Below are 57,225 nucleotides of genomic sequence, written 5' to 3'. Positions count from 1 at the left end.
GTCGCAGAGACCACACCGAGGGCAGTGGCAAGCCCGAATAGTTGGGTCTCTCTATCGACGTCACCGATTGTCGCGCCGCCTTGCACGCGTGCCCGCTTCGTCTCCGGGTCCACGAACACGGCGTTCATCTGCGAGAGGTCGATGACGAGTCCATCTTCGCAAATTGCACTCCCCGAGACGTTGTGACCGCCGCCACGGACGCTGACTTGCAAGTCGTGGTTGCGGGCGAAGGTCACCGCATCGACGACGTCCGCGGTTCCGTCACATTGTGCGATAATCGCCGGTGACCTGTCTATCATTCCGTTCCAAATCTGCCGCGCATCTTCGTACCGGTGGTCGGATGGGAGAATCACGTCGCCGTGAAACCCATCCATGAACGCCGAAAGGTCGTCTGCGAACGGCCCAATCTTTCGCCTATCACCGGGAGTTCCACTCTCTGATGACATAGCACACTATTCGTGAGTTGCGCGAATAGGTTCGTATGCTGACTGGTTGTGAAAGTCAATCTCTCTGGGACGAATCCGAATACATCCGGGTTCGAACGCGGAGTTGCGGACGCGAGTGCCGCATCTCGTGACCTCACGCCGGGGGCGTCGTATCTTCGTTTTCACTGGGTGACGTACGCTGACCGCCCAGGCCATCGTAGTCCACGCGCTCTGCCAAGAACAGTCGAAGTTGCGCGGTGACGTACTCCGGGTTATCGAGATTCGATGCGTGACCAGCGTCGGGAACCTCCTGAATCACCACATCCGGAACGACTGCTCCCAGTTTTTCGGCGTGCCGCCGGACGAACGCCAACTCGTGTTCACCGTAGAGGACGAGTGTCGGGACCGATATCGCTGCAAGCGTAACCGGAATCTCGTGGAACGACGCGAGCGCACGAATGACTTTGGCGAACTCTTCGGTGTCCATCTTCGGGCCGTTCGCTCGAAGGTTCACGATACGTTCGTAGTTGCCTCCGCTCTGTCTCCCTTCGATTCGCTCTTGGAACCACACCATCACCTTCTCGACTCGTTCGTAGCCGAGAAGTCGGACCGGCGGAATCGTCGCCCGCAACGTGACCGACCGTTGGAACCACTCGCGCCGGTCGAAGAGTTCGGGCGTGAACGTATCGACGAGAACCAATCCCGAAATTCGGTCGGGGAACGCGGCGGCGTACGCCTGCGCGATACACCCACCCATCGACAGTCCACAGAGAACCGGCCGGTCGAGAGAGAGCTTCCTGATGAACGAATCGAGGTCGGCGACGAACGTGTTGATGGTGTATCGTGCCCGTGCCGACCCGCCGGTTCGTCCGTGCCCACGAACGTCGTAAGCGATGGTTCGATACTCGTCTGCGAGCGCACGTTGCTGTGGACGCCACTGTCGATGGTCGAGGACCGCGCCGTGGATGAACACGACCGGTGGACCGGCACCCGCTTCCACGTAGTAGGTATTGATGTCGGCTGTTTGAACAGAGGGCATACTCTCTCTATGCGACTCTGAGATATGAGGGTGTCTCGGCGGTTCCGAGAGTACTGTGCAGAGAACGCCTATCGTGCCCCGTCTCGTATGAATACGTGAGTGTCTGTGATGGCTCAGTTTGTGGTCTCGTTGGCGGATTCGAAGGCGACAGTGACGGAACTCACTGGCGGGAAGGGCGCGAATCTCGCCCGCTTGCTCGCCGCAGATCTCCCAGTCCCGTCAGGGTGGTGTGTGACGACTGACGTGTATCGAGCGCTCGCCGACGAACCGACCACCCAGACCGCACTCGAATCGTTGGACGAGCTATCGCCCGACGACACGGCACACATCGCCGAACAGAGTGCAACGCTTCGGTCACACTTCGAACAGCGACCCATGCCGACAGAAATTCGGCAGGCGATTACGAATGCCGTCGCCGACGACGGAACGACCTACGCGGTCCGCTCGAGCGCCACGGCAGAGGATTTACCCACGGCGTCGTTCGCAGGCCAGCACGAGACGTACCTCGGCGTTGCCGGACACGACGCACTCTTAGACCGCATTGGTGACTGCTTTGCGAGTGTATTCACCGAGCGCGCGGTGACCTATCGACTGCGAAACGGTATCTCGAACGTCGAGGTGGCGATGGCCGTCGTGGTTCAGGAGATGGCCGATGCAGATGTTGCGGGCGTCCTCTTTACTGCCGACCCCGTCTCAGGGAATCGCCACGTCGCATCGGTCGATGCCAACTTCGGCCTCGGTGACACAGTCGTCGCAGGCGACGTATCGCCCGATAACGCCCGCATCGACCGTCGAACGGGCGAAGTCATCGCCTACGAAGTCGGCGAGAAACAGCGCGCCCTTCGGCAGGTTCAGGGACCTCACGGAGGGACAGATTTCGTTTCGATGTCGCCCGAGGTTCGAGATTCGCGGGCGCTCTCGGACGAACGACTCCGGACGCTCGTTGCGCTCGGCGAGCGTGTCGAGACACTCCTCGAACGCCCGCAGGACATCGAGTGGGCGCTCGTCGGCGACGAATTCGTGCTTCTTCAGGCACGACCGATTACGTCGCTGTATCCACTGCCGTCGCCGCTGCCGACAGACGACCTCCTTCACGTCTACCTGAGTTTTGGACACGCGCAGGCGATGCCAGAAGCGATGCCCCCGCTCGTCCTCGACTTCTGGACTGGCTTCATGAACGCCGGGGCCGACGAGCTTCGAGGCGATGATGAAGCCGAATCTTGGGCGGTCGAGGCTGGGAGTCGTCTCTACCTCGACCTTACGCCTCTTCTTCGAATCGAGCTATTTCGCCGAATGCTTCCGGGTCGTGTCGCGGCGATGAGCGAACCCGCCGCGAACGGCCTCCGCGACCTGCTTGAACACCACCCCGAAGCCTTCCCTGACCGCGGGCGCATCGCCGACGCTCGAGCCATCGCCAACGTGGTTCGCCACGCTTCTCCGGCCCTGTTGCGGGCGATTGTCGGTCTCTTCGGAAGGGTGGCACGCACACTACTCTTCGGCCCGCGAGACCCCGCTGGGCAACAGCGATGGGTCGAATCGTGGGGGAAAGAACTGGCAGGACAGATTCGAGAGCCTGCGACGACCGCCGAACGCGTTCGCATCATCTTCGACCATCTCCGATTCTCGATGGTCGTCGTTGGACCGCTGGGTCGAATCGGGTCGCAACTGCTGGCGGGGATTGCCGCACAGAAACTCCTCGTTCGAATCGTTCCCGACGCAGACGACGATATCGACGCGATTGGCAGAGGCTTCGACACAGAACTCGTCACGCGAATGAACCAGCAACTCGGCGACCTCGCAGACGTCGCTCGTGGGTCACCAGCCGTTCGAGACGCCCTCCGGAACGGCTGTTCGCTCGACGAACTCGAAGCAGTCGATGGTGGACCGACGTTCCTCGACGCGCTCGGCGACTTCCTCGACGACTTCGGTCACCGGGCGAGTGGCGAAATCGACCTCAGTCGCCCGCGCTGGAGAGACGACTCTTCGGCGCTGATTCGCACCGTTCGAAGCAATCTCGAAGTGATGGAATCGGGGTCACACCAGAGCCATCTCGGCAGGTTAGAACGCGACGCTGCGGCGGCGTCAACTCGACTCGAAGCACGTGCTGGCCGCGGCTTATTCGGCCCGCTCAAAGCGGCACTCGTTCGGCGATTGATTCGAACCTATCGGGGCGGTATCTCGCTTCGAGAGTACCCCAAGCACGGTGTCGCATACGTCTTCACCGCGGTCCACGAAGTACTCGCAACGGCTGGCGAAGAATTGGCTGCATCGGGGTGTCTCGACACCCCCGAAGACGTGTGGTATCTTCGAAGAGGCGAACTCGTCGCCATGTTGGAAACTGGTTCGAACCTCTCTGTTGACATCGACGCACGTCGCCAAACTCACACCCAGCACGCGTCGATGACGCCGCCACCGTTACTCACCAGCGAGGGCGAGACGCCGACCGGAGCAAGTACGAACACCGCATCGGAGAACGTCCTCACCGGGACGCCCGTCTCAGCGGGTGTCGTCGAAGGCGTGGCCCGAGTCATCCGCGACCCGACCGGCGAGGCACTCGAACCGGGCGAGATTCTCGTTGCACCCTCTACCGACCCCGGATGGACACCACTGTTTTTGAACGCCTCAGGGCTGGTCATGGACGTTGGTGGCCGAATGACACACGGTGCGCTGGTCGCACGCGAATACGGTATCCCCGCTGTAGCGGCCGTTCCTGAGGCGACCGCGACGATTCACTCTGGTGAACGAATCCGCATCGACGGAAAGCGGGGAACAGTCGAGTTACTCGACCGATAGTGTCCAGGGTTGTGGTTTTGCCGCTGTCGCTACCTGCCCCCGTGAATCTCAGGATATATACGATGTGTGACAATAGCTAACGTTTCCCACGTTGTACGTACTTCTACCCCTGTACAGCGAGCAATAACACGCAGGTGAGTGGATAGCGATGAGAACAGCGAGCAAGCAGCAGTGAGAGTGGGAAGATACTATGGCAACAGCAGCAGGCGACGATAGTGGAGCAATCGAACAGTTACAGCAACAACTCCGGGGAGCGTTGATTCAACCCGAGGACCCGGAGTACGACGAGGTGCGAGAGATATACAACGCGATGATAGACAAGCGACCGCGACTGGTCGCGCAGTGTACCGACGTTGCGGACGTAATCGCAGCGGTGAATTTCGGACGCGAACAGCAACTCGATACGGCGATTCGCAGTGGCGGGCACAACGGCCCCGGTCTCTCGCTAGTCGATGATGGACTCGTCATCGACCTCTCGCAGATGAACGGAGTACAGGTCGATGCAGACGCCGGAACTGTGCGCGTCGAACCCGGATGCACGTGGGGTGACGTCGACCACGCGACCCACGCCTTCGGGCTGGCGACAGTGAGTGGTATCATCTCGACGACCGGTGTCGGCGGACTCACCCTCGGTGGTGGACACGGCTACCTGAGTCGGAAGTACGGCCTAACCATCGACAATCTCCGCAGCGCGGATGTCGTGTTGGCCGACGGCAGACTCGTACACGCGAGCGAAGAAGAGAATTCGGACCTCTTTTGGGCACTCCGTGGCGGCGGCGGCAACTTCGGCGTCGTCACCTCCTTCGAATTCGAACTGCACCCGGTCGAGAACGTCATCGCGGGACCGATGTTCTGGCCGATAGACCAACTCGAATCGACCATGCGTTGGTACCGCGAATGGCTACCGAACAAATCCGAAGACCTCTACGCGTTCTACCTCGTCGGTGAAGTCCCGGGAGACCCCTTCCCGCCGGAGATTCACGGCGAGAACATTTGCGGTCTCATGTGGTGCCACCTGGGCACACAAGAAGAGGCCGAAGAAGCGATGCAAGAAGCACGTGACGCCGCCGAACCGTTGTTCGAACACGTCGGTGAGATGCCGTACCCGGCGCTCCAGGGCATGTTCGACGACCTGTATCCAAAGGGTGACCAATGGTACTGGAAGGGTGATTTCGTCCGTGAACTGACGGACGAAGCCATCGCGGCACACGCACAGTTTGCCGCGGTTCCGACGCCGAAATCGACGATGCACCTCTACCCAATCGACGGCGCAGTCCACGATGTGGACTCGGATGCAACCGCGTGGGACAAGCGCGATGCCAACTGGTCGATGGTCATCGTCGGCGTCGACCCGGACCCGGCGAAGAGCGACGAGATAACCGAGTGGACCCAAGAATACTGGGAAGCAGTCCACCCGCACACTGTCGGTGCATCGTACATCAACTTCATGATGGAGGAGGGTGCCGATAGAATCCAGGCGACCTACGGAGACAACTACGAACGATTGCAAGAAGTCAAATCGAAGTACGACCCCGAGAACTTCTTCCACGTCAACCAGAACGTCACCCCATTGACGTGAGAAGGCCTCCCGGTCGAAGATATTTTCTACACAATGCCCGAAATGAATAATTTGATATTAACACACATTCGGAGAGAATAGCACAATCATGCTCGTCTGAATTTTAATATTAATGGGCATATATTGTAACCGACTAGGTTTTATTGTACGATTCCCGACGAGCAATTACCCACACATGAGCGGCGACAAACCCTACGAAGACCCTATTACTGCGGCCCTGCTCGGCGATTCCCACTACGAACGCCTCCGAGTCGGTCGGTATGCGCTGTTCAAACAACCGCTCTCACGAAAACTCATCTGGCAGAGTGTGATTTTTGCGACGCTCGCGCTCGTCTTACCACTGACGCTGACGCTTCCAGCATCGACACAGATGCTCTTTTCCAGCGACGACCTCCTGTGGGCGACGCCGAAGATTCTCCTCTTGGGTGTCTACGCGGTGGCAATCGTCTCCACCTCGGCGCTCGCACTGACCTACGTCGGCTATCGTCGGGTCAAAGCCGACGACGAGTTGAGCGAGCGAGAGGCGTGCAAACTGCTCGATATCGAGGACGTCGCTTCGGTCGTCAGTCTCGTGACGGGAGTCCTCGCCGTCGCCATCGTCGTCGGAACCTTCCTCCTCGGATTGGGTGGTGAAGCGGCCATGTCGCTGTTCCTCTCTGCGGGCGGCGAAAACCCGTTCGCCCCGACGCGAATGCCAGTCTCTGTTCTCGGTGTCGGTCTCTCTACGACTGCGTTGGCTGTCGTTTTCTTCCTCGCAAGTCGGCTGTTCGACCAACGACTCTCGGCCTGACATTGAGTCCACCGGGGTGCAGAACTTGTCGCCTTCCTCCGATATTGCTGGATTGCTGCTGTATTTGCTCGAAGAGTATCTCACCTCTGTTTCGAAACACACGAAATTCAACTCATTTTCTGTATAATTGACTGGGTGCGTTGCCACTTCGGCCTGTGTGAGATTTTGTCTTCTTCTGTGACAATCTGCGTTACGCACTAATTTTCTGACCGACGGACTTTTATCTGGACTTGTCTACTCCGTCGGTAACCAGCATGGATGGCGACGAACAGTTCCACGACCCTATCGCAGCAGCACTCCTCAGTGATTCGACGTACGAACGCCTCCGGGTACGCCGTCGAAGTCTGTTTAAACAACCCCTCTCCCGAAAACTTGCGTGGCAAAGTGGTATCCTCGCCGCGCTCGGGCTCATCGTCCCACTGAGCCTACTGCTTCCCACATCGACGCGGACGTTATTCCCGCCGGGGGACATCCTGTGGTCGTCGCCGAAGATTCTCCTCTTGGGTGCGTACGCTGGCACAATCGTGACCGTCTCCGCACTCGCGTTGGCGTACGTCGGTTATCGACGCGTCACAGCCTCCGGCGCGTTGAGCGAGCGAGAAGCCAGTAGACTGCTGAATATCGAAGACGTCGCTTCGCTGATTAGCCTCATCACCGGTCTGTCTGCAATCGTCGCCATCAACGGAATTTTCATCCTCGGACAGGGCGGTGACCGGGCGATGTCGATGTTCTTCGCCGCTGGCGGGGAAAACCCGTTCGCGGCGACGACAATTCCCGTCTCTGTCGTCGGTGTCGGAGGTGCAGCGATTGTTGCGGCCGTGTTCATCTTCGCGCTGAGTCGCGTGTTCGCGCGACGACTGGCCGCCTGAAATTCGCTCGACTGTTCTCTTCGAACTCACCGCTTCTCGTATCGCAATGTGGCAACTGAGCGACACGCAGAATTATCACAAACTGTGACAGTCACTCAGCAATATGCGTCGGAGAGCGTTGTTGGGGACACTTGGGATTGGTCTCGCCGCCGGGTGTGCAGGGTCGAGTCAGCCAGCACCCCCTGTCACGTCTTCGGCGACCACGGCCACCGAATCGACGACCGAAGAATCAACCGACGCGACACCTGCGACACAGACGGGTGACGAAACGCCGCATCTCGGCGTGTCGTTGACGCCACAGAGTTACGACCCCGACGACTTCACGGACTTCTTCGAACTCGTCTCCGAGAGCGACCTCGCCGTACGATGGGCGGGTGACTGGGCGGAGTTAGGCGACGAGGCGGGGACTCCAGCAATCGTTTCACAGTTGGTCGATTCCTACGACATCCTCCCAATCTTCGATACCGGCGTCTACTCGGTCAACGACCGAGAATTGTTCCGCCCCCTCGACGACGACGCAATCGAGAACTACGTCGCGGACGCCCAATCGTTCGCTGAGCAATTCACACCGCCGTATCTCGGACTCGGCGTCGAAGTCAACATCCACGCTACCGAGGAACCCGCGCAGTTCGAGCGTTTCGTCTCGCTGTTCGATGAAGCGTACGACGCAATCAAGGCCGTCTCGCCGGAGACGAAAGTCTACACCACCTTCCAGCAAGAGTGGTTCCTCGGTCTTCGTGGGGGGCTTTTCGGCGGCGAAAACGACCCCGAAACAGCACAGTGGGACCTGCTCTCGACGTTCGAGAAGGCCGACCTCGTTGGACTCACGAGTTATCCAAGTCTCGCCTTCCGTGACCCATCTGAGATACCTGCGACGTACTACACCGAGTTCGCCGAACGTGCCGGAAAGCCACTCGCACTCGTCGAAACCGGGTGGCCTGCCCACCTCGATATCGATGGCTGGGAGAGTACCGAAACCGAGCAAGCAAACTTTGTCACCCGATTGTTCGACTTGCTTTCCGACGTCGAAGTTGCACTCGTCCTCTGGGCGTTCGTCTATCAACCAGCATCGGTTAACCCCGCGTTCGATACGATGGCCTTGCGGCGCGACGATGGGTCTGCTCGTCCAGCGTGGGACGCGTGGGTACAGAGTACAGACAACTGAAGTGGATACTGGGTACAGACCGCTGAAAGCTACGAGAGACAGCTATCGCTTTTCTGACAACGTGCCTATGGTATACACATGCCGACGAGAACAGCAGACAACACAATCGACGGCATCACCACCACCGCGATTCCGACGTGCCACCCGAACGACACCGTGAGGGTCGTTCTCGACCGGCTCGTGGGCGAGACGTGGGAGAGTGCCGAGACGGTGTACGTCCTCGATGATGGGCGACTCGTCGGTCGAATCGACATTGCCGACATCTTCGGGGCGGCCAACGAGGTGACCGCTCGAGACGTGATGGAGCGAGCGAAGGCTCGGTTGCACCCCGCCTCCGATAGAGAACGGGCCGTCTACTTGGCAATCAAAGCAGATAGAGACGAAATTCCGGTCGTCGAAGACGACGGGGCATTCGTCGGGGCGGTCACTTCGCAGACCATCATCGACACGATGCACAGAGAGCATCTCGAAGACGTACTCGTCGGAGCCGGGGTTCAGCACACGGGACTTCGAATCGCAGACCTCGCGTCGGCCCGTGTACTCGTCGCGGTTCGGAGTCGCGCACCGTGGCTCCTATTCGGAGTCGTGGTTGGCCTAATCCTGAGCATCATTTCGAGCCAGTTCGAGGCGACGCTTCGAGAGACGGTTGCGCTCGCGTACTTCCTCCCCGTCGTCGCTTACATCGCGGATTCGGCAGGAACGCAGTCCGAAGCTATCGCCGTCAGGGCCTTCGCGGTAACAGACGTCAACTACGGGTCCTACCTACAACGAGAATTTCTCGTTGGCCTCGTCGTCGGGAGCATGGTAGGCATTCTCGGCGGCATCGGAGCGACATTCATCGCCAATTCGTCCGAAGTCGGTCTCGTCGTCGCTCTCTCGTTGTTCGTTTCGAGTACTGTCGCAACTACCCTCGCTTCGCTCATTCCCATTGGGTTCATCACGCTCGACGTGGACCCGGCGCTCGGAAGCGGGCCACTCGCAACGGCGCTTCAGGACGTTATCAGCGTCGTCATCTACTTTCTGTTCGCTGTGGCATTCCTTTGAGTCCGTCTGAGGTAGTACTCCTTCCCGGCGAAATAGCTAACACACCTACCGTTGACTACACTGATATTGGTTTGCAAAATGTCACCGTGACGTGTGCGTTCGATACGTCCAGTGTCGATACCAGTCGAACGATGCTGTGTCCACTTCCCTTGGAGAATGCCTGAATACCACGAAATATTTGAGAAAATCCCAGACGGCGTCGTCATTCACGAACCGGAAACTGGGGCAATTGTAGATACGAACGAGCAGTTCTGTACGATGCTCGGCTACCGTCGTGAAGAACTCCTCGAACTGAAATTTGCGGAGATACACTGGGACGAACCGCCGTACAGTGCCGAACACGCTGAAGAACTGGTTCGACGAGCGGCGATAGATGGAACACAGAGCTTCGAATGGATGACAGAGACAAAGACTGGAGAGCCACTTCCGGTCGAGGTTCACCTCCGCGAAACGACTATCAAGGGAGAAAAGCGGGTGCTTGCGGTCGTCCGCGACATTACCGAGCGCAAGCAGCGTCAACAGGAACTCGAACTCCAGAACGAGCGGTTAGAGCGATTTGCGAGCATCGTCAGCCACGACCTGCGAAACCCACTGAACGTCGCACAGGGGCGTCTCGAATTGGCACGAGAAGCGTCCGATAACGAACATCTCGAAACCATCGAACGGGCACACACGCGGATGGAGACGCTCATCGGCGACTTGCTCGTACTCGCCCGCGAAGGGACGACGGCGATGGACTCCCAGTCTGTCGAACTCGCGTCCCGTGCGACCACGGCGTGGGCGAACGTCACCAGCGACGGTTCGACACTCGTCGTCGAGGGCGAGAAAACGATTCGAGCAGACCCAAGACGGCTCGACCAACTGTTCGAGAATCTCTTTCGGAACTCCATCGAACACGGGGGGCCAGATGACTCAGCTGTCTCTGACGGCGGTGTCGATAACGGCGATGAGGGTGTGACCGTCACCGTTGGCCTCACTGACGACGGTTTTTACGTCGAAGATGATGGCCCCGGTGTCCCACCTGAGAAGCGAGCGTTGGTCTTCGAACCGGGCCATACGACGTCGGCCAACGGAACCGGATTCGGTCTGAGTATCGTCTCCGAAATCGTCTCCAACCACGGCTGGGAGATTCACCTCACCGAGAGCGAGAGCGGTGGCGCACGATTCGAGATGAACGGCGTCGAGTTCGTCGAGTGAGCAGTCTCTAGAGTAAGTGTCACTCCCCGAGTCTGCGTAGACGACGAACAGTGTCGGAATCAAAAGTACCATGCCACCGCGCTACACACAGGACCGTACGTAGGTGGTTTCTGTGACCAAGAAACGCGAATACAAAGACAACTATCCGCGGAAGAAACTGTACATCCCCGGTCCGACCGAGGTGCGCGATGACGTCATCGAGGAGATGGCTCAACCGATGTTCGGTCACCGCATGGACCGGATGACGGACCTCTATACGACCATCGTCGAGGACACGAAGGAGTTCCTCGGAACCGACCACAACCTGATGATTCTCACGGCGTCGGGCACGGAGTTCTGGGAGGCTTCGACGCTCAACCTCGTCGACGAGAACATCCTCTGTACGACCTGTGGGAGTTTCAGCGAGCGTCACGCCAACGTCGCCGAGCGACTCGGCAAGAACGTCGATAGACTCGAATACGAGTGGGGTCAGGCAGTCAAACCCGAAGACGTGCGCGAAGTACTCGAATCGAGCGACAAGCACTACGACGTCGTCTCGTGTGTGATGAACGAGAGTTCGACCGGCGTTCGCAACCCAATCGAAGAGATTGGTGACGTCGTCGCCGAATATCCCGAGACGTACTTCGTGGTGGACGCGGTGTCGGCACTTGGCGGCGACTACGTCGATATCGACGAACACAACATCGACGTTATCTTCGCCTCCACGCAGAAGGCGTTCGCCATGCCGCCGGGACTCGCGGTGTGTGTCGTCAGCGACGAGGCGTACGACCGGGAAGTCACCACGGACTCCGCGTCGTGGTACGGCGGATTCCAGCGCGCGTTCGACTACTACGACCGGAAGGGACAGACCCACTCTACGCCCGCGATTCCCATCATGCTCGCCTACCGCAAGCAGATGAAGTACATGCTCGACGAGGGCCACAAAGGGCGGAGTGACCGCCACGCTGAGATGGCCGAGTACACCCGCGACTGGGCATCGCAGTACTTCGAGATGTTCCCCGAGGAGGGCTACGAGTCACAGACAGTCGCCTGTATCGAGAACACGCACGGAATCGACGTCGCCGGGACCATCAAGCAAGTCAACGAAGAGTACGACATGGCCTTCTCGAACGGCTACGGTTCCGTCCTCGGCGAGAAGACGTTCCGTATCGGTCACATGGGTGAACACACAGTAGACTCAATCAAGGAACTGACCGACGCCATCGAAGACGTCGCCGGGTTGTAAGCACGACCTGACTCTTCTCTTCTTACTTACTCTTCGGCAGGCCCGTACGTCCCATCTGGAAGTTTCGTTGGGAACCCGTACTCAGGATTCGAGAGGATTTCCAAGACGGCCGCATCTCGCTCTTCGACGGCCGCTCGCGTCGCCAGTTTCCACTCGTTGTCGATTTCGCCGGGGCGACTCCCCACTTCCTGTGCGCCCATCGCCGACGTGGCCGCCCAGTAGGTGTACTCCGTGATTTGGCACCCGTAGTCGCAGGTGTCATCGTCGTAAGTGTACCACGCGCCGTCGGGGTAGCTGTTTGGCACGTCTTCGAAGTGACCGCCTCTCGCGGCATCCATCGCACGTGCAATCTCTGAGCCTGTTTGCTCGCCGAACACGTCGGGATAGACCGACGAAAATCCGACGTGTGTGACGAGGTGGAGTACCTCTTCCAGCGTCGCGTCGAATCGGTCTCCAGTGGTCGAATGCGGCAGTCCACTCGGGAGAATCTCGACGGCGTGGAGGTCCTGAATCGACTCCGCGCGAGACGGAGGGAACGTCTGCTCCAAGAATCCGAATACTTCCTCTAACTCTCGCTCGTCGTACGGTACGATGAGTGTCGCCTTCTGGGCGACGAGTTCGTCGACGACAGCAGGATTGTCGGGGACGCCATCCTCGTCGTTATCGAGGTACTTCGCCATGACCGTACCCGCGTGTCGAAGCTTCGTCTCCGAGACGCGTTCGGTGGCGACCAGACGAACGCCGAAGACGACCATCGACTTGTCGAACGCCGGTTGGAAGTCTTCGGGTGGTTCGACGATTTCCAACGTCGGAATCGTGTACTCGGGTTCGTCGGGTGTTGGCTCGACCGTCGTCGGCTCTTCGGTCGGTTCGGGCGTTGCCGTCTCAGTCGAGGTCGTCGTTTGCGCGGTCTGTGTCGTCGCTTGCGTCGCCGCATCTGGTGTCGTGGCGTTCGAACCCTGTCCGCTACATCCAGCGAGCAGTCCCATTCCGAGAACCGACAACACACTCCGTCGCGTCCGTGCTACCCTCTCTCTTGACATTAACTGGTAAATGAACATTTGCAAGATATACCTTCCTGCGCAAGAATTAATTTTGAAAATTAGGGATTTTCGGCGTGTTAGAACGTCAACGGCGGGTAACCAACTGACAATCACTCCCCAATATTCATTGCTCATAATACTTTTCGACCCGACGCCCGTCTGACTACCATGGCGTTCACAGACGAAATCAGCGCGGAAGCAGACGACATCTGGGAGTCGATTCTCGAACATCCGATGGTCCGAGAACTTGGTGCGGGAACGCTCGACGAAGCGCCGTTTCGATACTGGGTGCGGCAAGATTACGTCTACCTCATCGAGTACAGTCGCGTGTTCGCACTCGGTGCTTCCAAAGCACCCTCTCTCAGTGAGATGGGGACGTTCGCCGAGTTGCTCGATTCGACAGTCAACGTCGAGATGGACCTCCACCGGTCGTACGCAGCGGACTTTGGAATCTCCCACTCCGAACTGGAGGCCACGGAACCGTCGCCGACGGCTCGCGCGTACACAGACTTCCTGTTGCGTACTGCGTCACACGGCACGTTTGGTGACATTGTGGCCGTCTTACTCCCTTGTATGTGGGGATTCAACGAGACGGGAAAGCGACTCGCCGCGGCGGGCCTCCCAGACGACGACCGGTACGCAGAGTGGATAGAGACGTACGCCGGTGACGAATTCACCGAACTCACCGACTGGTGTCTGACGCTCATGGACGAGGTTGCCGCCGATTCCACCGAACACGACTGTGACCGCTACCGCGACTTGTTCGAGACCTCTGCACGCTACGAATATCGGTTCTGGGACGCTGCCTGGCGACAAGAGGAGTGGCACGTATGACCGAACCGACGTTCGACGCCTACGCAGCGACTCGGACAGATGCACGCTTTACCGACTGGTTACGAGTACGAACACAACCGAACTGGGCCGAGGCTACAGAACACCGGTTCGTGCGTGAACTCACTGGCGATACTCTCGACGACGACGCGTTTCGTCTATCATTCGAATCGATGTACGAACTGTGGAGGCCTATCCAACGCACTGCTGACGGCGGTTACCACGGGAAGAACTGCCAAAAGCGTCGCTGAACCACCCCGTTCGAACTCCGTAAGGCAGCACCTGCAACAACGTGAGGACATCGATGGACCGGGAATTACGCTCGCAGACGATCTTAACAGAACGCCGCACCGAACGGGACGACGAAGAAACGCTGCTCGAACAGGTACTACGATGTGTAGCGGTGGCTAGAAACACTCCAGTGACAGAACTCCCGCCAATATACGACGTCATGGACCCAGACGTGTTCGCTTCTATCGACTCTTCGTGCCAGAAGGGGCTGTGTAGTCTCACGTTTCGCTATGCAGGGTTCGACGTTCACGTGCGAAGCGGCGGGCGTATCTGGCTTATCTCTCGCGGCGAATAATCGTTGCAGAGATTCGTCTCACGGAGTGTGAGATGCCGTCTACGACTCGTTTTTGCGCTCTATCTACTTTCCACCCTCGTTCCTCAACATCGACGAACTGACCACCGGCTGACCACGGTCACCAACGAGGAGAATCAGGCGACTTATCTTCGCCGCCACCAAGCCACAAGAACGCGACAGTGCCCTCCGATACATCCGACGACGATATCCCCGAGGAGGAACGCGAGGCGCTACTGACGATTGGTCACGGCGCGGTCGTCGCCTCCGGTGGACAGTCTCTCCAACGGGCGCTGACGACGGCGACCGAGTATGCACTCGCACAGGGGCTCGGGCCGGTCGTCTACGGGGTCTACGCGTTTGCCTGGCGGATTTCCCAGTTGTTGTTCCAACTTGTGAACGTCGGGTCGGTCCCGACGCTCCAACGTTACGTCTCTGCGTATCGTGACGACCCGGACCGGCAGGGCCGAGTTGTGGGGCTGGCGTATCTGACGACACTCGTCGTCGGCATTGGACTCGCCGGAGCGGTGATTCTCGCCAGTGGATGGCTCAACGACGCGACGGTCTCACACCCCGACTTCCCACCGACCATCCAGTTGTTCGCGGCTCTGGTCGTCCTCGTCGGGATAGTCAATATTCACGCTGGCGTCCTCAGAGCAGTTCAATCGGCTCGTGGCGAGGCGCTGTTTAATCGCGTCCTCCGCCCAACCGTTACGTTGGTCGGCGCCGTCACCGCGCTGGCCGTCGGTTACTCGGTGGTCGGTGTCGCTGGCGCGTTCGTCGTCGGGATGGCTGGACTCGTACTCGTTGGGTTCCCGATGGTTGCCTCGTCGACTGGTATCCGTCCCGTCTTGGGTGGCGTACGCTCGGAGGCCCGGCAGTTCTACAACTACTCGGGACCCATCGCACTGAGTAGTCTCGGCAAGGTGTTTCAGAACCGCGTCGACGTGATGCTCGTGGGGTTCCTGCTGACCGCGAGTGCGGCGGGGGTCTACAACGTCGTAATCGTCCTCGTCTCACTCGCGTGGATTCCGCTCTTCTCGTTTAACATGCTCCTCCCGCCGGTCGCATCGAGGCTCTACAGCGATGGTGAGATGGAGACACTCAATGCAGTGTACACCGCGGTGACGCGTCTCATTGTCACCTGCGTCGTCCCGGTTCTCATCGTACTGGTCGTCTACGGACGGGTGATTCTGTCTGTTTTCGGGCCGGGTTTCACGGCGGGCTACGTTCCCCTCGTGGTCTATCTCGGCGGCGTCCTCGTCGGGAGCGCCGTCGGCGCGACTGGTTGGTTGCTCATGATGACTGACCACCAGTACGCCCGAATGGCACTGGACTGGTTACTCGCCGTACTGAATACGGCGCTCACGTTCGCGTTCATCCAGGCGTTCGGCCTACTCGGTGCGGCACTTGGGACGGCTGTCGCTATCGGCGTTCAGAACTCTCTCCAAGTCGTCCTCTTGCGCCACTTCGAGGGACTCTGGCCCTTCGATGCGACGTTCCTCAAACCGCTTGGGGCTGGTGTCGCAACGGTCGTTGTCATGTTTCTCGTCCGCGAGGCGCTCCCCGGTGCCAGTTCGGTCGCTCTCGGCCTCGTACTCGGCGCGGTGACGTATCTCGGTTCTCTCGTCGTCCTCGGCGTCAACGACCGCGACCGTCTCGTGGTGACGACGCTGGCCGCTCGGTATCGTCGGGTGATACGTTCGGTCGTCAGCGAGCGTTACTCTCGATGGTCCAGAGACTGACGTGATTCGTTGATTGACGTCTTCGAACTCTCCCACCGGAGGAACGGTGCAGCCTCGAAGCTATCAGCTGGGACTCTCTCGGTGATTGAAATATCGCCCGAGACACTAACGGGCGGGGATCTACTAGTAGGCTCACCGAGCGCGACCGACGGGAGCGGTCGAGCCGACGACTGAAGGGCGGAACGGACCGAAGGAGGAGTGCTTTTGATCAAGCTTGTGCCGAGCGAGCCAACGGCTCGCGCAGTGTAAATGGTCGAATGTCGCCCGAGACACTAACGGCCGGTCTCATCCCTTGGCGGCGTGCCGTGTCAACCGGGAAACCCTCGTGTCAGGCGGTCCGTCTTTCGGGCGCGGACGTTCCGAAGTACACCGGTATTCACCGGCCAGTAGATGTCGCACACCCGGGTTCTCCGTGCTGTCATCGCTCCCAATGTGGGAGTACTCGGACGGGGATTTGAGGTGCGCACCGACTCTAGAACATGCGGGGTAAAACGAGTTCCGACCGCGACCTGCTTACAACTCGTACTCGTCTTCGGTCAGTTGGACGTACTTTCCGTTGCGGTACTTGAGTTTCGTCTTCTGGTACTGCGTGGCCAGTTTTGCCGCGCTGAATCCGGCGGTGAGTTTGCTCGCGGCGAAGGCTCTGTAGCCATCGTCGTCGGCCAGCAGTTTGCGAGCGGCTTTGAACGTCTTATCCCACTGCTTTGGCGTGTAGTCGTGGACGATTTCGGCCATCGCAACGTTGCGGAGAATCTCGTCACCGATTGCGTCTTTCCAGCGTTCGTTGTAGTCAGAAAGGTCGCCTTCGGCGGCGAGTTCGCCCGCGATTGCACCGGTCCGAACGGCGACGTGGTCGCCGCCTTCGTGGAAGGCCGAGGTCGAACCCATCGCACCGCCGGTGACGGCGATGCCTGCCTGTACGGGCGAGTCGATTGGTCGCGTCGAGGAGATAGAGTACGTTTCTGTGCCCTTGGTCTTCCCGCGCTCTTCGACCAGTGGGAAGTCCTCGTCGATGTCGTACTCGTCGCCGTACTCCTGTTCGAGCAGGCGGCGGACGTACTCGCGGCCCTGCGGGATGCGCTCGTCTTCGGGGCGAAGGAGTTTGTAATCGTCGCGGTCTTCGACCTCGTCGATGTCCATCCCGATGGGCATCGTCAGACCGACGCGGCAGACGTTGTTGTCGTTCGGGAAAATCCACGGATAGGCCGTGTGGCCGGGCATGTAGCCCCACCAGAACTTGATTCCGCCATCGACTTCGTCGAAGAGTTCCGGCGGAAACTCGCGGTGTTCCTGATACGCGATGTGGTTGACCTTGGGCGCGGCGAGACGGTCGGTAATCGGGAAAGAGAGATACTTGTCGAGAACTTTGTTCGTCACCGTTCGCTGTGGCCCGTCGGCGAGGACGAGGAAGTCCGCACCGATGTCGTCGCCGTTTGCGAGGCTGACGACGTGTCGGGGGTCGTCTTCACTACCAGTTGCGTCGAGGTCCGTTTCGACATCTCGGACCGAGGCCTTGAGGCGGTACTCGGCACCGACTTCCTCGGCGCGACTCCGCATCCAGTCGTCGAATTTGGCGCGGTGGAAAGTGTATCCAAACTCGTCGTACGAGGCGTCGATGCCCGTACTGCGGAGGATGACCGATTCGTTCGGGCCGATGAACTCGGCGCGGTCGAGGTGGTCGAGGAGGATTCCATCCGGAAATTCGTCCGGGTGGATACCCATGATATCGACCCAATAGTCGAGGATGCCAGCGGCGTCCGTCGAATCCGGACCGAGTCCCTGTCGGTCCGCACGAGGGACGCCTTTTTCGAGGACGACGACGGAGGCACCGGCAGAAGCAGCAGCGTGTGCCGCCGACGTGCCAGCCGGGCCACCGCCGACGATGGCGACGTCTACGCGTTCCATACCGGTAGAGGACTCTTGGCGGCTATTAAACCCCCTGAACCGATTCGGCGAGTCTCTGTGGTGCTGTCTCCGACACATTCGACCTCACTACCGTTGTTGATAACTGGGGGCGGAGATTTATCAGCTATCTCACCACATGTTTCGGGAAATGAGCATCGACGAAACAGACCGAAATCGCGACCCAGTCGTCTTCCGCGACGAGACTGGCGATTTCGTCTTCGTCGAGAGCGGCTCCGCCCCCCAAGGCTATGCCCCCGTCGCGTGGAAACTCGGCGACGATGGCTCTCGATTCGTCGTCGATGCGTCCGTCGATGCGGTCGAAGTGACGCGACTCATCTCGCAGGGTCGAACCGCTCTCCGAAGGGAGACACCCCACGAATCGCCGTCCTCTCCAGTCTCTCCACAGTCGAACGAAATCGAACAGATTCATCATGCAATTCGAGAACCAACGAGTATGAGCGACCCAGACATCGTCGTCCTGCGACAGAAAATACACGGTCTTTCTGCGGAAGCGTACGCCGAAGAACTCCGCGAGCGACTCCCAGAGCGCACCGTTGCACTCGCACAAACTCCCGAAGAAGAACGCGACCTGCTATCGCGTACACAGGTTGCAACCGGATTCACGATTCCCGAAGACGTCCTCGAAACCACCGACGACCTCGACCTCTTCGCCTGTGTCTTCGCCGGGACCGGTCACCTCCCAATCGAGGCGTTCGAAGCCAACGACATCGCGGTCACGAACGGGTCCGGTGTCCACGGCCCGAACATCTCCGAGCAGGTCATCGGGAGCATCCTCTACTTCACGCGTCGATTCCACATCGCAGAACGTCAACAGCGCGAGAGCCACTGGCAATCGTATCCGACGTTCGAACTCCAAGGTTCGACTGTCTCTATTATCGGCCTCGGCGCGATTGGCCGCGCCATCGCCGAACGCCTCGAGCCCTTCGGTGTCGAAACCATCGGTATCCGCTACACGCCCGAGAAGGGCGGCCCGACGGACGAAGTCGTCGGCTTCGACGACGAACAGGGCGTCCACGACGCGTTCGCTCGCTCCGACTACGTCGTCGTCGCCTGCCCGCTGACCGAAACGACTCGGAACTTCATCGATGCGAATGCGTTCAAGTCGATGCAACCCGACGCCGTACTCATCAACATCGGACGCGGCCCAGTCGTCGATACCGACGCCCTCCTTGCGACCCTCCGAAACAACGGTATCCGTGGGGCCGCTCTCGACGTGACCGACCCCGAACCGCTTCCCTCGGACCACGACCTCTGGAACTTCGACAACGTACTCATCACGCCTCACAACTCGGGTCACACGCCGAAGTACTGGGAGCGAATGGCCGACATCATCGCCGAAAACGTCCACAAATTGGACGAGGGCGACGAGGACTTCCGGAATCGCGTCGCGTGAAAACAGAGTAACGCGCTTAGTCGCGTTTCACGGCCGGGTTCGTCACTGCGCCGTTCGCGGCCGACCCGAAGTCGCGGGCGTACTTCGCCAAGACACCAGAGGTGTAGGCCGGTGGTGCTGGCTCCCAGTCTTCTTTTCGCTTGGCGAGTTCCTCGTCGGAGAGGTCAACCGAGAGTTCGCGGTTCGGGATATCGACCGTAATCTCGTCGCCGTTTTCGACGAGGGCGATTGGGCCGCCTTCGACTGCTTCGGGCGCGACGTGGCCGACCATCGGGCCGCGAGTCGCACCGGAGAACCGGCCGTCAGTCAAGAGCGCAACGTCGTCTTCGTGGCCTTGGCCGACGACTGCCGCGGTCACGCCGAGCATCTCGCGCATGCCGGGGCCGCCGCGTGGGCCTTCGTTGCGGATGACGATGACGTCGCCCGATTCGATGTGACCTTCTTGGACGTAGCGCATCGCGTCTTCTTCGCTTTCGAAGACGCGGGCAGGTCCGGAGTGGTGGAATGCGTCGTCGCCGGTGACCTTGAGAACCGACCCGTCGGGCGCGAGGTTGCCGGTGAGAATCTTGATTGCACCCTCTGCTTGGTAGGGTTCGTCCACCGTGTAGAGGAAGTCCGCCTCGATTGTGTCGTCGTCGGGCAAGTCGAGCTGGGCGAGTTCTTCTTCGATGGTTCGGCCGGTGACCGTCATGGCATCGCCGTGGAACAGGCCCGCGTCGAGGAGACGACGGATGACGACCGGCACGCCGCCGATTTCGTGCAGGTCGTTCATGACGCGCGTGCCGCCGGGCTGGAGGTTGGCGATTTTGGGGGTCCGACGCGAGATTTCGTCGAACTCCTCGATGTCGAGGTCGATACCCGCTTCGGCGGCGAGCGCGAGCAGGTGCAGGACGGCGTTGGTCGAACCACCGATTGCGACTTGCAGGGCGATGGCGTTCTCGAAGGACTTCTTCGAGAGAACGTCTGACGGGCGCAGGTCGTTTTCGACGCACTGGAGAACGGCCTCGCCAGCGCGGCGCGCAACGTCGTAGCGAGCGTCGGATTCGGCGGGTGCGGAACACGACCCGAGCGGAGCCATGCCGAGGGCTTCCGAAATCGAGGCCATCGTGTTGGCGGTGAACATCCCACCGCACGACCCTGCACCGGGACAGGCGTGGCGTTCGAGGTCGTCCAACTCGTCGGCGCTCATGTCGCCTTCGGCGTAGGTGCCGACGCCTTCGAACACGTTCTGGACGGTAACTTCGCGCCCCTCGTGTTGGCCGGGCATAATCGACCCGCCGTAGAGGAACACGGAGGGGAGGTCGGTTCGGATGGAGGCCATCATCATGCCGGGGAGGTTCTTGTCGCACCCGGCGACGGTGACGAGCGCGTCCATACGTTCGCCGAACGAGACGAGTTCCACCGAGTCGGCGATGACTTCGCGCGAGATGAGTGAGGCCTTCATCCCTTCGGTGCCCATCGAAATCGCGTCGGAGATAGTGATGGTGCCGAACTCGATTGGCATGCCTCCGGCGTCCTCTACGCCTTCGATAGCCACCTCTGCAACGTCGTCGAGGTGGACGTTACACGGCGTGATGTCTGCGGCGGGGTTCGCCACGCCGACCATCGGTGAGGAGAGGTCGGTGTCGTCGAATCCCATCGCGCGGAACATCGCGCGGTGTGGCGCTCGGTCTGGCCCTTCTGTGACTTCCGAACTGCGGAGGTTCGGGTCCTTCCCGCTGGAGAACACGTCCTCGGTGTCCTCCTCGTGTGGGGGCTGCTGGCTCATACCTCTCCCGAACGTGTGCGCGTACTTAAATGACCGCGACTGGGCAGACGTTGCAGTTCGATTGGTCGGGACAAGAGTGAAGACCATTCTGGGAGGGTGGGTAGTATGGAACCGTTGGACCTCGACTCCCTCTTCGACCTCCGTACGCCCCTCTCAGTCATTATCTCACCGGATGGGTCACGTGCCGCCTTCGTCGTCTCCGAGTTCGACACCGAGGCAGACGAACGGCGAAACTCGTTATTCGTCGTCCCCACCGATGGCTCGCGCGACCCGCACCGACTCACCCGCGCGTCGAGTGCTGGAAGTCCTGCCTGGAGTCCAGGTGGCAACCGACTGGCGTTCGTCGCCTCCCGCGACGAAGACGTCGAACTCGCCGTCCAGAGGCGCGACGAAGACGATGAGGAAGACGACGACACCGCCACACCTGACGACGAACCGAAACCGCAAGTGTGGCTCTTCGACCTTTCCCTCGGCGGTGATGCACGCCAAGTCACTGAGTTCGAGGAGGGTGTCTCAGACTTCGATTGGGGGCCGCGTGGCGAGCGACTCGTCGTCGCCGCGCGCGACCCGACCGACGAGCAACGCGAGTACCTCGAATCTCGCCGGGACGACGGCCCCGTGGAACTGACCCGGATTCAGCACAAAGTGAACGGACAGGGCTGGCAAGACGACGTGCGAACGTACCTGTTCGTCGTCGATATCGAGAGCAGAGAGGCGATGAGACTGGACGACGCCTACGCTCGCGGCGCGCGCGCCGCACAGTTCGGCCCACAACCCTCGTGGGGGCCGAGTGACCGAATCGCGTTCGTCTCCTACTTCGGCAACGACCCCGACGAGACGTACGTTCAGGACCTCTACACCATCGCTCCGGATGGCTCAGGACGCGAGTGCATGACCGACGGCGACTTGGCGGTCGGGGGCCCACGCTGGAACCCCACGGGTGACAAGATGGCGTTCACAGCGGGTGATGCAACCAACGCCTGCGCTCCGACCGAAGTGTACGTCGCGGACGATGTCGGCGACGCCTCGGAGACGACCGAGGTTCGCTCTGTCTCACACTCGCTCGACCGAACGACGATGTGGCCACCCGTTTGGACCGACGAGAACACGATTCTCGCGCAGGTCACCGACGGCGGCCAGGCACGCCTCGTCGCACTCGATGCGGGTTCGGATACCCCGACACGCGTCTTCGAGACGCAGACCGACGACCGGGACCTGCTCGACTTCGACGCGATGGGGAAGACGACGGTCGTCTTACTGAGTCATCCAAGCGAGGGGATGGACCTGTTCGCCGCCGCGACGGACGCAGTTCGTGACGACACCCCGGCAAACGACACCGACATCGAATTGACTCGCCTCACTGCGTTGAACGAATCGCTCTTGGACGATGCGGCACTCCCTTCCTGTGAGCGCGTTGTCTTCGAGAACTCCGATGACGAGGAGATAGAGGCAATCGTCCACTTGCCTGCGGACTTCGATACCGGAGACCCCGACCCAAGAGCGACTATCACGCACATCCACGGCGGCCCGATGTGGTACGACGCGCCGCGGTTCTCGTTCGATTATGCGTACTGGACGGGGAAGGGCTACGTCGTCTGCAACGTCAACTACCGCGGGAGCATCTCCTACGGCCGGGAGTTCACCGAGTCCATCCGCGGGCAGTGGGGCCCACGCGAAGCGGACGATATCATCTCGGGAGTCGAAGCACTCGTCTCGCGCGGATGGTCCGACCCAGACCGTCTGTTCGTCAGCGGATTCTCGCAGGGTGGTATCAACACACTCCACGTCGTGACCAGAAGCGACGCATTCGCGGCCGCAGCACCCGAACACGGAATATACGACTTCTACTCGAACTTTGGAACCGCCGACATGCACCAGTGGTACGTCAACGACTTTGGCTATCCGTGGGAGAACCCAGAGCGATACCGTGCTATCTCGACGATTCAGGACGTGGACGCCATCTCGACACCACTTCTCATCACCGCCGGAGAGAACGATTGGCGGTGCCCACCGTCACAAGCAGAGCAGTTGTACGTCAGCGCCTCGCGTGCCGGAGTCGATGCAAAACTCGTCGTCTACCCGAACGAACACCACGACATCGGCACTCCCGAGCGAGCAATGCACCGCTTGAAGACGCTGACCGACTGGTTCGAATCGTACGACGCCGCCACAGAGTAACTGAGCCTCTCAGTCGTCACGTCGGGCGAGTCCCGCCAAGTGCGGCGCTTCGGGAACGATTACCGACTCGGCACCCAACCGAGCGGCGTTGCGACTCCCCGGCAAGCAGAATGTCGGCGTCTCGTCTACGACGCCCGCAGTGGCTCGCGTGCCGACGACCCGCGTCCCGATTTCGTCGAACGAGAGTCGTCGGAAGAGTTCGCCAAACCCGGGGAGCGTCTTGTCGAAGAGGCGTTCTGCCGCCTCGGCGGTCACGTCGTCGGGGGTAACACCGGTTCCGCCGGTCGTAATCGTGATGTCGATGTCACCGCGTTCGGCCATGCGCGAGACGACGGTCTGAATCTCGTCGTAGTCGTCGCCGACGACGCGCCGCACGCCCACGGAGTGCCCCTCGTCGTGGAGTGCGGCGGCGATGGCATCGCCTGCCGGGTCGTCGTCTGTCGTTCGCGTCGAAGAAACCGTCAGAATCGCCGCAGAGACTGCCTCGAAGTCGTGTTCGTGGTGGTCGTGATGCTCGTGATGGTCATGATGGTGGCCGTGATGGTTCTGGTGGTCGTCGCCGCTTTCGTGGCTGTGACTGTCGTCGTGGTCGTGGTCGTCGTGGTCGCTCATTATCGAGGGTTCGACCCCGGTCGATAAAATTCCGGTGCCAGTCCGCTGAATCGCCCGACTATTCCTCGCCAATCGACGCGAGTGTTGCGAGCGTCGAATTTTCGAGGAGTTTGTCGAACTCCGAGCGCACCCACGCAATCGATTCGGGCGTGTCGTTGAGTGCGATGCCGCCAACGCCGGTATCAGTGTACACGACGATACCCGCTTCATCGTCTGTTGCCCATAGCCCGTACCCGTATGGAATGTCTGTGAGGTGGATGTTGGTTTTCTCACGTCGAATGCTGTTGACCATAACCTGGCGGGTGTCTGGTGAGCGAAGGAGGTTGTCGAACAGTGACTCGTCGATAATCATCTCGACTTGTGTCCCACCTGCAGTCGCCGCGTCGTAGAATGCTTTCATCTGCCCAGCGAGCGCAACGGGCGCGATACCGTACATTTCGCCCGACACCTCGACGCTCTCGAACAGTTGGTTGATGACGCCATCTGGGATTTCAGGTGTCGAAGTGTAGATTGATGCCTCCGCGAAGAAGACCGGGTCAATCGACGCATCTGGTGGGAGCATCGAGAGTAACTCTCGGGCGTTCATCACGCCCTTGAGCGTCTTCTCGCAGTTGTTGTACATCGTGAGCGCACACTGCCCGACGAGCGTGACTTCGTACCCACCACTGCGGTAGTTGACGAACTGCACACTCATGAGTTCACGCAGTGCGCGGTCGACAGTCGAACGCGAAACATCGAGATATTCGGCGAGTGCTCGCTTGTCTCGTTTTCTCTCGTCAAGCGCCCGTAAAAACGCTGAACGTTGGATTAGAAGCCCAAATACGTCTTCAGCGCTATGGTTTGTTCTCATTCATTTTTCGAATTTTAATTTGTGTGTTTATACACGCAAATTCATGTCAGTCTCATGCGTGTATCCTCTGTTAGTGTGGTACTGATTTACACAATACTGCCTATTGAATGTATCTTTCCAGATAGGTTCGCCCGATATTGAGCGAGTATTTTCGGCGTGGAGTTCGTTGTTTGTCGAATAAGAGGTAATACGATTGGCGTAAACTTACACTTTTATCGTGTGGTTACATGGGTGGACACGAGATGAAAGCGGTCCAACTCGCAGAACACGGTGACAGAGACGTTCTCGAATATGGCGACTTTCCAGACCCGGAAATCGGGCCCGAGGAAGTCCTTGTCGATGTAAAGGCCGCATCGCTCAATCACCTCGATATCTGGACGCGACGTGGGCTTCCGGGCGTCGAACTGGAGATGCCGCACATCCCCGGCAGTGACATGGCTGGCGTCGTCACTGAAGTCGGCGAGCGCGTCACGCGCTTCGAGGAAGGCGACCACGTGGCACTCATTGCGGGCGTTGCAGACGGTGGCGACGAGTTCTCGCGTAAAGGCGATATGACGCTCGCACCTGACTACCGAATCATCGGCGAACACACCCGCGGCGTCCACGCCGAGTTCGCGGCGATTGGCGAGGAAAATCTCGTCCCTGTCCCCGACGACGTGCCGTGGGAAATCGCAGGCTCCGCCTCGCTCGTCTTCCAGACCGCGTGGCGCATGCTCATCGAACGCGGTGACCTCACTGCCGGTGAGAAGGTACTCGTTCTCGGCGCATCCGGTGGCGTCGGCCACGCTGCCGTCCAAATCGCGGATTACGCTGGCGCAGAGGTTTATGCGACGGCTTCGACGGACGAAAAACTGGAGTACGCCCGCGAGTGCGGCGCAGACCACCTCATCAACTACGAGGAAGACGACTTCTCGAAGGAGATTTACAAACTCACCGACGGTCGCGGCGTCGATATGGTTGTCGACCACATCGGCGATGCTACCTATCAAAAGTCGCTCAAGAGCCTCTGCAAGGGTGGCCGCATGGTCACGTGTGGTGCAACGACCGGCCCGAACCCCGGTGCAGGTCTCAACTACATCTTCTGGAACCAACTCTCCGTTATCGGCTCGACGATGGCGACCCCCGGACAGGCCGACGAAGCGCTCGAACTCGTCTGGGACGGCACCTTCGAACCTCGCATCCGCGAGACGCTCCCGATGAGCGAGATTCAGGAAGCCCACGAACTCATCGAAGAGCGACAGGGCTTTGGCAAGGTGGTCGTTATCCCCGATAGTGAGCTCTGACACCACCGGTCAAGACGACACCTACGTTCACCGACCGGGCAATACGGACCCCGTCATCGGCGCAGACGAACCCGAAGCGAAGGGCTTCGGAACCCGTGGCTGGGCACTCGTCGGCGTGGTCGCGCTCTGTTTCGTCGGTATCCCTGGTGCGATTTACCTCGTTCCGTCGCTTCCCACGCTAGCAGGGTTGCCGTACCTCGCCGCGATGCTTGCTCTGCCGATGATTCCGGCGTTGCTGCTCGGACTCGTCGCCGTCTGGTCAATGACGGCGGCGACCCGCGGCGACGACTAATCGCTTTTCTTCGTTCGAGACTCGCTACGGCTGGTGATTTTCAGCGGACAGTTTGCAGTTCAATATAAACTGTTCCGATAAGGTTTATCCGCAAATATGTCCCATGGTAACATGGACCGATGTTCGAACGATTCTCCAGCGGCTACTACCTCGGTCGGTTGTACGTCGAGCCTTACGACGGGACCACCGCGGCGATTCACAGCGATGAGCACGAACGCCTGAACGAGTACCTGTATGCGACAGGAGAGGGTGTCGAACGGCTCGACACCCCACTCGTCATGAAACTCGACTGCTCACACTTCCCCGTCCTCGGCAACGAAGGGGTGCCGACAGGGACGCTGGCTGTGCCGTACGAACTCGCCGAGGTGTGTTCGCTCCCCGACGACAGGCACGTCCTCCTCGCTGACGCGACTCGCGCCCGCGAACTCCTCCGATACGCCGGATACGACTTCGACGACACTGGTGTCAAAACCTAGTTTTCGCACCACGTGCGAACGTTCGTGTTCGATTCACGCCCGAACTCTCAAGTAATCGGACTGCACGCTACTGCGTATGTTGGATGAGTTGTTGGGCCGGGCCGAACTCAAAGCGCGCATCGCGGAGTTGGAAGACGAGCGCGACGCGCTGGAAGGCCGACTCGAAGGGGAGTCTCAGCGTCGAAAAGACGCCGTTCGAGCGAAACAAGAGGCAGAAGTCGAAGTCAACCGACTCGAAGACCGAATCGAAGAGTTGGAAGACCGCGTCGAACGAATTGGCGACGACGACGACGACGCACTCGACTATCGTAGTACCGAAGACCTCCGTGGGGGACGCCTCCGCGAGATTCTCCGTAGACTCGATTCGTTCGAAACGTCACCGGAAGGTGCGCTCACTGCTGTCGTCCCCAACGAACGGTCGCTTCCGTCGTCGGTCGAAGACGCCTTCGGTAACCGAGCGCCGTTGGTTCGACGCGCCGCCCCGTGTGTCGCGCTCACCGACGACGCCGGACTCGTCAGTGTCGCGCTCGAACCACCAAGGTTGCCCGACGGGTTCGACGCGTGGGACGACGGATTCACGCTCGAAGACGGATGGTTCCTCCCACAACCGGCCACGAGCGTCGCACTCGTCCGCGCCGACCTGTTTGCACTCGGCACCTACGAGGACGGCGAACTCGTCTACCAGACCGGGTTCGAGAGCGACGTGAAATCCGCCCACTCGAAAGGTGGCTTCTCGCAGGCACGATTCGAGCGCATCCGCGAAGGCCAAATCGACGACCATCTCGACGATTGCCACGAGGTACTCGACGAGTACGCGACCGACGGCGACCTCATCGTCCTCGGCGAGCGTACCGTCCTCGGAGAGTTCCGAGAGCGTGCGACGCAGACCGCGACGGTCGATGCGAGCGGCGAGCCCGAAGCGGCGTTGGACATAGCCGCCCGCGAGTTTTGGACCACCCGCCTCTACCGACTCTAAAGCTACAAGACGGCTGCCGAATTGGCCGCGTTTTTAGGGTGGCACGTCGTGGCACCCAGTATGAGCGACCCACAACGAGTCGTCGTCCTCGCACACGAGAAATTCCCGGACCGCGCTAAGACCGCGACTGGCGTCCTCAAGTACGCCGACTACGACGTGGTTGCCGTCCTCGACCGCGACAAGCCCGGCACCTCAACTGCCGACCACCGCCGCGACCTCCCTGATATTCCAATCGTCTCCTCGATGGCCGACGCGCCCGAGGCAGACGCCCTCCTCATCGGAATCGCCCCCATCGGCGGCGGCTTCGACGAGACGTGGCGCGAAGACGTGCGTACTGCACTCGAATCCGGCTGTGACATCATCGCCGGACTTCACTACTTCCTCACCGACGACCCCGAATTTTCCGCACTCGCCGCCGAACACGGCTGTGACATCAACGACGTTCGCAAGCCGCACGACGACATCGGCGTCGCCCAAGGCAAGAGCGCCGACGTGGACGCAGAGGTCGTCCTCACTGTCGGCACCGACTGCTCTGTCGGTAAGATGACTGCGACACTCGAACTCGTCGAGGCCGCCCGCGAGCAGGGTATCGACGCCGGATTCATCCCCACGGGCCAGACTGGTATCATGATTGCCGGGTGGGGCAATCCTGTGGACCGCGTTGTCAGCGACTTCACCGCCGGGTCGGTCGAAGAGATGATTCTGGAGAAGGGTGACGAGTACGACGTACTCTTCGTCGAAGGGCAGGGCAGTATCGTCCATCCTGCCTACTCCGCGGTCACCTGCGGCATCCTCCACGGCGCGATGGCGGACAAACTCGTCCTCTGTCACGAGTCAACCCGCGATGCAATTCACGGCTACGAGGAGTTCTCGCTTCCTTCCCTTTCAGAATACGTCTCGCTCTACGAGAACCTCGCCGCTCCCGTCCACGAGGCCGACATCGTCGCAGGCGCGCTCAACACATCCAACGTGGACGACGACGACGAGGCCGCCGCGGCCGTCGAAGCCTTCGGCGACGATATCGGCGCACCCGCAATCGACCCCGTTCGCTTCGACGCCACCGAACTCATCGACGAGGTGTTCTGATGCTCACCACCTCGTTCGAGCGCGTCTCGATGCCGCTGGCAGACCCGTTCGAAATCGCACGCGGTAGCATGACCGAGGCCGAAAACGTCGTCGTCCGTATCGAAGACGAAGGCGGGATGGTCGGCGTCGGCGCGGCCGCCCCGTCGTCACACTACGGCGAGACTGCCGCGACTGTCGAAGCCGTCCTTCCGGACCTGCTGGAAGTGGTCGAGTCGGTCGGCGATGCACACGCCCTCGAAGAAATCGAGCGCCTCATGGTCGAACGCGTCCGCCGCAACCCCGCCGCGCGAACTGCGGTCAGTATCGCCCTCCACGACCTCGCCGCAAAGCGACTCGGTGTCCCACTGTACAAGTTGTGGGGCCTCGACCCCGAGCAAACGCCCACGTCGTCGTTCACTATTGGGCTCGCCGACCTCGACACTATTCGCGAAAAGACCGCCTCTGCCGTCGAATCGGGATACGAGGTTCTCAAAATCAAACTCGGAACCGACCGCGACGAGGCGATTATCGAGGCCGTCCGCGACGAAGCACCCGAGGCCACGATTCGCGTCGATGCCAACGAAGCGTGGACCCCCCGCGAAGCGGTGGCGAAGTCTGAAGTCCTCGCCGACTACGGCGTCGAATTCATCGAGCAACCCGTCCCCGCAGAGGATTACGAGGGTCTCAAATTCGTCTACGAACGTTCGGCCCTCCCTATCGCGGCTGACGAGTCGTGCATCACGGCCGCCGACATCCCGAAGATTGCCGACCGCGTCGATATTGCGAACCTCAAACTCATGAAGTGTGGTGGCCTCGTCGAAGCAAAGCGGATGATTCACGCCGCCCGCGTCCACGGGTTAGAGGTCATGCTCGGGTGTATGATCGAGACCAACGCCGCAATCGCTGCGGGGTGTCATCTCGCACCCCTCCTCGACTACGCCGACCTCGACGGGTCGCTCTTGCTCGCCGAAGACCCCTACACTGGTGTTCCACTGCCGGAAGGCAATATCGACCTCACAGCACTCGACCGGTCCGGAACCGGCGCACGACAGGCTTAATCTGACCTGTCCACCTCGTTCGAGCCCTCCCACTCTAACTCGTCTTCTCTCGTCTCCGTCCGCAACACGAACGGCCCGATAGAGAGCGTCCGCTTTGCAACCGTCGAAATTCGAAGGACGTAGGCCGCGAGTATCGCAAAGGGGGCGAGCGACACTGCCGCGACGAAGCCGACGACTAGAAGCAGGTTGGAAATCCCGACGGTCGTGCCGGTAATAGAACTCGTATCGTTGAGAAAGAGAATCGCACTGACGCTCACGACGAGTGCAGGAAGCGCCGCGTAGAACATCGACCGCGAGAGGTTGACGAGTTCCCAGCGGAAGTACAGTGTCTTGATGTGTTCGCGTGCCGGGCCGAACAGTTCGAGCGCGTCGTGGATACCCGAAAGCGCCTGTGTCGTCTCTTCGGAGATATCTCCACTCGCGTTCTGCAAGCGCGCGACCTGATAGAGTTTCCACGAGTAGTTGAAGTCCAGCGCCGCCGAGAGGACGTCGAACGTCCCGAACTGACGGCCTTCGAGTCGATTTGCCACGTCGTCGGCGTTGTCCGAAACCTCAGATGCGAACTCCAAGGTTCTGGAGTTCGTCTCGGAATTGGGGTCGTCCGAGACAGTCTCACCAAGCGTTCGCGCTCGCGACCCGATTGCCTCAGTGAGTGATTTGAGAAACGCCGACGGCTCAGGTGGTGCGACGGGTGCATCTATCAGGTCCGCAGCGTCGCGGCGGAAGTCGAGTTCGCCTTCCATCCGGTCGCGTTGGTCGCCCAACGGCCCGAGTTCCTGCGAGAGGACGAGTTGGTTGATAGTGACGACCAGCGTGACACCCGTGATTATCGAGGTGAGTAGCCCTTGGCCGAGCGTCTCGATTGGGTCTGAAGCGTTGACGGCCGCCGTGAGGGGTCGTGGGTCGAGTGTCCCGAGAACGACGACCGAGAGAAAGACGATACCGAGCGGGACTGCGGCGACGAGCCACCGATTCGCCTGGAGATAGACTGCGAGTTTCAGCCGACTCGTCGTCCCACGCTCGCGCATCTTGTCGCTCGGCTCACCCGACGACGTTTCAGTTGCATTCGACACACGGGACAGTTCGCTGACAATCCTAAAAGCAGTGGCGACGACTGGTCACCCGGTCAAAAACGAGCGTCGAAGTCAGATTAGGACGAGTCTTCTTCGTTCTTCAGTTCTTCCAGTTCGGCTTCGACTTCTTCGTCCACGACTTCCTCTTCCACATCTACGTCCACATCAGCCTCCGTCTCTTCGGCGGGTTCGGACTTTCCCATCTCGGCTTTCAGCGTCTCCAGTTCGGCATCGACTTCGGAGTTCGAGCGACCCGCTTCGAGTTCGCGCTCGATGGAGTCCTTGTCCGAGAGGACGTCTTCGAACGCGCCGGAGTCCATGAGTTCGTCCATCGCGGCCGAACGGGCTTCCATCTCGTCGGTCCGCTCTTCGGCACGTTCGAGTGCGCGGCCAACGTCCGCCATCTCGTCGCCGACGCCGGACATCGCTTCTGAAACTCTGCTCGACGCCTCTGCGGCCTCGTAGCGAGCCTTCATCGTCTCCTTCTTCGTGCGGAACTCTTCGATACGGCTCTGGAGTTCGTCTTTCTTCTGGACGAGCGAGTCCTGTGTGTCCTGCAGACGCGCGATTTGGCCGTCGAGTTCCTCGATTTGGTTCATCTTGGCCTGCTTCTTTTCGAGGGCCTTGCGCGCGAGGTCTTCACGGTCCTGCCGGACGGCCTCACGAGCCTGGTCGTTGTGTTTTTCGACGTTCTCTTCCAGTCGTCGTTTCTGGATTTCGAGGCGCTTCTTTTGGGTGGTCAGGTCGGCGATTCCCTGTTTGACCTGCTGGAGTTCGTCGCGCATCTTCTCGTAGGAGTAATCGAGTGTCTCCGTCGGGTCCTCAGCACGGTTGAGGAGGGCGTTTATCTTCGAGCGGATGACGTACGACGTGCGAGAGAGAATTCCCATACCACTACCTTGTTCACGTTCGGCTTAAAACCTCACGCGAGAAAGAGGTCTATATGGCCGACACAATCCTCGTCCCCGGTGCGAGAGACGTTCGCGGAACGCTCGACAGCGCCGCGGACGATTCGACGACGGTCGTCGTCGCTTGCCCGCCTCATCCCCAACAACGCGGCCACCGCGGCGACGAGCGACTAGTCGCCGTCAGCGACGAACTCACTTCACATGGAATCGACTGTCTTCGATTCGACTACGGAAAGTGGGACGAGGGCCGCGGCGAGAAGGCCGATACGATGCGAGCGGTCGAATGGGCGAACGAGCGGTACGAACACGTCGGCCTCTTCGGATTCAGTTTCGGCAGTGCGATGGCGTTGTTGGCGGCGGCAGAGGGTGCAGAGGTAGAGGCCGTCTCGGCACTCGCCCCGCCCGCGACGATTGGCGATGGATTGGACGTTGTTGGTGCATTTGAGCAGATTCCCGTGCCCGTGCAGGTAGTGTATGGAACTCGCGACGATATTGCGAATTGGGAGCCAGTCGTGGAGCTTGCACGGGAGTTCCATCAGCCTGTGGTGGAGTTTGCGGCCGACCACTTCTTTATCGGGCAGACGGGAAAAGTTGCGGAGAAGGTTGGGGAGTTTTTGCGAGTGAATGTTGGGAACCCAGAGTAATTTCGTGTGTTTTCAACCACTCAGCTTTCCACTAACACTCCATAGAGACTAATTCTCGGTAGTGTATGGCAAGTACCGAAAAGATATTGCAACACGTAATCGATTAAGATTCAAATCACGAAAACATGGGCTCAGAAAGAGATTCTTTGCTGTTGATTTTGGGTATCTCAGTCACCGTATTGATTAGTCTCATTGCGATCTCTGAATTTTCAAACCTTGGATACACAAGCGCAATTGAAGCGACAGGATCACTCTTGTTTTCCGGACTGCTTGTCTGGTTGTACCACCGTCAATCACAGATTTTGAGTAACCAAAAAGGCTTGATGGAACACCAAAATCAAATGATGATGGAGGGTCATCGCCCTCAACTGATATTTGATGTTCTGGACTTCAGCCCAGATAACGACATTGTCTCGATTCATGTGAAAAATGTCGGGCCAGGAATAGCGTATGATATTGGCTTAGAACTCGAACTTGATCCCAGAATAGACGGATACGATCGCTTGGTTTCGTATGGGAAAGTTGTAAGTGTCGGAGGCGAAGAACCGACGTCATTGGGCGTACTTAGGGCAGGAGCTGAGAAAGAGATGGAGTTCAAAATCCAGCTTCCAAACCCAAATCAAGACCTGGAACAGAAATCACTCCCCGTTTCTGAGGCACTTTCCGAATTTGATTATTCGGAGTTCAAAAAAGCACGAATATGCATCAAGCAAGTGTATACAGATTCCCGTGGTAAAAGTTGGGGAGGCTCAGTTATTGAACAAGTTCCATTCTATGCCGATGAACCAGTAAGCGACATTGAAGAACTTTGGTCGTACGGTTTGAAGAATTTGGAAGTGGAGGAAGCGTGGATTGATTAAAATATTTGACAAGAAGGCGAATGAGTAACGGCTATCACCCGTACTCTCGCCACCGCAACCCACACTCTTGACATTTGAAGAACCGAGTCGGCGGTTCGTCTGCCGACCCCGTTTGCTTAATCGTGTACCACGCTTTCGTGTGGCCGCATTCATCACACACAACGTCGTTGGCGGTCGGTTTGCCCTCGAAGGCCGCGCCCTCTTCGGTCTCGATGAGTTCGTCATCTGACTGGGCTTCGGTGGAGACGAACGACGCCGCGAGTTCTTCGTCGCGGTCGGCAGTGGCTCCGCAGTCGTCGTTGGTACAGACCATCGACCCGTCTTGGGAGACCATCATCGTTCCGCACTCGTCGCAGAACTGCATATCCAAGTCTACCTCGCCGAGTCACAAAGAAGCTATCACTCGTCGTCTCGGTCCGCCATCGGGCAGTTGTGTACCCGGAAGTGGTCGCTATCGACGGCCTCGATGATGTTCGTTCCCTCGTGGGTGCATCCGAACGTTGGCGGGGCCTCGAAGAACTCACACCGCTGGCAGAAGGATTCTTTCGGGACGACGTGTTCGACGCCAGATTCGTCCTCATCGACGGGTGTTGCTTCGGCACCGTCGCCGACGCCCGGTTCTTCTTTTCCGCCTTCGACCAAGGCGGTCCACACGTCTTCGTCCAACTCCTCGACTTCGATAGAGTCGAAGAATTCATCGACCGAATCCGTGGTCGAACCGTGTTGTGTCTGCGCCTTTCGGTCGGCAACGCGGCCTGCGAGGTCCGAGAGCGGCGCGGATTTCGAACCCGGTTTCGACTCTGTGGTCTCCCCATCTGCGTGATGTGTCTCGTCCGTCTCCGCAGCGTCGTCAGTCATCACCTTCTCCGTCAGTCATCGGTTGGGCCTCCTGTCGCCAGCGAAAGTCCACCTCGTCGTGTCCCTCCTCGTCGTCCTCGACGACGGCTTCGAGTATCTCTTCGACGTCGGTATCGCCGCTCTCTCCCGTGAGTGCGGGCGGGGGGCCAGTGTGGAGGGTTGCAGACCCAAAGAACCCTGACGAGGGCGAAAGTTCAGCGAAGGGAGTGCGACAGGTCGGGCACTTCGGTTCCGAAAGAAGGTCGAGATGGACCTTCGTCTCGCACGATTCGCAGGTCGCCTTGTGGTCGTTGTTGGCGTTCGCAACGCGGAGAAGTTCTGTGAGCGTCTCACGTTCGAGTGCGTCCGTTTCGACATCGACCATTCGGGCGCGAAGGCCAACGAGTACCTTGGCGACCGTCTGCAACTTCGTATCGAGGTTAGCGGTCGTCTCATCGAGATACGTGAGAATATCTTCGTAGTTCTCGAACCCTTCGTCCACGTAGTCGTCGAGTTCCTGCACCTGCTCGCGAAGCGCCTCAATAGTCCGTGTTGCCTCGTCGATGTCGGCGTTCAGTTCCGGGTGACTGTGCTCTCTCGGCGCTTTCTCGTCTGCCTCCCGTTTTATCTGGACGACTCGCATCCGAACGTCGTCTACCTTGTCGTCGAACTCAGATTCGACGTCCGAAAGTTGTGACTCGACGGTCTCCATTCGTTCCTGCATCGAAGCCACGTCGTCCCCATCTGCCTCGTTTAGTGTCAGTCGGTAGAGTGCGACTGCTCTCGTGAGAATGGCGTCTGCGTCTTCCCCTGTCTCGTCTGCGTACGCATCGAGCCATTCGCGGAGGTCGTCCGGGAGCGAACCTCCAATGTCCACTGCCATCTGTTTCTCGTTCGTCTGCAAGGGGTTAAGAACTATTGTTGAATATCAACTAACAGATACTATCTGGGTGGATGGAGAGAATCGCTACCGAATCTTCCGAACGTCGCTCACGTCGAGGCCACTCTCGTTGATTTCCGTCTCGAACTGGATGATGTTCTCACTCTCCAGTTGCGAGAGGACGCCGCGGAACTCTTGGACGACCATCGTTCGCGCACGTTTCGACCCGCCGCTCTCCCAGTCGAACAAGAGCGTCCCATCTGTTGCGCCCTTGAGAACGCCGAGTTCAGTCTCGGTGAGTGCCTCGGTACTCACGTGCGCGAGGACGAGACCACCCCACTCGTGGACTGCTTTGCCCAGACCCTTGACGAGCATCGAGATATCTGCCCATGTCATCTCCTCGGAGATGCTCGCCACGAGGTCGGTCAGCGAGTCGATGACGACGAGGTTGCCTGGTGCGTACTCGCTGAGCGTGTTTCCGAGTGCGTTCATGAGCGATTCGCGGTTGTGTCGTTGTCCGAGGTCTTGGAGTCGAGTCGCTTCGCCGAGATACCACTCTCGGGGAATCGGACTCAGTTGGAAATACTCGGCCGAGAGGTCGTGAAAGTGGACGTAGTCGCCCGCCTTTTCGACTACCTCTTCATCCATGGTATAGGAGATTTCGCGTCGCAGATACGATTCATCCGAGGTAAACGAGATGTAGTGAATCTCTGGCGGCGGCGTCGCTGACGAACCGAGTTGGCCGTAGTGGAGGTCGAACAACTCTTCGTCGGCGTGGACGAGCGCGTTCATCATCACGCTCGTATAGCAGAACTCCCGTGCGCCTGCCCCGGACTCCCCCGCGAGGAGGACGACGTTTCCCGACGGGACGCCACCGCCGATGATTCCGTCGAGTCGAGAGACCCCAAAGGGGATGTGGTCCATGCCCCTACCGTCACAATCTCGGGGGTTAGTCGTTTCGGGGCGACGAACGACCTCTGACTATTTTTCGACCACTGCGCCAGTGTTTCGCCCCGTTGCGACGGTGACAGTCCCGGCGATACCAGCGTCCGACAGCGCAGCATTGCCTGCGTCGATAGCGGCATCGACGTGGTCAACGTCGGTCACGCCGTACACTGCCGGTCCCCACGACGACTGTCCGGTTCCATACACTGCGGGTGACTCGGTGAGCGACGAGACGAGTTCGCCCACGGGTGGCCGGTAGACGCCACCCTGTTCGTCGGCGTACCACGTGCCGTTGAGGCGGCCGATGGTTTCGACGGCCTCGCCGAAGCGTTCGGCAGACCCCTCTGCAAGCGCGGGCAAGAGGTTCTGTGTGACGAGCCCGGCTATTCGGTCACTCGTGGTTGCGTCGGCGCGCTCGACAACCGAGCGCATGCTCTCGTCTTCTTCTGACCCGCTTCGTCCGGGGTCTGCATCGGGAACGACGAGCAAGAACCGCCAGTGGCTAGGAATCTCGTGACGGGCGACGACGGGCGGGACCGTCCACGACCCAATCGCTGGGCGGTCGGTCGTAAAGCGTGTCGTCGGGTGGCCTGCATCCAACAGTGCGCCGCCGGATTCGAACGTTGCGACGCCGATTCCGGAGCGCCCGCCACGCCCTAACTCCGGGGCGAGCGAGCGAACTGACAGTGGAGTTTCTGTCGCGGCGGCAACCGCCCGAAGCACCGTCAAGGCGAGTTGCGTCCCGCTCCCGAGCCCGGCGTGTCGCGGGAGCGACCGCTCGACGGTGACTGCCGCGCCAGGAACGTCGAGCAGTGAAACCGCCCGTTCGGCGTACTCTCGTGCGGCAGGATGCCGACAGCGTACTTCGTCTGCGGGCTCGGCGGTGACGACCACGCGTGGCTCGTCGAGCGCGACACCCAACCCACCATAGAGGCGGTCACGGGCGAGGCTCAAGTTGAGAAAGCCGAAGTGGAGCCGTGCGCCGACCGAAACCCGAACCATGTTACCGGAGTTCGGAGAGGTGTGATAAAGCGAGTTGCGACAATGGCAATTCGGGCCACTATTTTCCCCGTCGTCTACGGATTCGAAGCGTATCGAAGTGGGGAACGGGGTAAGGAAGAGTGGGGAAACGAGGGGAAGGAGGAATGGAGAGGGACGGGGAAAGAGGGGAGAGCGGGGCCAAAGCGGGGGACGGTGGGGGAAGCGATTCCGTGTGTGCGGAATCACGTTGGAAGAGACCCCGTGTGTGCGGAGTCTCGTATGGGGCGTGTGAGGAGTGGCCGTTGAGCGTTATTCAGTCGTGGTTGCGGTGGTGTTGGTGGAGGTGGTCGTTTCGTTCGTCGAGGTGGTTGTCTCCGTCTCGGAGTCGGTCGTCGTCTCCGTAGACGTCTCTTCGGCCGAGTCAGTCGCCGTCTCGTTGGCGGTGGTCGATTCCGAATCTTCCTCGGTCGATTCGTAGGTCACCGTCACTTCGTCGGCGACGGGTTGGAGGACGTACTTCCCCGACCCACCGGCCTTCACAGGCGTGAAGTCGGCGGTAAACGAGGTCGTCTGGTCAGCGCGGATTTCGAACTGTGTGTTGAACTTCAGCGGGGCAGACCCCGGAACTTCGACCGTCGCATCGGAGCCATCGGTGAGCGTCGCGTTCGTCTCACTCACCTCGACCTGGAGGTAGTCGTAGGTGCCCGTTTCGAGTTCGGACTCCGAGACGAGTTCGGAGGCCTCGCCTTGGAGGTTCACGAGGTCGACTTCCGTGCCCTCTGCGTCGATGGATTTCGCTTCTCCATCGGTGGGCTTCACGCGAATCGTCGAGAGTGTGACGAGACACGACTCGAAGTCTGCGATGTCTCCGGGCTTGTCGCTCACGTGCGTCGCCAGCGTGCCCGTCTCCGCGGAGGCCATGCCCATACATCCGGCAGTGGCCACCGTACTTGCTGCGGCGATTCCAGCGACACGCTTCATGAGCGTTCGTCGATTGAGATTCATCGTCATTGTAGTGTAGATAGCTGCGTGGACCGCCGAGCGGGTCGGCAGTCGCGTGGTTCTCTTTCGCTGCACTCGGTGCTGTGGACGCCGGGCTATTCAATGGGGTAAATCGACACACCGAATTACGGTCACTGGACGAGAGTTTCGATTCGTTTACGCCGATTTTCGGCCATTTTCGTGGAGATGCCGAGGGTGAATTGCGGATTCAACGAGAATGGAAAGGAATCGGTGTTGGTCGGGTCAGAGCGCGGGCGGTACCCTCGCAGTCATCACAATCACTGCCATTTCTATCTGTGAAAAAACGCGTGTCGAGGGTGTGCTTCGTGACGGTCCTAGTCAGTTAGCTACTCGTCGTCGTTTCGTTCCCGCTCGGTGTTTCGGTCGTCGTCTCCTCTCTCGCCATTTGCTGTGCGAGCGTGTCGTTCGAACTGAGTACACTGAGTCCGGGGAGTTCCGGTCCCTGTGGTGCCACGTAGCCGATGACGAACACCGAGTAGACTTGGTCACCCATCAGCTCGACGTCGGTGAGTGACGCGACTGCCTCTTGATTCTGTGCGTCGTTGATGTCGATGCTGTAGACCCCTGCATCGAGGACTTCGTAGCCAGACACTTCGCTGAATTCGAGGTTCGATGCGAGGTCATCACCGTTGGCGAGGGTGATGTCCACAGCGGGCGCGTCGGACGAGAAGTGCCCGAACCGAACTTTCGCTTGCGAGTCGGACGCCGGTTCCTCGTTGTCTTCGAGGACGACGGCACTGATGTTGTCGAGTTCGTCCGCCGCGACGATTGTGTAGGCGGAATCCGCATCGAGCGTCAGGTCTTCGTCGATGACGAGACGGTCCTCATCGATCGATGTCGTCGTCTCCGTGGTCGTCATTCCCGATTCGGACTCGGTGGTCGTCATCCCCGTCTCAGTCTCAGTGGGAGTCATCGCGGTTTCGGTGGACGTCTCGTTGCTCGTGGGCATCTCTCCCTCGATCATCTCACCGGTTAATACGACCTTGACGTTGTACGTGTCCGCAGGGACGACGAAGTACGACGAGAGTGCCCCGTAGGGGACGCCCTGTAACTCTGGGAAAGGTTCGTCGTCTATCAGCACGTTCACGACAGGCGTGTCTGGTGAGAAGTGACCCACCCGAAAGAGTGCCGTATCTTCTTGACCGCCCATCTGTGCGCCAGTTGCGCTCGCGCCGCCAACGAGCAGGATGCCACCTGCACCGACTGTCTTCAGTATTGTTCGCCGTGATACTGGGTTCATCTGCAAGTGGAATGACGTGATATCTCGCTATAAGCTTATTTCAGACAAATTGTCCCGATATAAAGTGCGGCATGTCTGAGTTTCTGAGGCTTGTGACGGTCATCGGTTCGGTTCTCTCTCGGTCGAGTAGAATGCAGTTTTTAGGGGAGAAATCAGACTCACGAGGCGGTACTCGTCTACTCTGTGAGTAGAAAAAAGCGTCAGGGGGGACCAAGTGACTGTGTTACGACGTTGTGGTCGTTGTCTCGTTCGCCATCGTGGTGGTCGTCCCCTCCTCGGTCGTTGTGGTCCCTTCTTCGGTGGTCATGGTTCCTTCTTCGGTGGTCGTCTCTTCCTCCGTAGTCGTAGTACCCTCTTCGGTGGTCGTCTCCTCTTCCGTGGTCGTTCCTTCCTCGGCCGTCGTTTCGTTCGCGGTCGTTGTCGTCGTCGTTTCCGCGCCAGCCATCATCGAGGCCAAGGTGTCGTTCGACAGGAGGACTGCGAATCCCGGACCTGCAGTTTCGACGAATCCGATGGCAAACGCCGAGTAGGAATCGCCTGCCGAAAGTTCTATCTGCGGGAGTTCGAGGACGAGGTCCTTCCCCTGCGAGGTGACAATCTCCAAGTCGTAGGTTCCAGCATCGACGGTTTCGTAGTCGGAAACCTCACCGAATTCGAGGTTTTTCACGACGTCGGGTCCGTCCACGACAGCGAGGTCAACCCCGGGCGCGTCGGGCGCGAAGTGGGCGGCCCGAATCTGCGCTTCGGGCTCGTCCAGTGGTTCGGTCTCGTCTTCGAGTACGACCGGGTCGATGCTGTCGAAGACGTCCGTGGCGGCAATCGTGTAATCGACGCCCGACTGGAGGGTCACGTCTTCGTCGATGAGGACCACGGATTCTTCGCTCATCTCGGTCGTCGTCTCGGTACTCGTCGTCGTTTCGTTCGCGGACGTGGTTTCGTTACCCGAGACGACGGTCGTCGCGTCGGTCGCGGTCTCCGTCCCCGATTCGGTCGTCGTCTCTGTTCCCGACTCCGTCGTGGTTTCTGTACCTGATTCAGTCGTCGTCTCAGTGCCTGCTTCTGTCGTCGTTTCGGTCCCCGACTCCGTCGTCGTCTCGGTCTCCATCGCGGTCGTCGTGGTTTCGGGACCCGCGTCTGTCGCCGTTTCGTTTACGTCGGTCGTCGTCTCGGTACTCGTCGCTGTGTCTGTGGCGGTTTCGGTACCGTCTGCAGTCGTCGTCTCTGTCGTGGCCTCGTCACCAGTTGCGGTGACGACTTGCACGTTGTACGTGTCCGCAGGCACCTCGAAGTACCCCGAGAGCGTCCCATAGGACACGTTCTGCAAGTCAGGGAACGGTTCGCCATCGATGAGGACGTTGACTGCGGGTGTATCGGGGGAGAAGTGGCCGACACGGAACTTGGCCGTGTCCTCCGAATCTTCGTCTGTCTGTGTTGCTACGATGCTCGCACCACCGGCTATCAGGACCCCGCCTGCACCGAGGCCCTTCAGGATAGTGCGTCGAGTGATTGAACTCATGTGCAAACGGTATGACGTGTTGTACCATCATAAGTTTATTTCATACATTTTGCCTAGAATTAAACTAAGGATTTTCTGAGTTACCCCGGCACACGACAGTCTTAAACTGAATTTTCTCGGGGTCTACGAAAAATAAGGGTCGAAGTACCATCCCTTGTCGATGATAATACATTACCTGTTACAGTCATCGTTTCCTCTCGGTTTTCGTGGCCCCGCTTATACCCTGCCGTCTCGCTATTTTCGTCGGAACACGCGATATCGAGTCAGCACAATAGAGTCACCCAGTTCGGACTCTCCAAGGCGTCAGACTCCCTCTTGGCAGTGAGAAAACGAGACGTAGAGTAGAAAACCGATGCTCGCTGAGACAGACTGTCCCTGGTAGCTATCTCAGACGAGTTCTTCTGCGACGACGTCGGCAGCGAGGAGGTTCGGGTCGATAGCCAAGTCTGCCTGTCCCTTCGCGAACTCGGGAAGCGAGTCGTGCGAGTAGGTGACGATTCGAATCTCTGAGTTCAGTTCCTTTGCCACCGAAATGGCCGTCGCATCGGCCATGTCGGTGAGGACGAACAGGTCGGCCGTTTCGACATCTGCGCCTGCGAGTGTCTCAGCACCGACGGGGTCTGAGAGACGGACGATTTCGACGCCTTCGGCTTCGAGTGCTTCGCCCAGTCCGTCGCCGTCGGGGCCTGCGATGAGTGCAATCATTCGTATTCGATGGTCGCTGGTGGTTTGTGCGTCACGTCGTAGACGACGCGCGCGACGTTCTCGTTCGTGCCGGTGATACGCGACTGGATGCGCTGGAGGGTGTCCCACGGGAGTTCCTGTGCGCGGGCGGTCATGCCATCACGCGATTCGACAGAGCGCACGGAGACAATCCATCCGTGGACGCGGTTGTCTCCCTTGACACCGGTACCCTTGCCGATGACGGCGGCAAACGCCTGCCATGGTTCGTGCTTTGCGACTTCTTCTTCGACGATGTGGCACGATTCGCGGGCGACCTGTACCTTCTCGGGCGTCAGCTCGCCGATGACGCGAACGGCGAGACCGGGGCCGGGGAAGGGCATGCGTTCTGCGATGACCGATTCGAGACCGAGTGCGCGCGCAACGTCGCGCACTTCGTCTTTGTAGAGGTCGCGGACGGGTTCGACGATGCCCTCGAAATCGACGACATCCGGAAGGCCACCGACGTTGTGGTGCGATTTGATGTTGCCTTCGGACTCGATACGGTCGGGGTAGATAGTCCCCTGCACGAGGTATTCGGCATCGGTGTCTTTCGCTTCGCGTTCGAACTCGCGGATGAACTGCTCGCCGATGACTTTGCGCTTTTCTTCGGGGTCCACGACACCTTCGAGTGCCTCGAAGAAGCGGTCTTCGGCATCGACGATGCGAAGGCTCTCCATGAAGTCGAACGTCTCTGCGATTTCTTCGGTCTCGCCCTTACGCATCAAGCCGGTATCGACGTAGACTGGCGTGAGTTGCTCGCCGACTGCTTCGTAGGCGAGCGTGGCCGCGACAGACGAATCGACACCGCCCGAGAGGGCGATAATCGCGTGTTCGTCGCCGATTTGTTCTTGGATGTTTGCTTTCGCTTCTTCGATGAATTCGTCGACGTTTACCATTAGTTGACTACCTCCGTGTTGAGTTCACGCGCGTCCAGTTCGCCGAGAACCGACTTGAGCAGGCCGACGAATGGCGGACTTGCGCGGTCTGGTCGAGAGCGGAATTCGGGGTGATACTGCGTCCCGAAGAAGAACGGGTGGTTCGTGAGTTCGAGAATCTCCATACGATTTTCTGCGCGACCCGAGAACCGAAGGCCTTCGGATTCGAGTTCGTCGATGAGTTCGGGGTTCACTTCGTAGCGGTGGCGATGGCGCTCCGTACAGGAGGTGTCGCCGTAGAGTTCTTCGGCGAGCGTGCCGGGCGTGATATCCGTCGTGTGCGCACCGAGTCGCATCGTGCCACCCATGTCTTCGACTTCGTACTGCTCGGGGAGCAGGTCGATGGCGGGATACGAAGTATCCTCGTCAAGTTCGGTGGAGTGGGCGTCTTCGTAGCCGAGGACGTTGCGTGCCTGTTCGACGACCGCCATCTGGAAGCCCAGACAGAGACCGAGGAACGGAACGTCGTGTTCGCGGGCATATTGGATGGCCTCGATTTTACCGTCGGTGCCACGCGAGCCGAATCCGCCGGGGACGACGATGCCGTCTGCGTCCTGCAAGCGCGCTTCGTGCTTCTCGTCCATCTCGTCGGCATCGACCCACAGGATGTTGATATCGACGCCACACTCGATGCCAGCGTGCTTGAGCGACTCGTGGATGGACATGTAGGCGTCTTCGAGCGCGTACTTGCCAACGAGTGCGATATCGACCGAACCGGTGCGCTCGGCGGTGACGAGTTCGCGCCAGCGGCTATCGCGTTCTTCTTTCGGAAGTGCCTCGCCTTCGATTTTGAGGCGTTCCATGACGTACTCGTCCAGTCCTTCTTCTTCGACCATCAGCGGGACGTGGTAGATGTCCGGCACGTCGGGGTTCGAGAACACCGCGGCGTCCGGCACGTCACAGAACTGCGCAATCTTGTGCTTGGTCTCGGCTTCGAGTTTGTCGTCCGAGCGACCAACGAGAATGTCGGGTTGGAGGCCGATACTTCGGAGTTCCTTGACGGAGTGCTGGGTCGGCTTCGTCTTCTGCTCGCCGTTCTTCGAGTACGGGACGAGCGTGACGTGGGTAAAGAGAACGTCGTCGTCGTCTTCTTCGGAGGCGAACTGGCGCAAGGCTTCGAGGAAGGGCATCGATTCGATGTCGCCGACGGTGCCACCGACTTCGACGATACAGACGTCGGTGCCGTCGGCGGCCTCGCGGATTCGTCGCTTGATGTCTTCGGTGACGTGCGGGATAATCTGGACCGTCTTTCCGAGATAGTCGCCCGCGCGTTCTTTCTGGATGACGTGTTGGTACGTCTTCCCGGTCGTGATGTTGTGGTCGGCGGTCATGTCGATGCCCAAGAAACGCTCGTAATTTCCAAGGTCGAGGTCGACTTCCGCGCCGTCTTTGAGCACGTAGACTTCGCCGTGCTCGTAGGGGTTCATCGTGCCCGCGTCAACGTTGAGATACGGGTCGATTTTGACTGCTGTAACGTCGAATCCGGCGTTCTTCAGGAGACGGCCAGTGCTGGCGGCCGTGATTCCTTTTCCGAGGCCGGACATGACGCCCCCCGTTACGAAAATGAACTTGCGCCCGAGTGTAGGGTCGTATTCGTCCGTCGGCATACTGACTGTGCGCAATTGGCCTTCAAAACGATTTCGGAGCCATTGGTCTGTGGCAATAAAACGCACATTGCCAATTGATGTACAAACAGTGTGTGAATTGCCAGTTTAGTCGAGTTCTTTGATGATTTGAGCTGGGTTACCGCCGACCACGACGCTGTCTGGGACATCTTTCGTCACGACCGACCCAGACGCCACGACCACGTCGTCGCCGATGGTCACACCCGGATTGATGACCGACTGTCCGCCAATCCACGCGTTGTCGCCGATAGTGACTGAGTCACCGAACTCCGGGCCTTTGATTCGCTCGGCGGCGTCGATGGGATGCGTCGCCGTGTAGATGTGGACCCCCGGACCGAGTCCTGCGTTGTCGCCGATATCGATGGGGCACACGTCGAGAAAGACGCAATCGAAGTTGGCGAAGAAGTTCTCGCCGACGCTGATGTTGTAGCCGTAATCGCATCGGAAGGTGGGTTCGATTTCGAATTCGTCGCCAACGTCGCCGAAGAGTTCGCGGATGAGTTCGTCGCGGCGGTCCATCTGGATCTCGTCGGTGTCGTTGAACAGTCGCGTGAGTCTGCGTGCGCGCGTGCGCTCTTCGACGAGTTCGGGGTCGCCCGCGTCGTAGAGTTCTCCGGCGAGCATCTTCTCTTTCTCAGAGGGCATTGGTGTGCGTTTTTGATGGAGGGTAAAGTAGGTATCCCGCCCGAGGTAGAGCGTTGTTGGCGCTAACGCTCCGCAGCGAGGTACACGACTGCCAATTCGTACAGAGCAGGATTGGGTGTTGCAAACGGACGTGTCTCTTGGACGGTTGCAAGCGCATCGCGGAAGCGCCGATTCTCTTCAGCAGCGATGGCGGTTGCGATGAGTGTGCTACTTCGAGAGATACCGGCGGTACAGTGGATTAACACGCTTCCTTCTCGTTGGGAGAGCAATCGTGCAGTATCGACTGCCGCCGCAAATTCGCCCCACTCGTTTCCAGCCCCGTCGATTAGTGGGTGGTGGTGTGTCGTGAGTGGGTAGCTCTGTTCAGTAGCAGAGAGTACGTAGTCAAATTCCTCCGTGTGACGTTCAGGGACCGCTGCGAATTTATTGCCCAAGTACAGGTCGCGGTCGCCAACTGACCGGATAATCGCCTCGTCTTCGACGTATCCAAAGGGACGAACTCGTAGCTCAGCCCTGCGTTCGTTGGAATCCGGAACAGTCGCGTCTCGGGAGTCCACTGTTCCAAGAAAATCTCACAGACAGTTGAAATTTTCTATGGCACACTTCTTGGAGCCAGTGTTTATCACACGACACTTCATCATCACATCTCATGGGTCGCTATTCCTGCATCACGTTTCACGCCCCGAACCGGGAGTACGCGCAACTCGAAGCGGCGTTGCGTGACGCACTGAGCGACCACCCCAAATACGGCGAGCGCGAGCCATACACGTGGGAGTACGAAGGGAATCTCGTCTGGAAGGTTCGTGAGAAGTTCGACCCACAACTCGACATCGAGGTTCCGAAGGTGCTCGAAATCTACTATTGCGATACGGCGTGCATCGGGACCGGAACGTTGTACGAGCGAATCGACGGCCGATTCGTTCGAACAGACTATTTCAACGAGACCACTTCCTCTCTCGGCAGACAGGTCATCGACTACTTCCGAGTCAACCACGGTATCGAGGCGACGATTCATGACTGAGGTTCCCCAGACTGCCAATCACGACGAGGCGCTGGTGGAATTTCGGCGACTCCTCGCAAAGCGGGTCGAATGGTTCTCGGAAGAGGATATTGAGGCACCGCTGTCGGTCGAAAACGCGGTCGATGCTGTTTCTGGTGAGCGCCGCCGGAAACGGTGTGACGAGTTGGTAGAGACGATTCGACTGCTCCTCGAACTCCTCGGAGACCCAGAGACCGATTCGGAAAACCGGCGGCGACTCGCGCATATCATTCAAGCCGTAAGCCCACACGTCTCCACTCGGTCACTCTGGTCCGAGATGGCGAGACATCTCTGGTATCCGGAATCTCGGCCGTTTCTTCTCGACGCGATGGAGCATCAACGAGGAGGAGATATCGAGACACTCGCTCGGAGCAGTGACCCACGTGACCGGATGGGTGCGCTCGTGTACCTCTCGGCGGACAAACGCAGAGTGGGAGACTATCCTGAGTTACTCTTCGAGGCGTTGGATGGCCCCAAGGAGGCGCAGGAGTTAGCCGCCCGCTGCCTGTGGAGTATCGACGCACGGTCTCTTGACCCACGAGAACAACCACTCTTCGACCATCTCGACGAACTGCTGAGCGCACTCGACCACCCATCAGGTATCGTCCGTGCTGCGGCCGTGACGTGCGCTTCGACCCACGTCTGGGAGACTGTCGATGGGAGGTATTGTGTGCCCCACGAGCGTGCGCCGAAAATCGTGGAGAAGGTCATCGAAGCACTCGATGACCCAGATATTCGAGTTCGACGGCGTGCGTTTGCGGTCGTGCGCGAGAGTGATTTGGATTCGAGCAGACTGTGGGACTCTCTCGACGACGAACTTCTGGCGCAGTTCGTGACCGCACTCGAAACCGGGCTTTCTGACGAAGACGAGTTCATCGTCGAACGAGCGACGGACGCTACGTACACAATGGGTCACAAGTCGATTCTGTGAGACTGCGATGCTATCCCGTCTGTCCCACCTCGAACACGAACCGTTCTGAGCGACTGTACAGCACGCGGGTCATACCTTCGAACTGTCACTTGTCCGTACTGTTATGGGTATGCAAGTGGATGTAAAAGAACGGAATCACAGGGCACCACATGTGTTCGGCCTCATTGCGTCGGGACCACTTGAACGATACTTACCGGGCGATACACCTCGCTATCTTCGCGCGACCTTCTCGCGGAACGCATCATCGAGTTCTCACACGTTCCGCTAACACGCCATGACAGATAGTGACACCAAATCCACGACGAGCAGAAAGACAGAGCATGAGAACGGAGACCAGTTTCAAGTCGCATTCGACCCGCAGCAACAGTCCGCCACCGAGATTCTCATCCATGCGGTTGCCTCGGTGACGGACCGCCGACTCGACCAGATTCCAATTTTGAACGACTACATCGACCCAGACGCGCTCGATGTATTGTTTCGACCGACCGGTGACGAACTGGCGTCTGGTCCCGACCAATCGATATTTTTCAGATACGCTGAGTGTGACGTCCGAATCGACGCAGGTGGCGCCATGACGCTCTCGTTCGATACGAAGGTGTAACACACGTCTTCGTCACCTACCGCAACCGCAGACTTTGAACCGCTCCACCCAATCCATACTCACATGACGAACTTCCCGCAACTCGGATTCGGGACGTACAAACTCGAAGACCGTGACGAGTGCGTTTCGGCCGTCAAAACCGCCCTCGACGTCGGCTACCGCAACATCGACACTGCCCAGATGTACAACAACGAGGAGTACGTCGGCGAAGCGCTCGCCGAGTCCGATGTCCCCCGCGAAGACATCTTCGTGGCGACGAAACTCGACACAGGTAACCTCTCCGCCGAGGCAGTCAAAGAGACTGCCCACGAATCCGCCGACAAACTCGGTATCGACACTATCGACCTCCTGTACGTCCACTGGCCGCTCGACACCTACGACGCCGACGAGACGCTCGCCGCGCTGGACGAACTCTACGACGAGGGCCTGATTGCGAACGTCGGCCTGAGCAACTTCCGACCCGACCAACTGGAGGAGGCTATCGAGAAACTCGACGCGCCGCTCTTTGCCCACCAAGTCGAGATGCACCCACTGCTCCAGCAGAAGAAACTCCGCGACCTCGCCGACGAGTACGACCACCATCTCGTCGCCTACTCGCCAATCGCCCGGAATCAGGTCGCCGACGACGACACCATCGTCGAAATCGCCGAGAAGTACGACGCCTCGCCCGCGCAAGTGTCGCTCGCGTGGATTATGGCCAAGGGCGCAACCGCCATCCCGAAAGCATCTAGTGAAGCACACATCCGCGACAACTTCGCGGCACTCGACCTCGAACTGGACGACGAAGATATCCAGGCCATCGACGAACTCGACGAGACGAACCGTATCGTCGATTTCGACGCCGCGCCGTGGAACCACGCCTAACTAGCGTCAGGAATCGCTGAAACTCTCTCAGTCTGGCGTTTTCGACGGTTCTTTTTCACCGCTGTTGTCGCGCTGAAAGCAGTAGTGAACATATATGATGGATAACTCCGTAGAGTCAATTATGGCGACAGTGGTGGTGGCCTGCCCGCACTGCGGACAAATGGTGGAATCGAACTACGAGGGTAACGCACACTTCGACGGTGTCCGGCAACGGCTCAAAAGTGAGTATCGGTTGGCGCGTGAGACCTGTCCGGTCTGTTCGCATCCGTACGACCTCCGTCGCGCGTAACCACGCAGAAACGAATCGAGCACCAAGGAAGTGCCCCGGTGGTGGCCGGGACGTGCTTATCCGGTGTTTTTCATCCCGGCAGCGATACCCTTGACCGTCAGCCGAAGCGTTCGTTCTTCGTCGTCTGTCCGGTGGGTCTGCGACAGGAGGTGCGTCTGCAACAGGTTTAGCGGGTCAACGTAGGGGTTCCGGCGCGACAGGCTTTGTTCGAGCCATTCACGCTTGAGTAAGCCGTCGCGGTCGGTGATATCCAGCATCAGCGAGACGGCGTCTTCGTACTCGGCTTGGAGACGCGGGAAGTACTCGTTGCGCAGGTCTTCGTCCGCGAGGTTCGCGTACTCGGCGGCGATTTCGAGGTCCGTCCGCGCGAGCGACATCGCGGCGTTATCGAGCATGCTGCGGAAGAACGGCCACTCGTCGTACATCTCACGGACCGTGTCGTAGTCGCCGTCCTCGTCGAGGTAGGCTTCGACACCCGCGGCGAGCGAGTACCAACCGGGAAGGATACACCGCGATTGGGTCCACGAGAACACCCACGGAATCGCACGGAGGTCTTCGACGGTGCGCTCTGCGTCAGACCGCGATGCAGGACGCGAACCGAGGTTCAGTTCTTCGATAACCGTAATCGGCGTCGCCTGCTCGAAGTACGAGACGAACCCCTCGGATTCGAGGAGGTCACGGTATTCGGCGCGCGCCGCCGTGGACATGGTGTCCATCGCGTCAACCCAGCGTTCTGGGACGTGTTCTTCGGGTTCGCGCTTTGCTTGCAGTCGCGCGCGAACTTGCGCGTTGAGCATCTGTTCGAGGTTGCGCTCGGCGATACGCGGGTTGCCGTACTTCTCGGCGATGGCTTCGCCCTGCTCGGTGAACTTGATTTGACCGGTCACCGTCTCGTTCGGCAGTGCGAGCATGGCTTCGTTCATCGGACCGCCACCGCGCGAAATCGAGCCACCGCGGCCGTGGAACAGGCGCATCGTCACGTCGAAATCGTCGCAGATGGTTGCGAGACGACGCTGGTTCTTGTACAGGTCCCAGTTCGCGGCGAGAAAGCCGTTCTCCTTGTTCGAGTCCGAGTAGCCCAGCATAATCTCTTGGACGTTGTTCCGGGCAGCGAGCGCCTTCTCGTAGGCCTCGTTCTCGAACAGCGTGCCCATGATGCGGCGCGCGCCGTTGAGCGCGGACTCGGTTTCGAGGAGTGGAACCACGTCGAGTCCGCAGTGGTCAGGCAGCGAGACGACGCCCGCTTGGTCGGCCAAGAAGAGTACTTCGAGGACGTGTGACGGCTCTTCGGTCATCGAGATACAGTAGGTGTCGATAGCGCCGACGCCGTACTCACGCTGCCACTCGCCGAGTTTGCGGAAGCGGCGGAGGACGCGCTGTGCGGTATCAGAGAGGTCTTCGACGGTTTCGAAGTCCACGACCGGTTCTTCTTGGAGAATCGCGTCGGTCAGGAGTTCGACGCGTTCGGATTCCGAGCGGCCGCAATAGTCGATGCCCTCGTGGGCGAGTGCGTCGTGAACCGCCTCGGTGTGATTCTTCTGGTGGTCACGCAGGTCGAGGCTGGCGAGGGTGAAGCCGAAGGTATCGGCCTGTCGCATCAGGGGTTCGACGTACACGTCGGCGACCTGTCCAGCACCAGTACTCCGGAGACTGGCGTCGATGACTTCCAAGTCGTCCATGAGTTCCGATGGCTCGTTGTAGCCGTTCGGTCGAACGTCCTCGATGCGGCGGAGTCGCTCGCGCATGAGCTTCAACTTCTGGCGGTACGGCTCGTCGGGATACCGCTCGTCGGCCTCTTCGGCGACGACCGGGAGCAGGTCACGGTCGGCTTTCAGCGAGCGTTCGAGTTTGTAGCCGGTTTCGACGCGCGTCGCGTCCTGGCTCAACACACCCGACAGGCGTTTGAGCGAGTCGCTGTACTTTTGCAAGACGACGTTTCGCTGTCGTTCGAGCGTCTCTTCGGTAACATCGACCGTGACGAAGGGGTTGCCGTCGCGGTCAGAGCCAGCCCACGAGCGGAACTCGAACAGTTTGGGCACGTCGAGGTCCGGATATTCGCGGTGGAGGACTTCTTCGAGTTCCTCGTAGACTTCTCCGACGACGTCGAAGAGGATACTTTCGAGGTACCACTGCACGTTTCGGGCTTCGTCTGTCGGTTCGGGGCGACGATTGCGCACCTGGGATGTCTGCCAGAGGCTCGTTACCTCCGCGACGATGTGTCGCCACTCTTGGTCGTGTTCGAGGTCGGTCAATCGTCGCTCATCGAGGGTTTCGAGCCGGTTTGCAATCGACCGAAGCTTGGCTTTGACCGTCTTTCGGCGTGCTTCGGTGGGGTGAGCGGTGAACGTTGGCTCGATGAGGACGTCGTTGAGGACCGTACTCAGGAGTTCTTCGTCTACGTCTTCGTCGCGGAGTTCGTCGAGGGTATCCAAGATACCGTCTTCGAGCGTTCCTTCTTGCGACCCTTCGCGGATGACGCGAACGCGCTCGCGCTCTTCTGCGAGGTTGATGAGTTCGAAATACGTCGTGAAGGCGCGCGCGACGACGCTCTCCGTTTCGGGGTCGAGTTCTGAGAGGACTTCGTAGAGGTCGTCACGAGAGCCTGCATCGCCTTTCCGGTAGGCAATCGCCGCCTTTCGAAGCTCTTCGACCGTTTCGAACGACGCAGTCGACGTTTGCGCCTCCAACACGTCCCCGAGCAGTGCCCCAAGCTCGCGGACGTCTTGTCGGACGTCCCTGGTGTGCAATCGCATCGTATACTCAGATACGAGTACCAAGTGGTAAAAGACCACGAGTAGCGTCGAAAAATTGCCCGAGTTTCCATTCTAAATGAACGTTTGCAAACGACTGGTAGATTCTCCCTGAAGCGGCGTGTGTGACGCCGACAGCGACCACGGTGTTGTTACATTCCCACACGGGGGATTCGTCACGCTTTTACTGGCCCACTCGAAGTTCTGAATATGAGCGATAGCGACAAGTACCCCAGCGACTCAGGTCGCCGTCGGTTCGTCAAAGGCGTCGTTGGGGGAGCGGCGCTCGCGGGCGTGGGAACGACTGGCGCGGCCGCAATCAACACCGCAACCACCTCGCCCGGTGCGGGTGGCGGTGCAACGCAAGCGTACGCCATCGAGAACATCGGCGGGCCTGCCCCGCGCGGGATGCCGCAGATTCCAATCGAAATCGATTCGGAAGGCTTCATCAAGGGCGTGTGGCCCGAAGTGACGACCGAAAATCAAGGTGGTATCGAAGTCACCGTTGCGAGTACTGACGACTACAAAGGAACCGGTGTCACCTACTCTTCCGAGTGGTTCCAGTACTGTGGTGTCGAGTCCTACGAAGGTATCCAGCCTGACTACGAGTCTGATAACTACTTCATCTCGGACTCCGGTGCCTACGAGTGGCAATCTGAAACCTACAGCGCGGGTGACCGTCTGAACGTCAACGACTTCGCCGATTACGAAGAGTGGGGCAACGGTATCGGACGCGCAGGCATCGGGATGCCCGCAACCGGTACGTGGCGCTCGCAGGACTCCGAAGACACGATTCCGATTCAGGTGATTCGGTCGAGTCGAATCGAAGAAGCCGCCAAGGACAACGAATGGCTGGCCGCTTCGACCGACCAGGGCGTCATCGCGTGGCTCAACAAGTGTACCCACTTCTGCTGTGTCCCCGGCTACAAACAGGCCGCCGACGCCGCGAAGTTCGGTGCAGAAAACGACGTCTACTGTCAGTGCCACCAGTCCGTCTACGACCCATTCTCGGTCGTCCAGACGCTGTTCACCGCTCGCCCGCGGCCATCCGAATAACGTCTCTCTTTTCTACGTTTTACTGGTCGAGCATCGCTACTCGTCTTGGAAGTACGTGAGAATCCATCTCCAACGCTTTCGACTTAGCCGCCGCTCACTGGCGGGAACAGTGCGAGTTCGTCGCCCGTCTCTGCGGGCATCCCAAGCTCTGCGGGTTCGCCGTTTCGAAGCACGTTGATGTGGTCGTGCAGGCCGCCGTCGTCGGCGATGACTCGTGACTCGAGCGCCGGGTGCGCCTGAAACAGCGCATCGAGCGCCTCGCCAACGGTGGCGTTCGTCTGCACCTCTACCGACACCGTTCGCGCCTCGGCGACTTCCGCGAGGTCTGCGAACAATTTCCACTCCATGGACACTCTCCTCGTTCTGTGGTCATGAGGATTGCGCCCCCGCATCGAGTTCGTCTTCGGAGAGCGCGGTCCACTCAAGGCCGTCGCCATCGCCACCAGATTCGTCACCACCGTCAGTCTCAGCCATCGTCGCCCGTTGTTCGACTTTTCTGAGTACTTCTGGGCGAGCGACGACGTAGAGAACGTCACCGGCATCGAGTTGGCGAGCGTGACTCGGAATCGCATCGACCGGGTTGTGCGCGGCACGAATCGCAACCACGGTTGCGCCAACGTCCGAGACGGGTCGACCATCGAGTTCTGCGCCCTCGGCAACCGTGATGACGCCCATCGTCTCGTCGGCGTTTCGGAGGAGCGATGCAAACTCACGGTCGATGTGTGGTTCCGACGGGAGCGTGACCAGTCGATACGTCTCGTCTGCCGAGAGTGCCGCTGCATCGTCGGCATCGAGTGCGATTGTGGCGGTGTCGTTGGCGATGCCTCGAAGTTCACCAAAGGCAACCCGCTTCGGCGACTGGGGTGTTGGTGGTTTTTCGGTCGTCTCTTCGTCTTGTCCCGTCGTTTCGGTGTTTCCGTTCGACGCCACCGACTGCTGTACTTCCGATTCGCCACCGTCTGTCGAGGTGGTGGTCTTCGGTATCGACCACACTTGCACCGGGTCACCCGCGGTGGCACCGGGTCCGGGGTCACCGTGAATCGGAACTGCGACGGTTCCGGGTGCGAGTGTCACGCCAATTCCGGCGACTCGACTCCCGAGTGCGAGATACGACACACGGTCATCGTCGTCGAACTCCACGTCTACGTGGCCGACGCCGTGGTCTTCTTTCAGTCTCGCGGCGAGTCGGTCACGGAGGTCATCCTGTGTCAAGCGACGTGGGAACAGGAGCGTCTTTCCCGCGAGTTGCGCTTTGACCGACTCCGAGACCGGGTCGTACGCTTCGATATCTTCGATTTCGTCTGGGAGCGTCAACGACGTCACGCGCCCGACGGTTCGAACGAGACGGCTCACTTCGGCGTCGAGTTCTTTCGCGCCAGCGACTGCGAACACGTCCGTCGCAATTCGGTCACCGACGAGGCGACCGACCGGTGAGATGAGCGCCGCACCGATGAGGACGCCCGCGTTGAACAGCACTGCCTCGGGTTCGAACACCGGACTGGCCGCCTCGCCGAGGACGTCAGCGAAGAGGCCGACGGTGTTGAGATAGAGGGCGACGATTGCAGAGCCAAACAGCACGGCGAGCGCCTGTGGAATCACCTCTTTGGTGAACCAACGATAGCCGAGCGCCGCGAGCGCGGACGTGAGAAACCCACCGACGAGAAGACCGATGAAGCGCAAGAAGAGACGAACGAGCGAGTCGTCTACTTGCGGGACCGACACTTGTACCTGCGAGACCGATACCTGCGACAGCAGGACTGACAGTGTAACTGGGTCGCTCACGCGACCACCTCCAGACCGTTCGTCTGGCGTAGTCGCGTTCGCCATCCACGATGGCTCACGCGACCACCTCCGTAAACCGGTCCAAATCACTTCTCGACCCGACGGCGAACACGGTGTCTCCCGCGCGAACGCGATGGTCACCACGGGGAGCGACTTTCCAACTCCCTTCGTGTCTGACGGCGAGAATCGCCACACCGTAGGTCTCTCGAACGTCTGATCCACCGAGCGTCACGTCGTCGAGTGCGCCATCCGCGGCAGGTGTCACGCGCGCAAATCGCTTTCCTGCGCGACGAAGGACCGAGAGCAGTTCGAACTCACGTCTGACCCCGCGCGAGCGGACTTCGAGGCGTCGAACGTCGCTTCCGAGGAGTGACTCGACTGCACCCCGGTCTACCGCGAGCGTGACGGTTCCGTCTCCACCTTCGGCCGTCGGCGCACGCGGTGTGATGACCGGTCTGTCGTCTTCCTCGTCTACCTCAGTGTCCGTCGATTCGGCCGAGGCAGTGATTCCAGCAACGGTCGCTTCGATTTTACTGTCGTCGGTCACGACGGTCACTTCGTCGCCCTGTGCGAGACCGGTCGGAACGAGTGTCGAGATGGCGACTGCGCGTGTTCCGGACTTCAGACGGCGCGAGACGCCACCGTTCGGTGGCGCAACAGAGACAGCCGCTTTCGCTTCTTCGTTGATATGGACTTCGACGGCCGCGAGGTGGAACTCACTCTGCAATCGGTCGGCAAATCGTGTCTCTAACTCTGGAATCGGGATATCTGCGGGGAACGTCCACTCTCCGTCACGAATCTTCGCCCGCAAATCAGGCGAAATCGGTGGGTATCCCTCTACGTCGCCAACGTCGCCCGTGACGGTAACGCTGACCTGTCCGCGTCCGCCGACGAGTTCGACCACGTCGGTTGAGAGGGTTCGCTCGGTGAGTTTTCGAAGCGAGACCTTCCGTGGGATTTCGGTCGCAAAGGTATCGCCTCGATTGTGCGCATACAGCGATACCATCAGGACGACGAGGAGTGCAACGGTGAGTCGAACTTGGTTCTCGGACTGGGTGAGACTCGGGTCAGCCAGCGCCATGAGCCCGCCGCTCGCGCCCGCGATGGCGACGCTGAGGACGACGACCGCGAGACCGGGAACGGTGATTCCCGTGATATAGCGAAACCCGAACCCGAGTGACCACGCGACGAGCGCGGGCACCAACCCGGTTAAGACGCCGAAGTAGAGACCATAGACGACTTCGACGGGAAGTGAAGCCATAGCCGGGTTCACTCGCTGGCCGACTAAATGTGTACCGGGGGGTGTGCGAACAACTGTCATGCTTACGAGCCCAGACCAATCCACTTTTTTCGTGTGACTACGTGGACTTGGTGATATGGTGTCGGTACGTGACTGGTTCGGTGCGCGGATGACCATCGGCGTCGTCTTTCTCGCCGCGGTCTTCTCGACGGGTATCGGACTGGTGAACATCAGCGTCCCCGTGTCCGGAGGCGTACTCGGGGCGTACATCCCCGAATCGGTTCGCCTGCTCGCCGGGTTCACCGGGACGCTGACCGGCTTTCTGTTGCTCGCAAATAGCTTCGGCCTTCGGCGCCGACTTCGGTCGGCCTGGTATCTCGCACTCGTCTTACTTCCTGTCTCGGCGTTACAGGGATTGATTCAAGGCTCTGTGGGTGCGGTGCTGCTCGTCGGTCTTTCGGTCATTGGACTCGCCCTTCTCGTCCTCAACCGCGGCGTCTTCGACCGGGCTATCGACCTCACAGTGACGCAACTGTCTGCACTGCTCGCCATCGTTGGGTCGCTGTCGTACGCGACGGCAGGGTCCTACGCCCTCAGAGAGCAGTTCAACGGCATCGAAACACCATTCGACGCGCTCTATTTCGCGCTCGTCACTGGCAGTACCGTCGGCTACGGCGACATCACTCCTGATACGGCGATTGCCAAGCTATTCGGTCTCTCGGCGCTTCTGGTCACCGTTGCAAGTTTCGCGGTCGCCCTCGGTGTCCTTCTCACACCCGCTATCGAAGCACGACTCTCCAAAGCACTCGGACGAATGACTGACACACAACTCGACATCCTCGAAAACCACGTTCTCATCCTCGGACACGGAGAACTGACCGAACCGATTCTCGAAGAACTCGAAGACCGGGCAGATGTACTCATCATCACACCCGAGACGGCACGCGCCCAGCGACTCACCGAACGCGGCTACGATGTGCTGACGGCAGACCCGAGCGGCGAAGACTCACTCGAACGCGCTCGCGTTCAGACCGCTCGTGCCGTCATCGTGGCCACGAACAACGATGCCGAAGACGCGCTCGCCATCCTGACCGCACGCCAACTCAACCCGGACATCCACATCGTCGCCGCCGCGACGCACCGCGAAAACGAGAACAAACTCCGGCGCGCCGGTGCGAACACAGTCATCAGTCCTGCCGCGCTCGGCGGCCACTTCCTCGCCGAATCTGCTATCGGCGGCAGCGGCCTCGAAGGACTCGAAGCGAAACTCCTCGACGAGGAACCAGAGAAAGTGATGGAACAGGCCGGTGTGGACCCAGACGAACAGTTCGACGACAGCACGCTCGACGACTGAGCGACGACCGCCTAGTTCGAGTGGCCGCGGTCGAAGACGGCCACGTCGCAGTCGATTTCTTTGATTCGCTCGAACGTCGGCGGCGAGATGAATCGCGAGGCCGCCGACCGTTCGCCACTAGACCCGAGTACGACGAGGTCGTACGTTTGTGCGTTCGCAGAGAGGAAGTTCGTCACGGGTGCGCGTGCGACTCGGGTTTCGATGTTGCCATCGGCAGTCTCGACGAGGTTTGCGAGTTTCGTCTCGGCACTCCGGCGTTCGACTTCTGAGGCGATGCAC

56 protein-coding genes (2 of these 56 only partly in view) are annotated in these 57,225 nt (G+C 59.6%); 29 read left to right on the top strand and 27 right to left on the bottom strand.

Annotation, left to right across the window (positions count from 1 at the left end):
• Positions 1-446, bottom strand: partial view of an FAD-binding oxidoreductase gene (locus tag ACK509_RS13220; protein WP_410767008.1) — the start only. Its footprint begins 979 nt before the window's first position; 446 of the gene's 1,425 nt are visible here — the first part of the coding sequence; it begins with the start codon at positions 444-446; its stop codon lies beyond the left edge, outside the window.
• 133 nt (positions 447-579) lie between these two features.
• A complete protein-coding gene (locus tag ACK509_RS13215) occupies positions 580-1,464 on the bottom strand; it encodes an alpha/beta fold hydrolase (protein ID WP_410767007.1) in 885 nt (294 codons plus the stop codon).
• A 108-nt stretch (positions 1,465-1,572) separates the two neighbouring features.
• On the opposite strand from ACK509_RS13215, the gene ACK509_RS13210 reads away from it, so the two are divergent.
• The 8 genes from ACK509_RS13210 (at position 1,573) to ACK509_RS13175 (ending at position 12,126) form a co-directional block, all read left to right on the top strand.
• The gene (locus tag ACK509_RS13210) at positions 1,573-4,257 is read left to right on the top strand and encodes a PEP/pyruvate-binding domain-containing protein (RefSeq protein WP_410767006.1); all 2,685 of its coding nucleotides are present in this window, start codon (positions 1,573-1,575) and stop codon (positions 4,255-4,257) included.
• A 190-nt stretch (positions 4,258-4,447) separates the two neighbouring features.
• On the top strand, positions 4,448-5,836 hold the full coding sequence (locus ACK509_RS13205; RefSeq protein WP_410767005.1) for an FAD-binding oxidoreductase: 1,389 nt from the start codon (positions 4,448-4,450) through the stop codon (positions 5,834-5,836).
• A 175-nt stretch (positions 5,837-6,011) separates the two neighbouring features.
• Positions 6,012-6,626, top strand: coding sequence for a hypothetical protein (locus tag ACK509_RS13200; protein ID WP_410767004.1), 615 nt, complete (start codon positions 6,012-6,014; stop codon positions 6,624-6,626).
• Positions 6,627-6,880: 254 nt separating this feature from the next.
• Positions 6,881-7,495, top strand: a complete 615-nt coding sequence (locus tag ACK509_RS13195) for a hypothetical protein (protein WP_410767003.1) — start codon at positions 6,881-6,883, stop codon at positions 7,493-7,495.
• A gap of 103 nt (positions 7,496-7,598) precedes the next feature.
• Positions 7,599-8,660, top strand: coding sequence for a hypothetical protein (locus ACK509_RS13190; RefSeq protein ID WP_410767002.1), 1,062 nt, complete (start codon positions 7,599-7,601; stop codon positions 8,658-8,660).
• A gap of 78 nt (positions 8,661-8,738) precedes the next feature.
• A complete protein-coding gene (locus ACK509_RS13185) occupies positions 8,739-9,704 on the top strand; it encodes a magnesium transporter (RefSeq protein ID WP_410767001.1) in 966 nt (321 codons plus the stop codon).
• Positions 9,705-9,860: 156 nt separating this feature from the next.
• Positions 9,861-10,901, top strand: a complete 1,041-nt coding sequence (locus ACK509_RS13180) for a two-component system sensor histidine kinase NtrB (RefSeq protein ID WP_410767000.1) — start codon at positions 9,861-9,863, stop codon at positions 10,899-10,901.
• 112 nt (positions 10,902-11,013) lie between these two features.
• On the top strand, positions 11,014-12,126 hold the full coding sequence (locus ACK509_RS13175) for a pyridoxal-phosphate-dependent aminotransferase family protein (RefSeq protein ID WP_410766999.1): 1,113 nt from the start codon (positions 11,014-11,016) through the stop codon (positions 12,124-12,126).
• A gap of 26 nt (positions 12,127-12,152) precedes the next feature.
• On the opposite strand, the gene ACK509_RS13170 is transcribed toward ACK509_RS13175, so the two are convergent.
• A complete protein-coding gene (locus tag ACK509_RS13170; protein ID WP_410766998.1) occupies positions 12,153-13,169 on the bottom strand; it encodes a hypothetical protein in 1,017 nt (338 codons plus the stop codon).
• 168 nt (positions 13,170-13,337) lie between these two features.
• Between ACK509_RS13170 and tenA the strand changes: the two genes are divergently transcribed.
• From tenA to ACK509_RS13150, 4 genes are all read left to right on the top strand, one after another.
• Positions 13,338-14,003, top strand: a complete 666-nt coding sequence (gene tenA / locus ACK509_RS13165; protein WP_410766997.1) for a thiaminase II — start codon at positions 13,338-13,340, stop codon at positions 14,001-14,003.
• Positions 14,000-14,251, top strand: coding sequence for a hypothetical protein (locus ACK509_RS13160; protein ID WP_410766996.1), 252 nt, complete (start codon positions 14,000-14,002; stop codon positions 14,249-14,251). The genes tenA and ACK509_RS13160 overlap by 4 nt, the downstream gene beginning before the upstream one ends.
• A 53-nt stretch (positions 14,252-14,304) precedes the next feature.
• Complete coding sequence (locus tag ACK509_RS13155; protein WP_410766995.1) at positions 14,305-14,586, top strand: HalOD1 output domain-containing protein; 282 nt, start codon at positions 14,305-14,307, stop codon at positions 14,584-14,586.
• Positions 14,587-14,765: 179 nt separating this feature from the next.
• Positions 14,766-16,328, top strand: coding sequence for a lipopolysaccharide biosynthesis protein (locus ACK509_RS13150; RefSeq protein ID WP_410766994.1), 1,563 nt, complete (start codon positions 14,766-14,768; stop codon positions 16,326-16,328).
• Between the two features lie 513 nt (positions 16,329-16,841).
• On the opposite strand, the gene ACK509_RS13145 is transcribed toward ACK509_RS13150, so the two are convergent.
• The gene (locus tag ACK509_RS13145) at positions 16,842-18,233 is read right to left on the bottom strand and encodes an NAD(P)/FAD-dependent oxidoreductase (protein WP_410766993.1); all 1,392 of its coding nucleotides are present in this window, start codon (positions 18,231-18,233) and stop codon (positions 16,842-16,844) included.
• A 454-nt stretch (positions 18,234-18,687) separates the two neighbouring features.
• Here ACK509_RS13145 and ACK509_RS13140 point away from each other — a divergent pair, with 454 nt between their 5' ends.
• Positions 18,688-19,647 (top strand): D-2-hydroxyacid dehydrogenase, encoded by a 960-nt coding sequence (locus ACK509_RS13140; protein WP_410767263.1) that lies wholly within the window; start codon positions 18,688-18,690, stop codon positions 19,645-19,647.
• A 16-nt stretch (positions 19,648-19,663) separates the two neighbouring features.
• Here ACK509_RS13140 and ilvD read toward each other — a convergent pair whose 3' ends face one another.
• On the bottom strand, positions 19,664-21,415 hold the full coding sequence (ilvD, locus tag ACK509_RS13135; RefSeq protein ID WP_410766992.1) for a dihydroxy-acid dehydratase: 1,752 nt from the start codon (positions 21,413-21,415) through the stop codon (positions 19,664-19,666).
• A gap of 105 nt (positions 21,416-21,520) precedes the next feature.
• On the opposite strand from ilvD, the gene ACK509_RS13130 reads away from it, so the two are divergent.
• The gene (locus tag ACK509_RS13130; RefSeq protein WP_410766991.1) at positions 21,521-23,593 is read left to right on the top strand and encodes a S9 family peptidase; all 2,073 of its coding nucleotides are present in this window, start codon (positions 21,521-21,523) and stop codon (positions 23,591-23,593) included.
• A 9-nt stretch (positions 23,594-23,602) separates the two neighbouring features.
• Here ACK509_RS13130 and ACK509_RS13125 read toward each other — a convergent pair whose 3' ends face one another.
• Positions 23,603-24,205: a molybdenum cofactor biosynthesis protein B gene (locus ACK509_RS13125; protein ID WP_410766990.1), complete on the bottom strand. Its 603-nt coding sequence runs from the start codon at positions 24,203-24,205 to the stop codon at positions 23,603-23,605.
• 58 nt (positions 24,206-24,263) lie between these two features.
• The gene (locus ACK509_RS13120) at positions 24,264-24,899 is read right to left on the bottom strand and encodes a hypothetical protein (protein ID WP_410766989.1); all 636 of its coding nucleotides are present in this window, start codon (positions 24,897-24,899) and stop codon (positions 24,264-24,266) included.
• Between the two features lie 398 nt (positions 24,900-25,297).
• Between ACK509_RS13120 and ACK509_RS13115 the strand changes: the two genes are divergently transcribed.
• From ACK509_RS13115 to ACK509_RS13090, 6 genes are all read left to right on the top strand, one after another.
• Complete coding sequence (locus ACK509_RS13115) at positions 25,298-26,338, top strand: zinc-binding dehydrogenase (RefSeq protein ID WP_410767262.1); 1,041 nt, start codon at positions 25,298-25,300, stop codon at positions 26,336-26,338.
• Entirely contained in the window at positions 26,328-26,630 is a 303-nt protein-coding gene (locus ACK509_RS13110; protein ID WP_410766988.1) for a hypothetical protein, read from the top strand. Before ACK509_RS13115 ends, ACK509_RS13110 begins: the two co-directional genes overlap by 11 nt.
• 119 nt (positions 26,631-26,749) lie before the next feature.
• The gene (locus ACK509_RS13105) at positions 26,750-27,106 is read left to right on the top strand and encodes a DUF5802 family protein (protein WP_410766987.1); all 357 of its coding nucleotides are present in this window, start codon (positions 26,750-26,752) and stop codon (positions 27,104-27,106) included.
• A gap of 76 nt (positions 27,107-27,182) precedes the next feature.
• Positions 27,183-28,082 (top strand): Vms1/Ankzf1 family peptidyl-tRNA hydrolase, encoded by a 900-nt coding sequence (locus ACK509_RS13100; protein ID WP_410766986.1) that lies wholly within the window; start codon positions 27,183-27,185, stop codon positions 28,080-28,082.
• Between the two features lie 60 nt (positions 28,083-28,142).
• On the top strand, positions 28,143-29,168 hold the full coding sequence (locus ACK509_RS13095) for a DUF1611 domain-containing protein (RefSeq protein ID WP_410766985.1): 1,026 nt from the start codon (positions 28,143-28,145) through the stop codon (positions 29,166-29,168).
• Positions 29,168-30,205, top strand: a complete 1,038-nt coding sequence (locus tag ACK509_RS13090; protein ID WP_410766984.1) for a dipeptide epimerase — start codon at positions 29,168-29,170, stop codon at positions 30,203-30,205. The genes ACK509_RS13095 and ACK509_RS13090 overlap by 1 nt, the downstream gene beginning before the upstream one ends.
• On the opposite strand, the gene ACK509_RS13085 is transcribed toward ACK509_RS13090, so the two are convergent.
• Both ACK509_RS13085 and ACK509_RS13080 read right to left on the bottom strand, forming a co-directional pair.
• Positions 30,202-31,278, bottom strand: a complete 1,077-nt coding sequence (locus ACK509_RS13085; protein ID WP_410766983.1) for a hypothetical protein — start codon at positions 31,276-31,278, stop codon at positions 30,202-30,204. The genes ACK509_RS13090 and ACK509_RS13085 overlap by 4 nt on opposite strands.
• A gap of 77 nt (positions 31,279-31,355) precedes the next feature.
• Complete coding sequence (locus ACK509_RS13080; protein WP_410766982.1) at positions 31,356-32,168, bottom strand: PspA/IM30 family protein; 813 nt, start codon at positions 32,166-32,168, stop codon at positions 31,356-31,358.
• Positions 32,169-32,221: 53 nt separating this feature from the next.
• Between ACK509_RS13080 and ACK509_RS13075 the strand changes: the two genes are divergently transcribed.
• Both ACK509_RS13075 and ACK509_RS13070 read left to right on the top strand, forming a co-directional pair.
• On the top strand, positions 32,222-32,830 hold the full coding sequence (locus ACK509_RS13075; protein WP_410766981.1) for a dienelactone hydrolase family protein: 609 nt from the start codon (positions 32,222-32,224) through the stop codon (positions 32,828-32,830).
• Positions 32,831-32,955: 125 nt separating this feature from the next.
• The gene (locus tag ACK509_RS13070; protein ID WP_410766980.1) at positions 32,956-33,690 is read left to right on the top strand and encodes a hypothetical protein; all 735 of its coding nucleotides are present in this window, start codon (positions 32,956-32,958) and stop codon (positions 33,688-33,690) included.
• 34 nt (positions 33,691-33,724) lie between these two features.
• Here ACK509_RS13070 and ACK509_RS13065 read toward each other — a convergent pair whose 3' ends face one another.
• The 13 genes from ACK509_RS13065 to ACK509_RS13005 all read right to left on the bottom strand — a co-directional run bounded on the left by ACK509_RS13065 (position 33,725) and on the right by ACK509_RS13005 (position 45,597).
• Positions 33,725-34,054 (bottom strand): transcription factor S, encoded by a 330-nt coding sequence (locus tag ACK509_RS13065; RefSeq protein ID WP_410766979.1) that lies wholly within the window; start codon positions 34,052-34,054, stop codon positions 33,725-33,727.
• Between the two features lie 35 nt (positions 34,055-34,089).
• The gene (locus tag ACK509_RS13060; protein ID WP_410766978.1) at positions 34,090-34,548 is read right to left on the bottom strand and encodes a hypothetical protein; all 459 of its coding nucleotides are present in this window, start codon (positions 34,546-34,548) and stop codon (positions 34,090-34,092) included.
• Complete coding sequence (locus tag ACK509_RS13055) at positions 34,541-35,410, bottom strand: hypothetical protein (protein ID WP_410766977.1); 870 nt, start codon at positions 35,408-35,410, stop codon at positions 34,541-34,543. Before ACK509_RS13055 ends, ACK509_RS13060 begins: the two co-directional genes overlap by 8 nt.
• Positions 35,411-35,494: 84 nt before the next feature.
• On the bottom strand, positions 35,495-36,331 hold the full coding sequence (locus ACK509_RS13050; RefSeq protein ID WP_410766976.1) for an RAD55 family ATPase: 837 nt from the start codon (positions 36,329-36,331) through the stop codon (positions 35,495-35,497).
• Positions 36,332-36,388: 57 nt separating this feature from the next.
• On the bottom strand, positions 36,389-37,354 hold the full coding sequence (locus ACK509_RS13045) for a beta-ribofuranosylaminobenzene 5'-phosphate synthase family protein (RefSeq protein WP_410766975.1): 966 nt from the start codon (positions 37,352-37,354) through the stop codon (positions 36,389-36,391).
• A gap of 288 nt (positions 37,355-37,642) precedes the next feature.
• The gene (locus ACK509_RS13040; RefSeq protein WP_410766974.1) at positions 37,643-38,314 is read right to left on the bottom strand and encodes a DUF4382 domain-containing protein; all 672 of its coding nucleotides are present in this window, start codon (positions 38,312-38,314) and stop codon (positions 37,643-37,645) included.
• Between the two features lie 364 nt (positions 38,315-38,678).
• On the bottom strand, positions 38,679-39,596 hold the full coding sequence (locus ACK509_RS13035) for a DUF4397 domain-containing protein (RefSeq protein ID WP_410766973.1): 918 nt from the start codon (positions 39,594-39,596) through the stop codon (positions 38,679-38,681).
• A 223-nt stretch (positions 39,597-39,819) separates the two neighbouring features.
• Complete coding sequence (locus tag ACK509_RS13030) at positions 39,820-41,112, bottom strand: DUF4397 domain-containing protein (RefSeq protein ID WP_410766972.1); 1,293 nt, start codon at positions 41,110-41,112, stop codon at positions 39,820-39,822.
• 387 nt (positions 41,113-41,499) lie between these two features.
• Positions 41,500-41,817 (bottom strand): CTP synthetase, encoded by a 318-nt coding sequence (locus tag ACK509_RS13025; RefSeq protein WP_410766971.1) that lies wholly within the window; start codon positions 41,815-41,817, stop codon positions 41,500-41,502.
• Complete coding sequence (guaA, locus tag ACK509_RS13020) at positions 41,814-42,731, bottom strand: glutamine-hydrolyzing GMP synthase (protein ID WP_410766970.1); 918 nt, start codon at positions 42,729-42,731, stop codon at positions 41,814-41,816. Before guaA ends, ACK509_RS13025 begins: the two co-directional genes overlap by 4 nt.
• Positions 42,731-44,377 (bottom strand): glutamine hydrolyzing CTP synthase, encoded by a 1,647-nt coding sequence (gene pyrG / locus ACK509_RS13015; RefSeq protein ID WP_410766969.1) that lies wholly within the window; start codon positions 44,375-44,377, stop codon positions 42,731-42,733. Before pyrG ends, guaA begins: the two co-directional genes overlap by 1 nt.
• A 105-nt stretch (positions 44,378-44,482) precedes the next feature.
• Positions 44,483-45,040 carry a maltose acetyltransferase domain-containing protein gene (locus tag ACK509_RS13010; protein ID WP_410766968.1) on the bottom strand — a complete coding sequence of 186 codons (558 nt, stop codon included), beginning with the start codon at positions 45,038-45,040 and terminating at the stop codon, positions 44,483-44,485.
• Between the two features lie 62 nt (positions 45,041-45,102).
• On the bottom strand, positions 45,103-45,597 hold the full coding sequence (locus ACK509_RS13005) for a dual specificity protein phosphatase family protein (RefSeq protein WP_410766967.1): 495 nt from the start codon (positions 45,595-45,597) through the stop codon (positions 45,103-45,105).
• Between the two features lie 92 nt (positions 45,598-45,689).
• Here ACK509_RS13005 and ACK509_RS13000 point away from each other — a divergent pair, with 92 nt between their 5' ends.
• The 5 genes from ACK509_RS13000 (at position 45,690) to ACK509_RS12980 (ending at position 48,764) form a co-directional block, all read left to right on the top strand.
• Positions 45,690-46,061: a hypothetical protein gene (locus tag ACK509_RS13000; protein ID WP_410766966.1), complete on the top strand. Its 372-nt coding sequence runs from the start codon at positions 45,690-45,692 to the stop codon at positions 46,059-46,061.
• On the top strand, positions 46,054-47,010 hold the full coding sequence (locus ACK509_RS12995; RefSeq protein ID WP_410766965.1) for a hypothetical protein: 957 nt from the start codon (positions 46,054-46,056) through the stop codon (positions 47,008-47,010). Before ACK509_RS13000 ends, ACK509_RS12995 begins: the two co-directional genes overlap by 8 nt.
• A gap of 274 nt (positions 47,011-47,284) precedes the next feature.
• Positions 47,285-47,611, top strand: coding sequence for a HalOD1 output domain-containing protein (locus ACK509_RS12990; RefSeq protein ID WP_410766964.1), 327 nt, complete (start codon positions 47,285-47,287; stop codon positions 47,609-47,611).
• Positions 47,612-47,674: 63 nt separating this feature from the next.
• The gene (locus ACK509_RS12985) at positions 47,675-48,475 is read left to right on the top strand and encodes an aldo/keto reductase (protein ID WP_410766963.1); all 801 of its coding nucleotides are present in this window, start codon (positions 47,675-47,677) and stop codon (positions 48,473-48,475) included.
• 121 nt (positions 48,476-48,596) lie between these two features.
• Positions 48,597-48,764 (top strand): hypothetical protein, encoded by a 168-nt coding sequence (locus tag ACK509_RS12980; protein ID WP_410766962.1) that lies wholly within the window; start codon positions 48,597-48,599, stop codon positions 48,762-48,764.
• A 56-nt stretch (positions 48,765-48,820) separates the two neighbouring features.
• Here the strand turns inward: ACK509_RS12980 and ppc are convergent, their stop codons facing one another.
• Positions 48,821-51,517: a phosphoenolpyruvate carboxylase gene (gene ppc / locus ACK509_RS12975; RefSeq protein ID WP_410766961.1), complete on the bottom strand. Its 2,697-nt coding sequence runs from the start codon at positions 51,515-51,517 to the stop codon at positions 48,821-48,823.
• Between the two features lie 207 nt (positions 51,518-51,724).
• On the opposite strand from ppc, the gene ACK509_RS12970 reads away from it, so the two are divergent.
• Positions 51,725-52,570, top strand: coding sequence for a ubiquinol-cytochrome c reductase iron-sulfur subunit (locus ACK509_RS12970; protein WP_410766960.1), 846 nt, complete (start codon positions 51,725-51,727; stop codon positions 52,568-52,570).
• A gap of 83 nt (positions 52,571-52,653) precedes the next feature.
• Here the strand turns inward: ACK509_RS12970 and ACK509_RS12965 are convergent, their stop codons facing one another.
• The 3 genes from ACK509_RS12965 to ACK509_RS12955 are packed head-to-tail and all read right to left on the bottom strand — an operon-like array spanning position 52,654 to position 55,613.
• Positions 52,654-52,917: a ubiquitin-like small modifier protein 1 gene (locus ACK509_RS12965; protein ID WP_410766959.1), complete on the bottom strand. Its 264-nt coding sequence runs from the start codon at positions 52,915-52,917 to the stop codon at positions 52,654-52,656.
• A gap of 22 nt (positions 52,918-52,939) precedes the next feature.
• Positions 52,940-54,352, bottom strand: a complete 1,413-nt coding sequence (locus ACK509_RS12960) for a TrkA C-terminal domain-containing protein (protein WP_410766958.1) — start codon at positions 54,350-54,352, stop codon at positions 52,940-52,942.
• A 55-nt stretch (positions 54,353-54,407) separates the two neighbouring features.
• Positions 54,408-55,613 carry a potassium channel family protein gene (locus ACK509_RS12955; RefSeq protein WP_410766957.1) on the bottom strand — a complete coding sequence of 402 codons (1,206 nt, stop codon included), beginning with the start codon at positions 55,611-55,613 and terminating at the stop codon, positions 54,408-54,410.
• A 115-nt stretch (positions 55,614-55,728) separates the two neighbouring features.
• Here ACK509_RS12955 and ACK509_RS12950 point away from each other — a divergent pair, with 115 nt between their 5' ends.
• On the top strand, positions 55,729-56,946 hold the full coding sequence (locus tag ACK509_RS12950; RefSeq protein ID WP_410766956.1) for an NAD-binding protein: 1,218 nt from the start codon (positions 55,729-55,731) through the stop codon (positions 56,944-56,946).
• A gap of 11 nt (positions 56,947-56,957) precedes the next feature.
• Here ACK509_RS12950 and ACK509_RS12945 read toward each other — a convergent pair whose 3' ends face one another.
• Positions 56,958-57,225: the final stretch of an HPP family protein gene (locus ACK509_RS12945; RefSeq protein WP_410766955.1), read on the bottom strand. Its footprint extends 1,193 nt past the window's final position; only the last 268 of its 1,461 coding nucleotides appear in the window; the start codon falls outside the window, past its right edge; it ends in the stop codon at positions 56,958-56,960.

This window comes from Haloferax sp. DFSO60, assembly GCF_046557615.1.
Lineage (GTDB): Archaea > Halobacteriota > Halobacteria > Halobacteriales > Haloferacaceae > Haloferax.
Note: the sequence above shows the minus strand (reverse complement) of the source record. Positions and strands in the feature narration are given on the sequence as shown.

Bases quoted from the DNA above. Each gene is read 5' to 3' on its own strand.
- ACK509_RS13215 (WP_410767007.1), bottom strand. From the start codon at position 1,464: ATGCCCTCTGTTCAAACAGCCGACATCAATACCTACTACGTGGAAGCG.
- ACK509_RS13210 (WP_410767006.1), top strand. From the start codon at position 1,573: ATGGCTCAGTTTGTGGTCTCGTTGGCGGATTCGAAGGCGACAGTGACG.
- ACK509_RS13205 (WP_410767005.1), top strand. From the start codon at position 4,448: ATGGCAACAGCAGCAGGCGACGATAGTGGAGCAATCGAACAGTTACAG.
- ACK509_RS13200 (WP_410767004.1), top strand. From the start codon at position 6,012: ATGAGCGGCGACAAACCCTACGAAGACCCTATTACTGCGGCCCTGCTC.
- ACK509_RS13195 (WP_410767003.1), top strand. From the start codon at position 6,881: ATGGATGGCGACGAACAGTTCCACGACCCTATCGCAGCAGCACTCCTC.
- ACK509_RS13190 (WP_410767002.1), top strand. From the start codon at position 7,599: ATGCGTCGGAGAGCGTTGTTGGGGACACTTGGGATTGGTCTCGCCGCC.
- ACK509_RS13185 (WP_410767001.1), top strand. From the start codon at position 8,739: ATGCCGACGAGAACAGCAGACAACACAATCGACGGCATCACCACCACC.
- ACK509_RS13180 (WP_410767000.1), top strand. From the start codon at position 9,861: ATGCCTGAATACCACGAAATATTTGAGAAAATCCCAGACGGCGTCGTC.
- ACK509_RS13170 (WP_410766998.1), bottom strand. From the start codon at position 13,169: ATGTCAAGAGAGAGGGTAGCACGGACGCGACGGAGTGTGTTGTCGGTT.
- tenA (WP_410766997.1), top strand. From the start codon at position 13,338: ATGGCGTTCACAGACGAAATCAGCGCGGAAGCAGACGACATCTGGGAG.
- ACK509_RS13160 (WP_410766996.1), top strand. From the start codon at position 14,000: ATGACCGAACCGACGTTCGACGCCTACGCAGCGACTCGGACAGATGCA.
- ACK509_RS13155 (WP_410766995.1), top strand. From the start codon at position 14,305: ATGGACCGGGAATTACGCTCGCAGACGATCTTAACAGAACGCCGCACC.
- ACK509_RS13145 (WP_410766993.1), bottom strand. From the start codon at position 18,233: ATGGAACGCGTAGACGTCGCCATCGTCGGCGGTGGCCCGGCTGGCACG.
- ACK509_RS13140 (WP_410767263.1), top strand. From the start codon at position 18,688: ATGAGCGACCCAGACATCGTCGTCCTGCGACAGAAAATACACGGTCTT.
- ilvD (WP_410766992.1), bottom strand. From the start codon at position 21,415: ATGAGCCAGCAGCCCCCACACGAGGAGGACACCGAGGACGTGTTCTCC.
- ACK509_RS13130 (WP_410766991.1), top strand. From the start codon at position 21,521: ATGGAACCGTTGGACCTCGACTCCCTCTTCGACCTCCGTACGCCCCTC.
- ACK509_RS13125 (WP_410766990.1), bottom strand. From the start codon at position 24,205: ATGAGCGACCACGACGACCACGACCACGACGACAGTCACAGCCACGAA.
- ACK509_RS13120 (WP_410766989.1), bottom strand. From the start codon at position 24,899: ATGAGTGTGCAGTTCGTCAACTACCGCAGTGGTGGGTACGAAGTCACG.
- ACK509_RS13115 (WP_410767262.1), top strand. From the start codon at position 25,298: ATGAAAGCGGTCCAACTCGCAGAACACGGTGACAGAGACGTTCTCGAA.
- ACK509_RS13105 (WP_410766987.1), top strand. From the start codon at position 26,750: ATGTTCGAACGATTCTCCAGCGGCTACTACCTCGGTCGGTTGTACGTC.
- ACK509_RS13100 (WP_410766986.1), top strand. From the start codon at position 27,183: ATGTTGGATGAGTTGTTGGGCCGGGCCGAACTCAAAGCGCGCATCGCG.
- ACK509_RS13095 (WP_410766985.1), top strand. From the start codon at position 28,143: ATGAGCGACCCACAACGAGTCGTCGTCCTCGCACACGAGAAATTCCCG.
- ACK509_RS13090 (WP_410766984.1), top strand. From the start codon at position 29,168: ATGCTCACCACCTCGTTCGAGCGCGTCTCGATGCCGCTGGCAGACCCG.
- ACK509_RS13080 (WP_410766982.1), bottom strand. From the start codon at position 32,168: ATGGGAATTCTCTCTCGCACGTCGTACGTCATCCGCTCGAAGATAAAC.
- ACK509_RS13075 (WP_410766981.1), top strand. From the start codon at position 32,222: ATGGCCGACACAATCCTCGTCCCCGGTGCGAGAGACGTTCGCGGAACG.
- ACK509_RS13070 (WP_410766980.1), top strand. From the start codon at position 32,956: ATGGGCTCAGAAAGAGATTCTTTGCTGTTGATTTTGGGTATCTCAGTC.
- ACK509_RS13065 (WP_410766979.1), bottom strand. From the start codon at position 34,054: ATGCAGTTCTGCGACGAGTGCGGAACGATGATGGTCTCCCAAGACGGG.
- ACK509_RS13060 (WP_410766978.1), bottom strand. From the start codon at position 34,548: ATGACTGACGACGCTGCGGAGACGGACGAGACACATCACGCAGATGGG.
- ACK509_RS13055 (WP_410766977.1), bottom strand. From the start codon at position 35,410: ATGGCAGTGGACATTGGAGGTTCGCTCCCGGACGACCTCCGCGAATGG.
- ACK509_RS13050 (WP_410766976.1), bottom strand. From the start codon at position 36,331: ATGGACCACATCCCCTTTGGGGTCTCTCGACTCGACGGAATCATCGGC.
- ACK509_RS13045 (WP_410766975.1), bottom strand. From the start codon at position 37,354: ATGGTTCGGGTTTCGGTCGGCGCACGGCTCCACTTCGGCTTTCTCAAC.
- ACK509_RS13040 (WP_410766974.1), bottom strand. From the start codon at position 38,314: ATGAAGCGTGTCGCTGGAATCGCCGCAGCAAGTACGGTGGCCACTGCC.
- ACK509_RS13035 (WP_410766973.1), bottom strand. From the start codon at position 39,596: ATGAACCCAGTATCACGGCGAACAATACTGAAGACAGTCGGTGCAGGT.
- ACK509_RS13030 (WP_410766972.1), bottom strand. From the start codon at position 41,112: ATGAGTTCAATCACTCGACGCACTATCCTGAAGGGCCTCGGTGCAGGC.
- ACK509_RS13025 (WP_410766971.1), bottom strand. From the start codon at position 41,817: ATGATTGCACTCATCGCAGGCCCCGACGGCGACGGACTGGGCGAAGCA.
- guaA (WP_410766970.1), bottom strand. From the start codon at position 42,731: ATGGTAAACGTCGACGAATTCATCGAAGAAGCGAAAGCAAACATCCAA.
- pyrG (WP_410766969.1), bottom strand. From the start codon at position 44,377: ATGCCGACGGACGAATACGACCCTACACTCGGGCGCAAGTTCATTTTC.
- ACK509_RS13010 (WP_410766968.1), bottom strand. From the start codon at position 45,040: ATGCCCTCTGAGAAAGAGAAGATGCTCGCCGGAGAACTCTACGACGCG.
- ACK509_RS13000 (WP_410766966.1), top strand. From the start codon at position 45,690: ATGGGTCGCTATTCCTGCATCACGTTTCACGCCCCGAACCGGGAGTAC.
- ACK509_RS12995 (WP_410766965.1), top strand. From the start codon at position 46,054: ATGACTGAGGTTCCCCAGACTGCCAATCACGACGAGGCGCTGGTGGAA.
- ACK509_RS12990 (WP_410766964.1), top strand. From the start codon at position 47,285: ATGACAGATAGTGACACCAAATCCACGACGAGCAGAAAGACAGAGCAT.
- ACK509_RS12985 (WP_410766963.1), top strand. From the start codon at position 47,675: ATGACGAACTTCCCGCAACTCGGATTCGGGACGTACAAACTCGAAGAC.
- ACK509_RS12980 (WP_410766962.1), top strand. From the start codon at position 48,597: ATGGCGACAGTGGTGGTGGCCTGCCCGCACTGCGGACAAATGGTGGAA.
- ppc (WP_410766961.1), bottom strand. From the start codon at position 51,517: ATGCGATTGCACACCAGGGACGTCCGACAAGACGTCCGCGAGCTTGGG.
- ACK509_RS12970 (WP_410766960.1), top strand. From the start codon at position 51,725: ATGAGCGATAGCGACAAGTACCCCAGCGACTCAGGTCGCCGTCGGTTC.
- ACK509_RS12965 (WP_410766959.1), bottom strand. From the start codon at position 52,917: ATGGAGTGGAAATTGTTCGCAGACCTCGCGGAAGTCGCCGAGGCGCGA.
- ACK509_RS12955 (WP_410766957.1), bottom strand. From the start codon at position 55,613: ATGGCTTCACTTCCCGTCGAAGTCGTCTATGGTCTCTACTTCGGCGTC.
- ACK509_RS12950 (WP_410766956.1), top strand. From the start codon at position 55,729: ATGGTGTCGGTACGTGACTGGTTCGGTGCGCGGATGACCATCGGCGTC.